The following is a 52,949-nucleotide window of genomic DNA, read 5'->3' as shown; positions in this document are numbered from 1 at the left end:
GAACAACGTGTGCAGATAGAAAAAACAATCGGCTGCAGTCGATTTATCTATAACTGTATGCTTGCAGATAAGATAGACATTATAAAAAAGAAAAGAAGATGTTAAGGAATACACCAGCCAGCTATAGGAAAGAATATCCCTGGCTGAAAGAGGTGGATGCTTCGAATCACATCATCATGGATTACTCAATTCATGATGCAATTGAGGCAGGTTTTAACCATGTGGTATTTATTATCCGTAAGGATATCGAGAAGGAATTCAAAGAGGTGATCGGTGATCGTATTACCGCCATTTGCTCTGCTCATGATGTAACTGTAGACTATGCCTTCCAGGATATCAACGATATTCCGGGCACTCTGCCGGAAGGACGTACAAAGCCGTGGGGAACCGGTCAGGCTGTGCTTGCAGCAAAGAAGGTTATCAATACGCCGTTTATTGTGATCAATGCAGATGATTACTATGGTAAGGAAGGCTTCAAGGCTGTCCATGAGTATCTGGTGAATGGTGGCAAGTCCTGCATGGCAGGTTTTGTACTGAAGAACACTCTGTCCGATAATGGTGGTGTGACCCGCGGTATCTGCAAGATGGATGAGGAGAATAACCTGACAGAGGTTGTGGAGACCAGGAATATTGTAAAAACTGAACATGGCGCAGAAACGGACGGTGTGGATGTGAATGTCGATTCTCTGGTTTCTATGAATATGTGGGGATTGACTCCGGAATTCCTGGATGTGCTGGAAGAAGGTTTCAACGAATTCTTTGAGAAAGAGGTACCGGAAAATCCTTTGAAAGCGGAATATCTGATCCCGATTTTCATCGGTGAGTTACTTAATAAAGGAAAGATGTCTGTGAAAGTTCTGAAGACCAATGACACCTGGTATGGTATGACCTACCATGAGGATGTTGAAGCAGTAAGGGACAGTTTTAAGAAGATGCTGGAGAATGGCGTGTACAAGGCTGATTTGTTCTCAGACTTATAATATATGGAACAAGAGCTATTCAACCCGCAATCTTCTTCTGTGAGTTCTTCCAGAATTATTTACACTCCGTCAACTTTTGCCCGGACATCGTTGCTTCATCTGCAGGAGGTTGGTTCGCTGAAAGCTCTTCGTTCGCATACTTCCAGAAGAGAGAATCTGGTTTCGTTTTTATGTTTTGTTGTGCTGAGTGGAAGTGGGGAACTGAAGTATGAGGGAAAAACGTATCAGCTGACAGCTGGTGACGGTGTGTTTATTGACTGTCGTAAGGAATATAGCCACAGTACGGGATATAATTGTGCAGAGGATGATGATTACAAAGAGAATCTCTGGGCTCTTCAGTGGTGCCATTTTTATGCTCCGTGTCTGCCTGCCGTGTATGAGAAATACAGGGCGAGGGGTGGCAGACCGGTGTTTCATCCGGATGATATAAGATTGTTTACAGATCTTTTGTCGGAACTTTATGATCTGTCAGCTTCTTCTGACTATATACGTGATATGCGTATTAATGAGAAGCTGTCAGTTTTACTTACGTTGCTTATGGAACAGTCCTGGCATCCGGAGAGTATGACGGTGAACAGGAAACGGGTAGAATTGCTGGAGGTAAAAAGTTATCTGGATGAGCATTATATGGAAAAAATTGTGCTGGATGATTTGTCGGAGCGTTTTTTTATCAACAAGTTTTATATGACCAGGATTTTTAAGGAAACTTATGGTGTAACGATCAATAATTATCTGATTTCAAAGAGAATTACCAGATCCAAGCAGTTGCTTCGTTTTACAGATATGACGGTTGATGAGATTGGAAATGCTGTGGGGATGGGAGATGCAAATTATTTGAGTCGGATGTTCCGGAAGGTGGAGGGCAGCAGCCCCCGGGAATACCGGAAGAAGTGGCGGATGTAATTTGGGTTCCCTGAAGTTTACGTAACCGTTCACAGGTAATATTCCGCGAGGTGTTTTGCATGAATATGGTGTTGATTGTCAAGTAAAATTGACCCACCTGAAATCCGAAATTACCTGATTTCAAGTGGGTCGAGTCGTTTAATTTCTTCTTACTCCCAGTATCTTGCAATAAGCTGCTGTACTTCATCATCGGATAAGTGATATTCCGTAATCAGCTGATGGATAAGGTTATCCCTGGGGATGTTGTTTTTGTGTGAGAAGTGTATCAGTGTGCGAATGCTGGCTTCACGTTCCAGAGCAGCACCTTGAACAATGCCCTGTTGCATGCCTTTTTCAATGCCTTGCTGCATGCCCTGTTGCATGCCTTTTTCAATACCTTGCTGAATACCCTTTTGAATGCTTTCTTCAACCAATCGATCGGTAGCCAGTTCCAGAACCTGTCCGCCCATAATGTCACCTAATCCTTTCCTCGCCGGCAGATTGTCGGCGAATATGTAGTCAATGATCTTGTTGCTTAGTTCAATAATTGTCAGGTAGAGATTTTCTTTTTTTCATTATACAGTTTCTCTGTGAGATATTGCTTGATGGACTGATATTCATCCATAAGCTGTCGGAAATCGTCAGAGTCCTGCACAATACAGTCCGAACTGTTCTTGTTTCTATATCTAATGATATAAAATGGAAGGAGAAAAATCAAGTCTTTCCGGAAGATTTTTTTCAGGGAATAGTCTGGGAGGTAAACGGGTTTGGGATGATAGAGAATGCTGCAGTTGTTTGTGAAATGAAGGTTTATCGAAGGGAGTACTGTCCTGGAAGTGCTGGACAGATAAAGAACGAAAGACTGGGGAAGAGAAATGTGAAATTCTCCATTTATGCAAGAGATATATTCCAGCCCGATAGCGGTGTCGTATTCAAGCATTCGGATATGCATGGTAGGATCACCGGTACTCTGGCATTCTGCATGGTAATGTATGTGTGCGATGCCGAAGTGTGAATCTGTGATTTTTTTCTGATGGTGATCGTAGAGTTCGTTTTGATAGCGTGTGATGGAGATGTCCGGGGGATATGAGGTGTCAAATACCTCATTGACCAGAGGGATGATGAGCTCGGGGATTTTTGTAAGCATGGTACGGAAGACATCGTCAAAGATCGTATTGTTAGAATTTGTCAAAAAGATGGTCCTTTCTATGGTCAAAGTATGGTTCTCTTTTGTGGTATAAAAGGGGAAATGACAGAGACTATAAGATGTCGTGAGAAATGATTTTGGAAGTGCTGATAATTACAGGGTAACATATTGAGTGCATGATTCCAAGGAAAAGCGTTCGTCAAATAAGTCTGTATTATGACAGAATATATAAGAAAAGTTGTAACTATTCAAAAGGTAGTATCCCGCGAGGCGTTTTGGCATGTTTTTTGCCAAAATACCGAGACAAGTTGAGTTTATAAGCAGTATATGTGAATGCGACAGAACATTATGCTCCCTGTGGATATAAATTAAAGAAGAAGTGGTATATTACAACTGATGACCTATTATTTGCTTTACAGAAACATTCAAAGTGACTATTCACGGGTAACATTCAACAAGATATAACAAGGATTCTCCCACCTCTATAGGTGGTGAGACGAATTGCAAACAAGAAAATGAACGGCAGTGGCGGGCGGAGAGAACTCGGTATCCCCCACTGACATGAGGCAAATCACAGTCAGCATGTTGCTGACATGTCAGACTCTGTGAAATTACCGACTGTGAGTTGAAACAAGACTAAGACCAGGGGAGAGGTTCATTATGCTGGAAACTCAGTATGAACAGGAAAGAGTAATAGCAGAGCTGCATCAGGGGATTGCACAGCAGTCGGATAATCTTGAGGAATTATTGTGGGATTGTTTTGTGGCATATCAGGATTGCGTTTTTTATACTTCTTCTGGTCTTCCTTTTTCTTATACGGTCAAAAAGAAAAAGAATGGTGACTACAGTGGTGAGCTTCTGGTATCTCGTAAGGAAAGTAGTAAAACGTTGACAAAAAGTTCTATATTTCTGGCATTTCATAAAGTGCTCGGGGCGATAAAAATGAAGGATGGGAGAGAGCTGAGATTTCCGGAATATAAGGGACCGAAGGCGATCGGGCAGATTTTTGGAATATCTTATATATATAGTATTTTCTGGAAGTTTGGCCTGATCAGGGTTCCTGAGAGAATTGAGGAAAAGCTGAACAATGTCTGATTAAGGGCAGTAATTGACGTGCAACTGTTCACAGGTAACATTGATTGAGAGGGAAAACAGGTTTGGTGTTTTTTTCTCTTGACAATTGTTTTTTTTGGATATATACTTTGATAATCAAAATATTCTAAACTCAAAACAAAACAGGAATATGAGGAAACAGTTATTATGAATAAAGAACAGACCATAACCGGTATTATCCGGGGAACGGGAGCCTGTGTTCCGAAGAGGGTTCTGGATAATAATGAAATTGCCGGTTTCGTAGATACCAGTGATGAATGGATCCGGGAACGGACAGGTGTGAAGCGGCGGCGTATCGTAGAAAGTGAAACGACAGTTTCCATGGCGAGTGAGGCCGGTCGTCAGGCGCTTGAGGAGGCAGGAGTCTTACCGGAAGAGGTGGAGATGATCCTGGTGGCAACCGGTTCGGCTGACCGGGTTTTTCCATGTACAGCCTGTCAGGTACAGGAGGCGCTTGGTGCAGTCGGGGCAGTTGGATTTGATCTCAACGCAGCATGCAGTGGATTTCTTTTTGCTTATAATACAGCCCAGGCTTATATCTCAGCCGGAATATATCGGACGATCCTGGTTATAGGCAGTGAGAGTCTTTCCCGGCTGGTGGACTGGACGGACCGTGGAACCTGCATTCTGTTTGGAGATGGGGCCGGAGCGGTTCTTCTCAGGGCAGAGCAGGGAAGAAATTATCGGCCGGCAGCACATTCGGACGGCAAAGGTGGCCCGGCACTTACCGGACCGGGAGCTGTTACCAGAATCCGCAGTATTGACGGAGACAGCAGCGAGACAAAAACAGAATATATTACCATGAATGGCAAGGATGTTTTTCAGTTTGCAGTCCGCAAGGTTCCGCAGGTGATACAGGAGGTTCTTGATGAAAATGAACTTTCCGCAGAGGATATAGACTGGTTTGTTCTTCATCAGGCGAATGCGAGAATTGTGGATTCGGTTGCAAGGCGGCTTCATCTTGATATCGAGAAGTTTCCGATGAATCTTCAGGAATATGGAAACACATCTTCCGCCAGTATTCCGATTCTTTTGAATGAGCTGAACCGTAAGGGGGTTCTCAGAGAAGGACAGAAGCTGGTTCTGGCGGGATTCGGAGCAGGGCTTTCCTGGGGAGCCAGTATCCTGGAATGGAAGTCTGGTAGCAAAACAAAATAATACAGTAAAAAAGGAACAGACTTTGACAAAAGAAGCCTGGAACTTAAACTATAAATTTAAATAATAAAGAGAACAGGAGAAAACAAAAATGTTAGAAAAAATCATTGAACTTACAGCAGACACTTTAGGAGCAAACGCAGCAGAGATCACAGCAGAGACTTCTTTTATGGATGATCTTCATGCAGATTCTCTGGATCTTTTTGAACTGGCAATGGCACTTGAGGAAGAATTTTCTGTAGAGATCCCGAGTGAAGATCTTACACAGATCACAACCGTAGGAGATGCAATGAACTACCTGACAGAGCATCAGGCATGATCATAAACCTATGACGATCGAGAGGATGTAATTTTATGAAAACAGAGATCACAGAATTATTAGGAATTGAGTATCCGGTGATCCAGGGCGGTATGGCATGGGTTGCTGAATGTCATCTGGCAGCAGCTGTATCCAATGCAGGAGGTCTTGGTCTGATCGCAGCAGGCGGAGCGCCGGCAGAGTGGGTGAGAGAGCAGATCCGGGAGACAAAGAAGCTGACGGATAAACCATTTGGCGTCAACATTATGCTGATGAATCCGGAGTCAGAGAAGGTTGCAAAGGTGATCGTGGAAGAGGGCGTCAAAGTTGTGACCACAGGAGCCGGAAGCCCGGAGAAATATATGGCTGACTGGAAAGCAGCCGGAGTTAAGGTTATTCCTGTTGTTGCGTCTGTGGCACTTGCGAAGCGTATGGAACGCTGCGGTGCAGATGCAGTGGTTGCAGAGGGAACAGAGGCAGGCGGACATATTGGAGAGCTTACCACAATGGTTCTGGTTCCGCAGGTAGTTGATGCAGTGAACATCCCGGTGATCGCAGCCGGTGGTATTGCGGACGGCAGAGGAATGGCAGCAGCGTTTATGCTTGGCGCAAAGGGTATTCAGATGGGAACTGTTTTTGCGGCATCCAAAGAATCTGTGATCCATGAGAATTATAAAAACAGTATTTTTAAGGCAAAAGACATCGACAGCCGTGTGACAGGAAGAAGCACCGGTCATCCGATCCGTGTTCTTCGCAATGATATGGCGCGTAAATATCTGGAACTGGAAAAAGAAGGGGCACCATTTGAGGAACTGGAAAAAATGACTCTGGGAAGTCTCAGAAGAGCAGTGCAGGAAGGTGACGTAAAGAGCGGAAGTCTGATGGCCGGACAGATCGCGGGCATGATCAAAGAGGAACGTTCCTGTGAGGACATTATTAAATCTGTTGTCTGTGGGGCATCCAGACTGATGAACGGGGTAAGTGCAGATGAGTAAGATTGCTTTTATTTATCCCGGACAGGGTGCACAGGCAGTTGGAATGGGACAGGATTTTTATGAAAACAGTCCATTGTCCAAAGTTGTATTTGACCAGGCGTCAGAGGCTGTCAGCCTTGATCTTAAGAAACTCTGTTTTGAGGAAAACGATCTTCTGAATAAGACAGAATATACACAGGTGGCGATGGTAACAGCCTGTATTGCCATGACAAGAGCTGTGGAAGCTATGGGACTCCATGCAGATATGACGGCAGGTCTGAGTCTTGGTGAGTACTGTGCGATCGCGGCAGCAGGCGGTATGTGCGACATGGATGCAGTCCGTACGGTACGTTCCAGAGGAATTTTTATGGAACATGCAGCACCGGAAGGAACGGGTGCAATGTCTGCGGTGCTGGGACTTGATGCGTCAGTGATCGAAGAGGTCTTAGACGGCAGAGAGGGAGTTTCCATTGCCAACTATAACTGTCCGGGTCAGATCGTGATCACGGGACAGGCAGAAGCAGTGGCAAAGGCAGGAGAGGCTCTGAAAGAAGCCGGTGCGAGAAGGGTGCTTCCGCTTAAGGTAAGCGGACCATTTCATTCACCGATGATGAGACCGGCGGGGGAAGAACTGGCGAAGGTTTTTGCAGGAGTCAGCATGAATCCGCTGAAACTGCCATATGTGGCGAACATCAATGCAGAGGTTATTACCGACTGCAGTAAAATAGAAGAACTTCTTGTTGCTCAGGTCAGTGGATCTGTCCGCTGGCAGCAGAGCGTGGAGACCATGATCCGTGAAGGTGTGGATACCTTTATAGAAATCGGACCTGGCAAAACGCTGACAGGATTTCTTCGAAAAATAGATAAAAATGTCAAATCTTATCATATCGGAAGCTGGAAAGAGGCTGTTCAGGTATGTGAGGAACTGAAATAAAAAAGATTGGATGGGAAATCGTAACTGTTCACAGTGACGAGAAATCATCTGGTCGCAGCAGATGCCGAGAGGAGAGAAATAAGTGGCAGAGCAGAATAAGAAGAAAGTGGCTGTTGTGACAGGTGCTTCCAGAGGAATCGGAAGAGCCATTGCCCTGGAACTTGCTTTTAGAGGCGCAGCAGTTGTGATTAATTATAATGGTTCTGAGGAACGGGCAAAAGAAGTACAGAAAGAGATTGAGCAAAAAGGCGGCGAGGCAATGATCATGCAGTGGAATGTTGCGGATTACAAAGCCTGTGAAAGCGCGGTTAAAGACATCGTAAAAACTTATGGAAGTATTGATATTCTGGTGAATAATGCCGGAATTACAAAGGATGGGCTTCTGATGGGAATGTCAGAGGAAGATTTTGACAAAGTGATCGATGTCAATCTCAAGGGAAGCTTCAATATGATGCGTTTTGTTTCCAGACAGATGCTCCGCCAGCGAAGTGGTCACATTATCAGCATGGCATCTGTGGTAGGAATTGCCGGAAACGCAGGACAGGCAAATTATGCAGCGTCCAAAGCCGGGATCATAGGAATGACAAAGAGTGCAGCGAGAGAGCTGGCATCCCGTGGAATTACGGTCAATGCAGTTGCACCGGGATTTATTGAGACAGAGATGACAGCAGTGTTATCCGAGGAAGTAAAAAAAGCATCTGCCGCACAGATCCCGCTGGGACATTTCGGCAAACCGGAGGATATTGCAAAAACAGTAGCTTTTCTGGCATCTGATGATGCTGCATACATTACCGGACAGGTGATTCAGGTTGACGGAGGAATGGTCATATGAGTAAAAGAAGAGTAGTTGTCACCGGACTTGGGGCAGTTACCCCTATTGGAAATACTGTAGAGGATTTCTGGGCTGGAATCCGTGAAGGCAAGGTTGGCATCGGACCGATCACAAAGTTTGATACTACAGATTATAAAGTAAAGATCGCGGCAGAAGTAAAGGATTTTAATGCGAAGGACCGTATGGATCCGAGAGCTGCAAGACGTATGGATTCGTTCTGTCAGTATGCGGTAGCGGCAGCAAAAGAAGCTTTTGAGGACGCGAGGCTTGATATGGAAAAAGAGGATTCTTTCCGCGTGGGTGTTATTGTAGGATCCGGCATCGGAAGCCTTCCGCAGGTAGAGAGCAATTATGAAAAAATCCTCACAAAAGGACCAGGTAAGGTAAACCCGCTGATGGTGCCTCTGATGATCTCCAATATGGCCGCCGGAAATATTTCTATTCAGCTTGGACTGCGCGGCAAATGTACGGATGTTGTGACTGCCTGTGCATCCGGAACGCACAGCATTGGTGATGCATTCCGTGCAATTCAGTATGGTGATGCAGAGGTGATGCTGGCAGGAGGAACCGAGAGCTGTATCTGTCCGACAGGAGTGGCTGGTTTTACAGCACTTACAGCACTGACCAAAACAGAAGATGCTTCCAGGGCATCCATTCCTTTTGACAAAGACAGAAGTGGCTTCGTGCTTGGTGAGGGTGCCGGAATCGTAGTTCTCGAGGAACTGGAGCATGCAAAGGCGAGAGGAGCAAGAATCTATACGGAACTGGTTGGCTATGGTGCAACAGCCGATGCATTCCATATCACTTCTCCTGCAGAGGATGGAGCTGGTGCGGCCAGAGCGATGGAACTTGCAATGGAAGAAGCGGGTGTTCAGCCGTCAGAGGTGGAATACATCAATGCACATGGAACAAGTACGCATCACAATGATCTGTTTGAGACAAGAGCGATCCATAAGGCTTTTGGAGATGCAGCAAAGGATCTTGTCGTAAACTCAACCAAATCCATGATCGGCCATCTTCTTGGTGCAGCCGGCGGCGTGGAATTTGTTACCTGTGTAAAATCTCTGGAAGAGGGATTTATCCATCAGACAGTCGGAACAACGCAGGCAGATGAAGAGTGTGATCTGAATTATGCGATCGGAGCTCCGGTAGAAAAAGAGATTCACTATGCAATGAGTAATTCTCTTGGATTTGGCGGACATAACGCAACACTTCTTGTAAAGAAATATGAGGGTTGATAATTATGGAATTTGAAAATCTTCTTACATTGATAAAAACAGTGTCAGATTCTGAACTGACGGATTTTGATTATGAAGAAAATGGCACTCGAATCCGACTGAAAAAGAAAAAAGAGACAGTAGTGGTTGCGGGAGCTTCTGCTGATGTTCCGATCGCACCCCTTGCAGCAGCACAGGCTGCGATCCAGAACAGCGAAACTGTGGCTGATGCAGACAGAGAACCGGAGGGGATGATCGTAAAATCTCCTCTTGTCGGAACTTTTTATGCAGCACCTGCCGAGGATGCCGCTCCGTTTGTTTCGGTCGGCGACCTGGTAAAGAAAGGTCAGACACTTGCCATTGTGGAAGCAATGAAGCTGATGAACGAGATTGAAAGTGACTTTGATGGTAAGGTTGCAGAAGTTTATGTAGAAAACGGACAGGCTGTAGAGTACGGACAGCCATTGTTCCGGATTGTATAAATGGGAGTATATGCCATGAACAGATTAGGTGTAAAAGAAATTGAGCAGATTCTTCCTCACAGACATCCGTTTCTTCTTGTGGATTATATTGAGGATTACGAGCCGGGGAAATTTGCGGTTGGATATAAATGCGTAACTTTCCGTGAGGATTTTTTTAAGGGACATTTCCCGCAGGAGCCGGTGATGCCGGGTGTCCTGATGGTGGAAGCACTTGCACAGACAGGTGCAGTGGCAATCTTAAGCCTGGAGGAGAACAAAGGCAAGATTGCATATTTTGGAGGAATCAAAAACTGCAGATTCCGTGGAAAGGTTGTTCCGGGAGATAAGCTTCGTCTGGAGACAACGATCATCAAATGTAAAGGACCTGTAGGGGTTGGTCATGCAGTTGCAAGTGTTGATGGTAAAGTTGTGGTTGATGCAGAACTGACTTTTATGATTGGATAGGTGAAACACTATGATAAAAAAAGTGCTGATTGCGAACAGAGGGGAGATTGCGGTGCGGATCATCCGTGCATGCAGAGAAATGGGAATAGAGACAGTGGCTGTTTATTCGGAGGCAGACAAAGATGCACTTCATACACAGCTTGCGGATGAGGCAGTCTGTATTGGACCGGCACCGTCATCCCAGAGCTATCTCAGCATGGAAAATATCATCAGTGCGACAATTGTTACAGGAGCCGATGCAATTCATCCGGGATTTGGTTTTCTTTCGGAGAACAGTCGTTTTGCCGAGCTTTGTGAACAGTGTAATATTACTTTTATCGGACCACCGTCCAGCGTAATTGCAAGTCTTGGAAATAAGCAGGCAGCCAAAAATACGATGGCAAATGCCGGTGTCCCGATCATTCCTGGTGGAAAAAATCCGATCTATACAGTAGAAGAAGGAATGAAGGAAGCGGAAACGATCGGTTATCCGGTCATTATCAAAGCGGCTCTTGGCGGTGGCGGCAAAGGAATGCGTGTTGCAGATACGCCGGAGGATTTTGAAGAAAGCTTCCGTACTGCACAGAAGGAAACGCAGATGGCGTTTGGAGATTCTACAATGTATGTGGAACATTTTGTGCGTCATCCGAGACATATTGAGTTTCAGATCATGGCGGACAAATTTGGAAATGTCATTCATCTCGGCGAGCGTGACTGCTCTATCCAGCGAAATCATCAGAAGATGATCGAGGAATCTCCATGTGAGGTAATCTCGGATGAACTTCGTACAAAGATGGGCGAGGCTGCTGTAAAAGCAGCGAAGGCTGCCAGATACGAAAATGCGGGAACGATAGAGTTTCTTCTTGATAAAGACGGCAGATTTTATTTCATGGAAATGAACACCAGAATCCAGGTAGAGCATCCGGTCACAGAGTGGGTGACAGGTGTGGATCTTGTCAAGGAGCAGATCCGTATTGCATCAGGGCTTCCGCTTTCCTGCCGTCAGGAGGATATTCATCTGACAGGTCATGCGATTGAGTGCAGGATCAATGCAGAAAACCCATCCAGGGGCTTCCGTCCGTCACCGGGAACGATCACAGATATGTATTTTCCGGGTGGTAAGGGAATTCGTATTGATTCCGCGGTGTACAGTGGATATACGATTCCACCATATTATGATTCCATGATCGCAAAAGTGATTGTGTGGGCAAAGAATCGTACGGAAGCTATCCGAAAGATGCAGAGCGCACTTGGAGAGGTGATCATTGAGGGCATCGACACGAATGTGGATTATCAGTATGAGATTCTGGATCACCCGGATTTTCAGTCTGGCAATACAGATGTAGAGTTCATCGAAAGAATGGAAGCAGACAAGTAAAGTTTTGGTATTAACAGGAGTTAGTGATCATGAAGTTGGATAACATGTTCAAAAAGACAAGGATTATTTCCAGAATACAGAGCCATAATGCGGCCCGTGCCCCCAGACCGGAGGTACCGGAAGGGCTTCTGCGTAAATGCAACAAATGTGGAGCAGCTATTATCACAGAGGATGTAAAAAAAGGATACTATATCTGTCCGAAGTGCGGAGGATATTTCCGTGTGCATGCATACCGCAGAATCCAGATGGTAATTGATGAGGGAACGTTTGAAGAGTGGGATCACGATCTGGTCGGTGGAAATCCTGTTGATTACAAAGGTTATCCGGAAAAGGTGCAGGCACTTCAGGAGAAAACCGGACTCAGAGAAGCTGTAGTTACAGGAAAAGGCAAGATAGGCGGCAGAGATACCGTGATCGCGGTCTGCGACGGAAGATTTCTGATGGCGAGTATGGGCTGGGCTGTCGGTGAAAAGATTACCAGAGCGGTGGAGCGTGCTACTGAGGAAAAACTCCCGGTTATTATCTTTGCCTGTTCGGGAGGTGCCAGAATGCAGGAGGGAATCACATCTCTGATGCAGATGGCAAAGACTTCTGCGGCACTGGAGCGTCACAGTAAAGCCGGACTTCTGTATGTATCTGTCCTGACAGAACCGACGACCGGTGGTGTGACGGCAAGCTTTGCAATGCTGGGAGATATTATCCTGGCAGAACCGGGAGCGTTGATTGGTTTTGCCGGACCTCGTGTGATCGAGCAGACGATCCGTCAGAAGCTTCCGAAGGGATTTCAGAGAGCGGAGTTTCTTGTGGAGCATGGTTTTGTAGATGATATTGTAAGACGTGAGAATCTGAAGGAGACGCTTGGAAAGATTCTGGAGCTTCATGCAAATGCAGCTGCCGAGGGTCAGGCCGAGAAGACAGATGGAAGTGATAAGGGAGATACAGGATCACCTGTTGGCATCAATCCTTATCTCACTGCCTGGGATCGTGTCCAGATTTCACGTAAGGTGGACCGTCCATCCGGCAGTGATTATATAGAAGCACTTTTTACAGATTTTATCGAATTCCATGGAGACCGCAACTACGGTGATGACAAGGCCATTGTTGGTGGAATCGCAAAATTCCACGGCAGACCTGTCACTGTGATCGTGCAGGAAAAAGGAACTAACACAAAAGAAAATATCGCGCATAATTTCGGTATGCCGATGCCGGAGGGCTATCGTAAGGCACTTCGTCTGATGAAGCAGGCGGAGAAGTTCCATCGACCGGTTCTTTGTTTTGTTGATACTCCGGGAGCATTCTGCGGTATCGAGGCAGAGGAACGGGGACAGGGTGAGGCGATCGCCCGTAATCTCTGGGAGCTTGCAGGTCTTAAGACGCCGGTGCTGTCTGTTGTGACAGGGGAAGGCGGAAGTGGCGGTGCGCTTGCACTTGCAGCAGGTGACCAGGTATGGATGCTGGAAAATTCTGTGTATTCGATTCTTTCGCCGGAAGGTTTTGCAAGTATTCTCTGGAAGGACAGTGCAAGGGCGAAGGAGGCTGCAGGGGTTATGCAGCTGACGGCCGCGGATCTCTATGAGAAGGGCATCATTGAGCAGGTGATCCCGGAACCGGAAAATCTGACTTCTGAAAGCCTGTGGCAGGTGACAGAAAGACTGAATGACAGGATCGGAGAGTTTCTGCAGAAGTACACTGCTTTATCTGAGGAGGAACTCCTGGAGCGCAGGTATGCACGTTTCCGTAAGTTCTGATTTTTGATTTTTTAAGTGTTTTAATGTATACGACAGAGTAAGCCCCATATCCAGAATAAGAAATACCGCTGCGCATGCATCTCATAACGCAGTACTCGCGAGTATTTCACTCTGGATATGGGGTTTACTCTGTCTGTGCATCGTGAAACATAAGAGGCTAATTTACGCTCTCTTTTGACCCACTATCATTTCCAAAAGCAGCTGTCAAGGCATCACTTCGTTGATGGCATTGCCCCGTATGTCTCGGAATTTTGCCATATTCATGGCAAAACACCTCGCGGGATATTACCTGTGAACAGTTACTGGACAGCCACTTTAGTTACTCCTTCCCTCGGTGCATTTGGGGTCGGTTTACAGGCAGAAGGATTCCCGTGTAAGGACAGGAATACTCGCGAGGCCTGCGTAGCGCGATGCAGGCTAATTTCCGCCATCAAGCCCTCTGTCTGAGCGCCAGCGAGTCAGGGCGACTGGCGGATAACAGACGCATGCATCAAGCAGCAGACGCAGCGGTATTCTACGTCCCTACACGGGAAGTCCTCTGCCGTAATCCATCCCCACAACCCACTTCATTTCTTTTCCCCACATTCTCGATTTTGTCTATGTTAAAGCGTTTCTTATAGTACTATAATACATAGTAAAAATAAGAAACGGAGGAGACACGAATGAAAGAAGTAAAATCACCCAAAAAGCCATTGCTTTACTATTATGGGATCGTACTTCTGATATTGGTCATCTTTAACGTAGTCATCACACCGATGTTCGCAAAAAGCATGGTCAGAGAAGTAGACTATGGAACCTTTATGACTAAGATCGAACAGAAAAAAATCGAAGACGTTCAGATTGAGGACAATCAGATCCTTTTTACAGACAAAGATGATTCAGACACCATTTATAAAACAGGCGTGATGGAAGATCCTACACTGACAGAACGCCTTTACAAAGCAGGAGCAAAATTCTCCAAAGAAATCGATCAACAGCTGTCACCGATAGCCAGCTTCCTGCTGACAGGAATTCTGCCCCTGGTGATCTTTATCGCACTCGGCCAGTATCTGAGCAGAAAACTGATGAACCAGATGGGCGGCAAAAACTCCATGGCCTTCGGTATGGGAAAGAGCAACGCTAAAGTTTACGTACCATCAACAGAGGGCATTCGCTTCAGTGATGTTGCCGGTGAAGAAGAAGCAAAAGAAAACCTCCAGGAAATCGTAGATTATCTCCATAACCCGGAAAAATACACCAGAGTCGGTGCTTCCATGCCAAAAGGAGTTTTGCTTGTAGGCCCTCCAGGTACCGGAAAAACCATGCTGGCAAAAGCAGTAGCCGGAGAGTCCAATGTTCCATTTTTCTCCATGTCAGGCTCCGAATTCGTGGAAATGTTTGTCGGTATGGGCGCATCCAAAGTCCGCGATCTTTTTAAACAGGCAAAAGAAAAAGCACCATGCATCGTATTTATTGATGAGATCGATGCCATCGGTAAGAAACGAGACGGACAGATGGCAGGCGGCAATGATGAACGAGAACAGACACTGAACCAGCTTCTTACAGAGATGGATGGCTTTGAGGGAAACAATGGAGTGATCATTCTGGCGGCAACCAACCGCCCGGAATCCCTTGATCCCGCCCTGACCCGTCCGGGACGTTTTGACCGAAGAGTCCCAGTCGAACTTCCGGATCTCGAAGGCCGTGAGGCAATTCTCAAGGTACATGCAAAGAAAGTCCAGCTCTCAGATGATGTTGATTTTCACACGATTGCAAGAATGGCTTCCGGAGCTTCCGGAGCAGAGCTTGCCAACATCGTAAATGAGGCAGCACTGCGTGCAGTCAGAGACAATCGTGAAGTTGTAACAGAAGCAGATCTGGAAGAAAGCATAGAAGTCGTTATCGCAGGATATCAGAAGAAAAATGCAGTACTTTCCGATCAGGAAAAGAAAGTCGTAGCTTATCATGAGATTGGTCATGCACTTGTGGCGGCCATGCAGACACATTCCGCACCAGTGCAGAAGATCACGATCATTCCGAGAACCTCCGGAGCACTTGGTTATACCATGCAAGTAGAACAGGGAGATAAATATCTTCTGACCAAAAAAGAACTGGAAAACAAGATCGCAACCTTTACCGGCGGACGTGCCGCAGAAGAAGTTGTTTTTGGAGAAGTGACAACCGGCGCTTCCAATGATATTGAACAGGCGACCAAGATTGCACGTTCTATGATCACCCGATATGGTATGAGCGACGATTTTGATATGGTAGCCATGGAAACCGTGACGAACCAGTACCTTGGAGGCGATGCATCTCTGGCCTGCTCCGCAGATACACAGAATGAAATTGACCGTCAGGTAGTTGAACTGGTCAAGAGAGAACACGAGAAAGCAAAGAAAATCCTTATGGATAATCGCCAGAAACTTGATGAACTGTCAAATTATCTCTATGAAAAAGAGACAATCACAGGAGATGAGTTTATGGCAATCCTCAAAGGAAACGAAGAGAAGATTGAAGCAAAGGAGGATGAGCACTATGAGAAGACAGTCTGATATCGGATGGACAGAACTGATCATAGGAATCATTCTGATTATCTTTGGACTTTTTATTGTGAGACAGCCCGTAGGAATCATTACCTGGATCGTAATCGTATGTGGAGTTCTTGCGATACTCACAGGAATTGCAGATATTATTCTGTATGTCAGAATGGAACGCTTTACCGGATTCGGTCCCATCCTTTCTCTGATAACAGGAATTTTGAGTGTGATGGCAGGTTTTATGCTGATCGTTCATCCAGGTGCAGGAACCTGGGCGATCGCAATGATTCTTCCAATCTGGATTATTGCACACTGTGTCTCCAGACTTTCCCATCTTCAGTATATGAGAATGCATTTTGGAACAACCTACTATTATATTTCGATGATTTTGAATATTCTCGGATTGATCGTAGGATTCCTGCTGGTATTCCGGCCAATGATCACGATTTTTTCCATGGGAGTACTTGTGGGTGCCTATCTGATCCTTGAAGGAATCGAGTGCATTGTGGCAGCAGTGAATGGAAATCAGTACTACAGATAAAAGGTAACAGCAACACAGAATCTTCACAGCTTCTTTAAAGTAGAATTAAAGTTCCACCTTTATAGTATGTATATCGAAACGAAAACAAAGTATTTCAAAAGATATATGGTTACTAAGAAAGGTGGAATTTTTTTATGAAGAAAAAATATGTGGCAGTAATGTCAGGTCTGGTTTTGAGTATGTCAACTGCAAGTGTCTATGCAGCAGGAAGCTCAGCGGAGATAGCAGCAGAATCAACGAAGGACAGTTCATCGGACGATTCGGATAGCAAAGCTTTAGATGATAAGGCAGGAACCCAGGGAGAAAAGCCGGACGGTGAGCCACCGGAAAAACCGGATGGAGACAACAGTGAACCACCGTTAGGAGAAAAGCCGGATGGCGAACCACCGCAGGGTGACGGACAGGGTGGCCCGGGAGGTACACCTGGCGGACAGTCACAGGGAGTAGAAAGCTATGACGCTGCAAACGACTATACAGAGGACACAACAGTAGATGGAGAGACATTGAGTTCTACGGGAACTGACGAGAATGTGGCACATATCTCAGAGGGAGCAAAGGTTTCTATAAAGAATTCAACGATCACAAGAGAATCCTCGGACAGTCAGGGTGGTGATAACTCCAGCTTCTACGGAGTTGGAGCAGCAGTCCTTACAACAGACGGCGAAGCATATGTAAGCAATTCCACGATTGATACGGATTCGAAGGGAGCAGCAGGATTATTTGCCTACGGTGATGGAATCGTTTATACGGCAAATGATACGATCACAACGAAACAGGATACGTCAGGAGGTATTCATGCAGCAGGCGGCGGTAAGCTCTATGCCTGGGACATGACAGTGGAAACGAATGGAGAATCCTCAGCGGCGATCCGAAGTGACCGTGGAGGCGGAACCATGGTAGTGGATGGAGGAACTTATACATCCAATGGAGTTGGTTCCCCGGCAATTTACAGTACAGCAGATATTTCCGTAAATAATGCAGCTCTTACCGCGAATGGATCTGAAGCAATCTGCATTGAAGGTCTGAATTCGATTCATCTGTTTGATTCAGACCTGACCGGAAATATGAGTGACAGCGAGCAGAACGACTGTACCTGGAATGTGATTCTTTATCAGAGCATGTCAGGAGACTCCGAGGTTGGCAACAGCACCTTTGAAATGAACGGCGGTTCCCTGACAGCAGGAAATGGTGGAATGTTTTATACAACCAATACAGAGTCAACGATCACTCTCTCTGATGTGGACATCACCTATGCCGATGACAGCGAGTTTTTCCTGAAATGTACAGGAAACAGCAACCAGAGAGGATGGGGAGAAAGCGGAGCCAACGGTGCAGAGTGTCTGTTTACAGCCGAGAATCAGGAAATGCAGGGAGATGTAGTCTGGGACAGCATCAGTCAGCTTGATTTTTATATGACAGACGGAAGTACACTTACCGGAGCAGTGACAGATGATGAGAGCAATGCGGGTGAAGGAGGAGATGGATACTGCAATCTCTACATTGGTGAAGGATGTACCTGGACCGTGACAGGTGACAGTACGCTGACCAGTCTTTCCAGCAACGGAACAATCACAGATGAAGATGGAAATGCGGTTACGGTAAAAGGAACCGATGGAACGGTTTACGTAGAAGGCGAAAGCAGTTATACTGTAACTGTAGCTTCGTATTCCGATACAGCGGATCTTTCCGGTGCTTCTTCCACAACGCAGTGGTCTGACTATGAAACAGAGAAGCCGGAAGCACTTGCATAGGGAATATTATAAAGGTAGGTATATTTTGGGACAGCGAGAATGTCTGTTTCGGAATGAAATGACGGATTATAAATAGTGACAATAAAGGAGGAGCGTATGAGACTTTTACTTGCAGAAGATGAGAGAGACCTTTCTGATGCACTGGTGGCAATCCTGAAGCACAACAACTATTCTGTAGATGCGGTTTATAATGGAGAGGATGCATTGAATTATCTGGAAGCTGATAATTACGATGGTGCGATCCTGGATATCATGATGCCGAAGATGGACGGCATTACGGTATTAAAAAATATTCGTGCACAGGGTAATGACATACCGGTACTGATTCTTACCGCGAAATCCGAGGTGGATGACCGTGTTCTCGGGCTGGACAGTGGTGCAGATGATTATCTCAGTAAGCCCTTTGCGGCGAAAGAACTTCTTGCAAGAATACGCTCCGTGACAAGAAGACGAACGGAAGCTGTCAGCTCCACGCTGAAGGTAGGAAATCTTTCACTGGACTGTACTACCTTTGAATTAAAATCTCCAACCGATGTATGCAGACTGCCAAACAAGGAGTTTCAGGTGATGGAACTTCTGGCAGCAAATCCAAGCCAGGTGATCTCGACAGACCGTTTCATGGAAAAAATCTGGGGATATGACAGTGACGCAGATGTTGGCGTGGTATGGGTTTATATTTCCTATCTCAGAAAAAGACTGGCGGCTGTCGGAGCAAATGTGAAGATTAAAGCGGCGCGAGGTCAGGGATATTATCTGGAGATACAGTCATGATACGGGATTTAAGAAAAAAATTTATTCTGGTGGCAATGCTGTCAACGATGCTGGTACTTGCTGCGATCATGGGAGTCGTCAATATCAGCAATTACAGGGAGATGCTGAAATGTGCAGATGAGATGACAGAACTTCTTGCACAGAATGATGGGAAATTTCCGGAAGGACCGCTCCCGGTAGAGGCAGATAAAAAAGTGAATACCCTTTCAGGGGATGAAGAATCTACAGACACTCCGCCTGAGAAACCGCAGGGAGATAAAAACAACAAGAGTCGTTTTTCGGCAGAGACTCCATTTGAAACCCGATATTTCATGGTGACTGTGAATGAAAATGGAGAGATAACAGACTATGATCTGGATCGGATCGCGGCTGTAGATGAGGAAACAGCAGAAACATATACGCAGAATATTCAGACCAGTAACAAAACAACCGGATTTCAGGGGATTTACCGTTACAGAGTAATACAGACTGAAGAAGGACAGAAATATGTCTTTCTGGACTGCCGCCGGGAGATCTCGAATTTCAGAGCAGTACTTGTGACGACGATCGCGGTATCCGTTCTTGGTCTTGCGGCCGTTTTTGTACTTGTAGTGATTTTTTCCAGAATGGTATTTCGACCGGTGGAAGAAAGTATCCGGAAACAGAAACAATTTATCACAGATGCCAGCCATGAACTCAAAACGCCGCTTACCATCATTGATGCGAACACAGAAGTCCTGGAGATGGAGAGCGGGGAATCACAGTGGACCAGGAGTACCCGAAAACAGATACAGAGACTCTCCGGTCTGGTGCAGCAGCTTGTAACCCTGAGCCGGCTGGACGAAGAAAAAGGGATAGAAGAAAAAAGTGAATTCTGTATCTCAGACGCAGTGTCAGACTGTGTACAGCCATACGAAGTACTGGCACAGACCCGTGAAAAAAATCTGACATCCTATATAGAGGAAAATCTTTCCTATATCGGAGACGAGCGTTCTATTCGCCAGATGGTGGGAATCCTGATGGATAATGCGATAAAATATTCTTCCGAAAATGGAAATATCACATTAAAGTTTAAGAAGAATGGCAAGAAGATTTTGCTGGAAGTATATAATGATGCGGAAAACCTGCCCACAGGAAAACTCGATGTTCTGTTTGAGAGATTTTACAGACTGGACAGTTCCAGAAATTCTGCCACAGGAGGATCCGGTATCGGACTGTCAGTGGCAAAAGCAATCGTGCAGGCACATAAGGGTAAGATCACAGCAGAGAATAAAAATGGAAAAGGTCTGAAGATCACGGTCATATTATAAAAGAATACAGGGTGAAATAAAACCCCGATGAGTGGATGTCCTGAACTGTCAGGAAAATCATTCATCGGGGTTGCTTTATGTATTTATCTATTCATCATGAAGACTTGTTGAAATCAGAGAACGTCATCTCTGCGGATATATCCAGGGTGTCCCTCCTCAGCAATAATCTCATTGCCGTGAATAACCTTGGCCCATTTATCCATAACCTGATTCTCGAGATGTGCATTCTCGCCGACAACAGTATGAGCAAGTACAACACTGTTCTTAACCACGGCACCTGGTTTGATCTGGCAGCCACGTCCGATAACAGAATTCTCTACAGTTCCCTCGATCAGACATCCGTTGGAGATAACAGAATTCTTAACATCTGCTCCCTCAAGGTACTGAGTCGGGCAGGAGTCGTTCGTTCTGGTATAGATCGGCCATTCCGGATTGAACAAGGCATCTGCTGTCTTGAAGTCAATCAGAGAGATGTTTGCGTTGTAGTAGCTGTTGAAATCTGTGATAGAAGCAAAGTAACCTCTGTGGGCAACACCACGGATATCAAGCTCTCCGGCACAGGTGTTTACAATCTGGGCAAGAGTGTACATGGAAGAAATCTTTTTGGCTTTCTTGATCAGCTCAATAAGAAGCTCTTTCTTCATAATGTAAGTGTCCATGAAGATATTACGTTTCTGAGCACTTCCGCGGTTCTTCTCGATGGACTCGACGCCTTTCTGTTTGTTCAGGTTCAGAACATCACAGTTAATGAACGCTTCTCTTGCATTATCAACGGAATGATACAGAAGAGTAATATCTGCTTCAGAATCGATATGTGCCTGCAGAAGTTCACTGTAATTCTGTGCATATACCATATAGGAAGGTGCAATGATAACATATGGCTCATGCATACGCTCTATGAATTCAAGATTTTCTGCAAAAGCAGCGATATCTGTATTATATACATCATTCTCAGAACTGTTCTGGGCAAACATGAGCTGAAGTTTGCCGCGCTTGGAGTTGATGTTGTAATGGCGTCCGGTTCCCAGATGCTCTGCCAGTGAACGCGGTTTGTTTCTTACATATACCTGAATGCGGTCAATACCGCTGTTGCTCATATTTGAAATAGGAAAGTCAATGACACGATATCTTCCAAGGAAGGAGAAAGCACCGATCGGACGATACTGCTGCATTCCTTCTATCTTAATATGGGTTCCGGAAGATGTAACAATTCCAAATGCTCTTGCCATGTTATTCTACCCCCTTTACACGTTTGGACACAAGCTCGATGTTTTCGCTGTTAGCACTACCGACAACAGCACCCTGTCCGATTTTGACATTGTCAGCAACAAGTGCACGCTGTACAACGGCACCGGCCGCTACCTCTACGCCTGGCATGAGCACACTGTCAATAACCTTTGCACCTTCGCCAACGGTACATCCGGTAAACAGTACGGAATGACTTACTTCGCCTTCTACAACACAGCCCTGTGTGATGAATGCTTTGTTGATCTTGGCATTTGGTCCAATGTACTGAGGAAGAGCCGGAGTGTCCTCTGTGTAAATCTTCCATGTCGGATCGTTCAGGTTCAGTTCGTTTCTGGAATCGATAAGATCCATGTTTGCTTCCCAGAGGGAGTCGATGGTTCCTACGTCTTTCCAGTAGCCTTTGAATTTGTATGCAGCGAGTGTTTTGTTATCGTCAAGGAGACATGGAATGATATCCTTACCGAAGTCATGATGGGAATCCGGATTCTTCATATCAGCAAGGAGGATCTTGCGGAGAAGCTTCCAATTAAAGATATAAATACCCATAGATGCGAGATTGCTCTTTGGATGTTCTGGTTTCTCTTCAAATTCAACGATGCGGCCGTTGCCATCTGTGTTCATGATACCGAAACGGCTTGCTTCCTTCATCGGAACTTCGATGACTGCGATCGTTGCATCGGCATTCATTTCTTTATGGTAATCCAGCATCTTATCATAATTCATTTTGTAGATATGGTCACCGGAGAGAACTAAGAGATATTCCGGTGAATATTTATCGATAAAATCGATATTCTGAGAAATTGCGTCAGCAGTACCTCTGTATACATCCAGATCGGCGTCGGCCTTTTCACGAGGCGGGAGAACAAAAACGCCACTCTCTCTTGCATCAAGCCCCCAACGACCGCCTGCTGCTACATAACTGTTCAGAAGGACAGATTCATACTGGGTAAGAACACCCACGATGTCGACACCGCTGTTAGCGCAGTTGCTTAACGGGAAATCAACGATGCGGTATTTACCGCCATATGAAACTGCCGGTTTGGCAACTTTGTTGGTAAGTTCATGGAGACGACTGCCACGGCCGCCAGCCAGGATCATCGCTAACATGTTGTTTTGTTTCATAGTGAACCCTCACTTTCCTTTAATAATCCTTGTATAACCTACATTATACAATTTTTACAAAAATATTTCTACAATTTTGAGCAAAAAAGTGTGAATTTATTGAAGAAAAATTTTATGAATTGTAAAGAGTGCATTAAAAAAAAGAAAAAAATATAATAAATAGGTGTAAAATCAACAAAAAATCGAAAAAATGTACTAAAATTCTACAAAATAAGAAAAGTTTTTGTTCAGATTCACAACAAAATCTGCCGGGACAGATGGAGCAATGCAAAGATCGTGCAATGACTGGACGGAAAAGAAGATATACGTTATAATAGCAACGTCAGGAAAAAGAAATAATAAATATCATAATTAATGGTAGAATAAGAGGTATTCTGGTGAAAAGACGAGAAGATTTTAAACGCTTTGTTGTTTTCTGTCTGGCAAGCCTTGTGGTAATTGCCCAGACAGCTGTTTTTGCGTATATCTGGTACGATTTTTACAGAGGCCTGATCTTTGAGCCTTTCTGGAGGAAGGGTAACTGGGTGCTGATCGCAATCTATGCACTGATCAATGTCCTGTTTTCCAGATTGTATGGAGGACTGAAGGTTGGTTATCTGAAGAGGATCGATGTATTTTATTCGATGACGATCGCAACGATCTGTACGAATATTTTTACGTATTTCCAGATTACATTGATCAACCGCTGGTTCTTGGATCCGCGGCCGATGGTTGAGATGACACTGGTACAGTTTGTGATCATTCTGATCTGGATCTGGGGATCCAGATATATTTACTCCAGACTTTATCAGGCACGTAAGCTTCTGGTAATTTACGGAGACAGAGATCCGGGCGATCTGATACAAAAGATGAACTCCCGTAAAGACAAATATGAGATCAGCGGTAAAGTCCATATTGATATGGGCGAGAAGGAGATTTACCGTCTGATGAAGGAGTATGACGGAGTTATTATCTGGGATCTTCCTTCTCAGATCCGTAACCGTTATCTGAAGCATTGTTTTGCACATTCTATTCGCTGTTATCTGAGTCCAAAGATCTCGGATGTGATCCTGATGGGAAGTGAGCGTATCCATCTGTTTGATACACCACTTCTGGTTGCAAAGAATATGGGGCTTTCTATAGAACAGAGAGCGGCCAAGAGAATTCTGGATATTGTGGTATCTGCATTGGGAATCATTGTTTCATCTCCGATCATGCTGATTGCGGCATTGTGCGTCAAGCTGTACGATGGCGGTCCTGTATTCTATTTTCAGGAGAGACTTACACTTGGCGGCAGACCATTCAAAATCTGTAAATTCCGCAGTATGTGTGTGGATTCGGAGAAAAACGGAGCACGCCTTGCATCAAAACATGATTCCAGAATCACTCCTGTCGGAAAGGTGCTGAGAAATCTTCATCTGGATGAGCTTCCGCAATTGTTTAATGTGTTTATGGGAGATATGTCGCTGGTAGGTCCGAGGCCGGAACGTCAGACGATCATGCGTGAGTATCGGAAAGAGATACCGGAGTTTTATTACAGACTGAAGGTGAAAGCCGGACTTACCGGTTATGCTCAGGTTTATGGCAAATACAATACGACACCATACGATAAACTGAAGCTGGACCTTTTCTATATAGAAAACTATTCGTTTTTCCTCGATCTGAAGCTTCTTTTGATGACAGTAAAGATCTTTTTCCAGAAGGAAGTTTCTGAGGGAGTGGATGATGATCAGATAAATGCTCTGAAGGATTCGGTGGAAGAAATTACCAGGGAGGATATCCGTCATGATGGAACAGAAAACAGAGAACCAAAATGATCTCAGAAAGCTCCAGCTTGTGGAACTGGATATTCTGAAGGAGTTTCTGAGAATATGTGAGAAATATCATCTTCGTTACTATGCGCTGGGAGGTACACTTCTGGGTGCAGTAAGACATGAGGGATTTATTCCGTGGGATGATGATATTGATGTAGGAATGCCGAGACCGGACTTCAGACGATTTGAAAAGATTGTCGAGAAGGAACTTCCGGAATATCTTCATTACTGCAGTTTCAAGAAAACAAAGGGCTATAATCATTATGTGCCAAGGATCACAGACAGCCGTGTCAAGGTGATTGATGAATCTGCTGCTGTTGATGCGGAGAAGGAAGCATGGATCGACATCTTTCCGCTGGATGGAATGCCAGGAAACAAATATATCCGCAAGATCCACTGTTTTGGCCTTCTGATCGCGAGAGCAAGAGTGAATTACTCGCTGTTTTCAACAAATGTTGATCTTAAGCGCAAAAGACCGCTGCATGAGCAGCTGTTAATTTCTGCGGGCAAGGTGCTTCCGGTCGAAAAGATCTTCCGTACGGACAGAGAACTGAAGCGCCTCGACCGGATGATGCAGAAATATTCCTATGACAGTTCTCCATACCTGGTAAACTTTATGGGAATCCATAAGCTCAAAGAAATGTTTCACAGGAAGCATTACGGCAGAGGAGCCGATTATCCTTTTGAAGATATTTCACTGAGAGGACCGAAGGATTATGATTTTGTTCTCCGACAGATGTATGGAGAATACTGGAATCCTCCGTCTGTACAGGAGATGAACCATCACAATACCAGAATTAAGGAGTGATAGTATGGGAACAGATGCAGAGAAGACCTATTCTGTTCTGATGGCAGTTTACGGAAAAGAAAAACCGGAGTTTTTTCGTCAGAGTATTGAGAGTATGCTTGCACAGACACTGCCTTTTTCGGATTTTGTTCTTGTCTGTGATGGAGCACTGACACATGAATTAAATGAAGTGATCAGCTGGGCACAGGAAGAAATGGACGAGAAACTTCAGATCATTCGCCTGAAAGAAAATAAGGGACTTGGAAAGGCCCTGCGTACAGGTGTTCCAAGGTGCCGCTGTTCCGTGATCGCAAGAATGGACAGTGATGACATCAGCAGACCAGATCGCTGTGAGAGACAGTTCCGTATCATAGAGAGAGACGGATATGATCTGGTGAGTGGTACTTTGCAGGAATTTGTCAGAGAACCGGGAGATATGGACAGGTTGAGAGTGCTTCCGCGTACTTCTGAAGAAATCCTGCAGTATGCGAAGAAGAGAAACCCTTTCAATCATCCATGTGTGATGTTCCGTAAGGAATCGGTTCTTCGCGTCGGAAGTTATCAGGATTTTCCCGGATTTGAGGATTATTATCTCTGGATACGTATGCTGCGCAAGGGCTGTAAGGGGTATAATGTGCAGGAGGTAATTCTTGATATGCGGACTGGCAATGGCATGTATGACCGCAGAGGAGGACGCGATTATCTGTACTGGGTACTGCGTTTTCAGAGATATCTCTACTGTAAGAATTTCATTACAAAGAAGGAATACATCCAAAATTGTCTGGTCCGTACAACTGTTGGTGCGATTCCGGGTGGAGCCAGAGAGAAGTTTTATCATGTATTTCTCAGAAATGGAAAATAGCAGTAAATATAAAAACTGTGCTGATCAGATGATCAGCACAGTTTTTTAGTTGTTTTCCATGAAGTCTACATATTCTGCAAGAACCGGTTTAGGATCTCCGATCCGTTTGATCTGTCCGTCGTGCATCCACATAACTGTGTCACACAGCTCCTGAAGCGTATCAATGCTGTGGGATACGATGACAACTGTACGATCTTTGTTGGAAATAAGACTCTTCATTTTGTTGTAACTTTTTTTCTTGAATTTCTGGTCTCCGACACTCAATACCTCATCGATAAGCATAATGTCGGTTTCCAGGATAGCAGTAATGGAGAATGCCAGTTTGGAATACATACCACTGGAGTATGTCCTTACAGGCATATCGATAAACTCACCGAGTTCGGCAAATTCAACGATTTCTTCTTCTTTGGCACGAACTTCTTCCTCGGAGAAACCGAGAAGCATACCAGAGAGGACGATGTTTTCTCTTCCGGTCATTTCACGCTGGAAACCAACACCGATGGACAGAAGGGAAATGGAATGTCCCTTCAGATCAATTGTTCCGCTGTCCGGGGAAAAGATTCCGGCCAGGGCATTCAGAGTGGTGGATTTACCACTTCCGTTCTTGCCGATGATTCCGAGGATCTCGCCTTCACGTACATAGAAGGAGATTCCCTTTACAGCTACAAAACGGTCAGCCTTCTGGCGACGGAAGTGCAGCAGGTTTTTCTTGATAGAAGTCTTCTTGAGATTCTGATAACTGATCACCAGATCTGTGACTTCAATAGCATGTTTCTCTTCCATATTATATCACCTTTACATAACTGTTTTCATTTTTGTAGATCTTGCGTACACCTAAGATACTGATAATGAGACCGATCACAAACCAGAGAAGCAGAAGCTTTCTGTGTGGCGTCCGGCCGTAGATCAGACAGTCACGGGAAGCAGTCAGCAAGAATGCGATAGGATTTCCCCTTCCGACATAGCTGTTATACGGGGCAGGAAGTCTGTCCATAATATTCCAGAATACACCGGTAAGATAAAACAGAAAACGCAGTGCAATGTTCAGTACATTGGAAAGGTCTTCTACAAATACTCCGTAGTGAAGGAGAAAACAGGAAAATCCAAACACCAGGACGATCAAAGTCATCAGGATCGGAATGAAATACAGAACATTCCAGGTTACCGGAACTCTCCATACGATCATCATGGCAACAATGATAAGAAGGGAAATACACATCTTAAAACCGTTGACGCCCATCTTGACGAAGAGAAGGATGAATTTAGGTATATATACTTTGGATACGATCGGTTTATTGGCCTTAATTACTTTGACACTCTGGAGAAGACTCTTATTAAAGAAATCCCACAAAGTGATACCGATAAAGACGAAAATTGCAAAGTACTGTTCCTTGGACTTGAACACATATCCGAACATGAATACATAGATCAGCATAAAGCAAAGAGGATCCAGTATCCACCAGAGCCAGTTCAGATAGGAATTGGCTATTTCGGATTTTAACTGAGCATTGGAAGAATAGATAGCATATTTCCAATACTTCTTCAAGTCATCCTTGAATCGATTAAACATAAAATCCGCTCCTATATTAATATAAAAATTATAGACCCCCAGAAAACTGAGGGCATTCGACTTTTTTATCATACACTACGAAAAGAACATTGACAAGAGTAAACTTGTTTTATAAGAAATACTTCTATAAAAATGAATGCAAAACTCTTGACTTCTATATGTAATGTGTGCTAAACTAGACGGGCGACATGGAAGTTAGGTCTTTTTTTTATGCAAAAAATAAAAAGAAGACTCACGCAAATGAAAACACTGGAGGTGGAAGTTGTGCGCGTTAAGATTACATTGGCATGTACGGAGTGCAAGCAGCGTAACTACAATATGACCAAGGAGAAAAAGAATCATCCTGAGCGTCTTGAAACAAAGAAATATTGTAAGTTCTGCCGTACCCATACTCTGCACAAGGAAACAAAGTAATCACAAAGTATTGTGAGTTTTGTGAGGTTAGACTATGCAAGAGAAAGAAAAATCTGCTGGCACTGGTCAGAAGAAAAAATGGTTTCAGGGACTTCAATCGGAATTCAAAAAGATTGTCTGGGTGGACAGACCTACACTGGTTAAACAGACCATTGCGGTTGTTGCCATTACAGTAGTTCTTGCTGTGATTATCAGTATTATGGATTCTGCCATTCTGGAAGGTGTAAATCTTTTAATGAAATAAGGATAACGGTGATTGTATGTCAGAAGCAAAATGGTATGTTGTTCATACTTATTCAGGGTATGAAAACAAGGTAAAAGCCAACATTGAAAAAACAATCGAAAACAGACACCTGGAAGACCAGATTCTGGAAGTTCGTGTTCCTCTGCAGGATGTAGTGGAAATGCGAAATGGTGCTGCAAAGCAGGTCCAGAAAAAAATGTTTCCGGGCTATGTGCTTCTCAACATGGTCATGAATGATGATACCTGGTATGTTGTTCGTAACACCAGAGGTGTTACAGGTTTCGTAGGACCGGGATCCAAACCGGTTCCGCTTACAGAAGAAGAAATGCTTCCGTTAGGAATCAAGAACGAAGACATTCAGGTAGATTTTGCAGAGGGTGACATGGTTGTCGTAACAGGCGGAGCCTGGAAGGACACCACAGGCGTTATTTCTGCGCTCAGCACTCAGAAGCAGACGGTTACTATCAATGTTGAATTGTTTGGCCGCGAAACGCCGGTAGAAATAAGTTTCGCAGATATTAAGAAAGCGTAAACACATTCAAGTGGGAGGGAACAACCCCCGCCAATACCACATAGGAGGTGCCGAAAAATGGCAAAAAAAGTAACAGGCTATATTAAATTACAGATTCCTGCTGGTAAAGCAACTCCAGCACCACCGGTTGGTCCTGCTCTTGGACAGCACGGTGTAAACATTGTACAGTTCACAAAAGAGTTTAATGCAAGAACAGCAGATCAGGGAGATCTTATCATCCCGGTTGTTATCACTGTTTATGCAGACAGAAGTTTCAGCTTCATAACCAAAACTCCGCCGGCAGCAGTTCTTCTTAAGAAAGCAGCTAACATCAAATCCGGTTCCGGCGTACCGAACAAAACAAAAGTTGCAAAAGTAACAAAAGCTCAGGTTCAGGAAATCGCTGAACTGAAAATGAAAGATCTGAATGCAGCATCCCTTGAAGCAGCTATGAGCATGATCGCTGGTACTGCTAGAAGCATGGGAATCGAAGTCGTAGACTGAGAAATTACAAATTGAAGTGAGTGGGAGGGAAATTCCCGCAATTACCACAGGAGGTTATAGAAATGAAACGAGGAAAGAAATACGTGGAAGCTGCTAAAGCAGTAGACCGCGCAACATTATATGATACCGCTGAAGCTATCAGCCTTGTAAAAAAATCAGCAGTTGCTAAATTTGATGAAACTATCGAAGCTCATATCCGTACAGGCTGCGATGGACGTCATGCAGACCAGCAGATTCGTGGTGCAGTAGTTCTGCCACACGGAACTGGTAAAAAGGTTCGCGTTCTTGTATTTGCTAAAGATGCAAAAGCAGAAGAAGCAAAAGCAGCTGGAGCAGATTACGTAGGCGCTGATGATCTCATTCCGAGAATTCAGAATGAAGGATGGCTTGATTTCGACGTTGTTGTTGCTACACCAGACATGATGGGTGTTGTAGGACGTCTTGGTCGTGTACTTGGACCAAAAGGTCTTATGCCGAACCCGAAAGCTGGAACAGTAACTATGGACGTTACAAAAGCAATCAATGATATTAAAGCAGGTAAGATTGAATATCGTCTTGACAAAACCAATATCATCCATGTTCCGATCGGTAAAGCTTCCTTTACTGAGGAACAGTTAAGCGACAACTTCCAGACGCTCATGGAGGCTATTGTAAAGGCTAGACCAAGCACACTTAAAGGACAGTACTTAAGAAGCGTTGTTCTGACCCCAACTATGGGACCTGGTGTAAAGGTTAACCCGGTAAAATTTGCCTAAATATATGAAAGAAGGACATCCCGTGCATGAGCACAGGGGTGTCTTTTTTCAGTTTATAACATATTTTCAAAAATAAAATCATTGCTGTCCGTTTCAGCTATGCCTGAGGCTGCCAAAAATCTTAATATATAATTAAATGTATTTTACGGTATTCTGTGATATTATGATAGAATGTAACTATTCAGAAGGTAGTATCCCGCGAGGCGTTTTGGCATGTTTTTTGCCAAAATCCCGAGACATACAAGGCAAAATGCCATCACCGAAGGTGATTTGGAATGCATTTTGACTCGTAACTGTGAGGGTACTGAACAGTTATGATAGAATGATATCTAGGTGATCTGGAATGCATGTTTACTTGTAACAGTGAGGATGCGGAACAGTTACGATATAGTTTGGAAATGAGGGAATAGTTTTGGCTGGAAAAAAGAAAAAGAATTCCTGGAGAAACAGGATTATCTGTCTGGTGGCAGAGATACTTGCTGTGATTGCTCTGCTTCTGGTGCTTTCGCAGAACTTTGGTTTTGGATATCAGATCACAGTCTGGGTGAATCAGCTTATAAAGCCGGCAGTTAAGGAACTGGATATTACCGGAATTAACAGCTCCTATGCGGTTCTTATGCAGGCCGGGAGCGGCAGGGTTGTCGGAGATATAAATGGAGAAACACCGATGTATCCGGCTTCTATGACAAAGATTATGACAACGATTGTAGCAATCGAGAATCTCAGTGACCTGAACCAGGAGATTACTGTAACAAATGATATGATAGCAAATCTTTATGCACAGGATGCCACACAGGCTGGATTTCAGCCAGGTGAAACAGTGCAGGCGATCGATCTTCTCTATGGTGTGATGCTGCCATCAGGAGCAGACTGCTGTATTGCACTGGCAGATACAATTGCGGGATCTGAAGAGGGATTTGTGGAGCTGATGAACCAGAAGGCAGAGAAACTGGGGCTTGAAAATACACATTTCTGTAATACAACAGGTCTTCATGCAGATGATCATTACAGTACGGCAAAAGACATCGCAGAGCTTCTGCGCTATGCACTTAAGAACAGTACTTTCCGTGAGATCATCGAAAGTCCGTATCATTCTACACCTGGAACGAATGTACATCCGGATGGGATTACCTTTTACAGTACAATGTTCAAGAATCTGTCAGATACAACTGTGATCGATGGCAAGATCATGGGTGGCAAGACCGGATTTACCAGTGAGGCCGGCTGCTGTCTGGCAAGCTTTGCTGAGATCGATGATATAGAATATATCCTGGTGACAGCAGGTGCGTATCAGGCGGGAACGCCGCATATAGATGATGCAGTAAAACTATACAATCGCCTTGGAGAGGCTTCCTCGGTATTGTATGGAAGATAAACAAATTAAGGGAGGACATGGACACCATGAAAAAAATGAAAAAGATCCTGATACTGTTTCTCTGTGCGATGCTTGTAACCGCACCGGTATTTACAGAAACAGCATCCGCAGCAGCAAAAACAGCTTCATCAGAGGCGAAGAAGACTTCGTCAGTAGCAAAAAAGAAAAAGACACAGATCAAAGGCTGGTACAGATGTTCAAATGGCAAAAAAAGATATTTTAAAGATGGAAAGTATCTCACAGGCTGCCATAAGCTTGGAAAATATGTCTATCTGTTTGATCGCTATGGTGTCAAACAGCAGAAAAACACAACTTACAAAGGCGTTCGGTACTTTATAGATGACCGTGAACACGTAACAGGCTGGAGAAAGGGTTCCACTTTCTATTATAATAACGGGAAACGTATGTCAAAGAATAAAGCCTTAGATTGCAGAGCGTATCAGAATGCAAGAGATGTAATAAACAGAGTCACCAATAAGAGAATGTCCAAAAGCCAGAAACTGGAGGCCTGTTTCCGCTGGGTTATGAGTAAGTACTATTTTACCTGGAGACGGTTTGATCAGGGAGGATCCATGTGGTATGCCGTGCAGGCAAATGATCACTTTGAGCGTGGCTGTGGTGACTGTATTGCGGATGCTTCTGCATTTGCATATCTTGCAAAAGCACTTGGATATAAAAACGTCTATATCTGTGCAGATGGATCGAGAAGAGACGATAATTCTCACGCATGGACAGAAATTAACGGACGAGTATATGATCCGCTTTTTGCAGAAGCCAAAAGCTACAGCAGAAACTATGGTGTCAGATATGGAGTGTATACTTTGTCTCCGGTCACAAGAAAAAAACTTGCCTGAACAATAAATATATAAAGAAGCAAGTCTGTTAAAGATTGAGAAGGTCAGGAAATAGAATTGCAAGAGGATAAGATTAAAGTGAGAAAATTAAAGAAATTGTTGATAGCAGTTATGTGCATGCTTCTGGCAGTTTTACCTGCAATGACGGTAACGGTAAGTGCTGGCAGCACAACGGGAAAGTCATCAAAAGGATGGGTTATCACATCTGATGGTCAGAGGAAATACCGGAAAAATAGTAAAGCTGTAAAGGACTGCCGTTACAGGGCACCGAATAGTAAGAAACTCAGTTCGGGTCAAAGGAGTGACCTTAGAGCGTATCAGAGAGCACGTCGGATTGTAAACGGAATCACAAATTCGCATATGAGTAAGTCTGAAAAACTGAAAGTCTGTTATAAGTGGCTCATTCGATCAAATGGATATGGCGGCTGGCGCAGGCTCAGTGATGGAGGAAATTACTGGTATGCGATAAATGCGAATGATCTTTTTGACCACAGACGAGGTGATTGTATTTCCTATGCGTGTGCAATGGCATATATGGCAAAAGTGATAGGATACAATAATGTCAATGTGTGTTCAAGAGACACAAGGGCAAGAAACCATCACACATGGACAGAAATCAACGGACGTGTCTATGATTCCTACTTTGGAAAGAGAAGAGGAATAAAAAAATATTACGGAATATCATATAAAAAATATGATTATAAAGTGGTTTTTCGTAAAAGAATCCCATGAGAAGAATAAAAAGATAAGGGAGCGGATAAATCCGCTCCCTTTGTAATCCCCGAAGATATATTCTTATTCTCCGAAGTATCTCTTAAGCAGACCAGCGAATGCTTTGCCGTGTCTTGCTTCATCTCTTGCCATTTCATGTACAGTGTCATGGATAGCGTCAAGGTCAGCTGCTTTGGCACGTTTAGCCAGGTCAAATTTACCAGCAGTAGCACCGTTCTCAGCTTCTACACGCATTTCAAGGTTTTTCTTTGTGCTGTCAGTAACAACTTCGCCAAGAAGTTCAGCGAATTTTGCAGCATGCTCAGCTTCTTCATAAGCTGCTTTCTCCCAGTAGAGACCGATCTCCGGATATCCTTCTCTGTGAGCAACTCTGGCCATAGCAAGATACATACCTACCTCAGAGCATTCACCCTGGAAGTTAGCTCTCAGATCTTCAAGAATGTCTTCGCTGACACCTTTAGCAACACCAACAACGTGCTCAGCAGCCCATGTCATCTCAGCGTCCTGTTTGATAAATTTGGAAGCAGGAGCCTTGCAAACCGGACATACCTCCGGAGCTTCATCACCTTCATGAACATATCCACATACACTACATACCCATTTTGCCATAATCGTATTCTCCTTTATCATTTACTCGATGGTAACTGTTATCTGAGAACAGTTACGTTTATTTTTCAGATTGTTTCAGGCAGTCCTCGCAGAGACCGAAGAAACGAACATTGCAGCCGGTAATCCTGCCGGCGAAGTTCCTGCCTGCGTGATGGATCACATCATCAAATCCATCAGTTTCCAGATCCTGTACACAGCCACATTCCGTACACATAAAGTGGCTGTGCGGTTCGGTATTTCCATCAAAGTGATCAGCACCGCCGAAATTCGACAATTTCCTGATCTCGCCGATATCAGATAACAGGGAAAGATTGCGGTAAACAGTTCCCAGACTGATATTGGGATAAATAATCTTCATATTGTCATAGACAACATCTGCTGTCGGGTGATCCCTGCGGGTCATGAGAAACTCTTTGATAGATTCTCTCTGACGGCTATATTTTAATCCAGCCATTGGAAACTCCTTTCTTTGATAGTATAGACAGTATTCCGTAATCTTTACCTGCCAATAAATTCATATATTAACCGAAATATCTCTTAAGCAGACCAGCGAATGCTTTGCCGTGTCTTGCCTCGTCTCTTGCCATCTCATGTACAGTATCATGGATAGCGTCAAGGTTAGCTGCTTTGGCACGTTTAGCCAGGTCAAATTTACCGGCAGTAGCACCGTTCTCAGCTTCTACACGCATCTCGAGGTTTTTCTTTGTGCTGTCAGTAACAACTTCACCGAGAAGTTCGGCGAAGTTTGCAGCATGCTCAGCTTCTTCGTAAGCTGCTTTCTCCCAGTAGAGACCGATCTCCGGATATCCTTCTCTGTGAGCAACTCTTGCCATAGCAAGATACATACCTACCTCAGAGCATTCGCCCTGGAAGTTAGCTCTCAGATCTTCAAGAATGTCTTCGCTGACACCCTTGGCAACACCAACAACGTGCTCAGCAGCCCATGTCATCTCAGCGTCCTGTTTAATAAATTTGGAAGCAGGAGCCTTGCAAACCGGACAGACCTCCGGAGCTTCATCACCTTCATGAACATATCCACATACACTACATACCCATTTTGCCATAGTCTTAATCTCCTTTTCTCACTTAGATTGATTTTTATTTAATAATAGTAATTGTTATTAGTTTCTTGCTGTGACTATAATGTACCATAATGATATAGAAATGTCAATAGGGAATTTTGCTTTTTTCAGACAATAGCAAAAAAACACTGTTTCTGTTACAATAAGGAAATGAGACAGCGAAAAAATGATTTTGGCAAAGAACATGCCAAAACACCTCGCGGGATACTATCTTCTGAGTAATTAAGAAAATCTTAATATTTTACCCCATGGATATTAATTCTTGGCAGATATAGTAAATGCAAGGTTACGGCAGATGGTTTACCGTGGCCAAAGTGAGCAGTAAACAAAAATACAGGAGGCAGGGGAAATGGCAGAGATACTGGTATGTGATGACGATAAGGATATTGTGGAGGCGATAGAAATCTATCTGGCACAGGAAGGGCATCACATTCTCAAAGCATACGACGGTGAGCAGGCGATCCGGGTTCTGCAGAATAATCCGGTGGATCTTCTGATCATCGATGTGATGATGCCGAAGCTGGACGGAATCCGGGCAACATTGAAGATTCGTGAAAAAAACGCTCTTCCTATTATAATTTTATCAGCGAAATCCGAAGATACAGATAAGATCCTCGGATTAAATGTCGGGGCAGATGATTATGTGACGAAACCTTTTAACCCACTGGAGCTGATGGCAAGGGTCAAATCACAGCTTCGAAGATACACACAGCTTGGTGCGGTGGCAGAAAAAAGAGAAAATATTTATCAGACCGGCGGGCTCATGATTGATGATGACCGCAAAGAAGTCAGTGTGGATGGAGATGTGGTTAAACTCACACCAATCGAATACAGGATTCTTCTTTTTCTGGTCAGAAATCAGGGCAGAGTTTTTTCTATCAATCAGATTTACGAAAGTATCTGGGAAGAGGAAGCAATCGCGGCGGATAATACCGTAGCGGTCCATATCCGCCACATCAGAGAAAAAATTGAGATCAATCCGAAGGAACCACGTTATCTTAAGGTTGTGTGGGGACTTGGGTATAAAGTGGAAAAGATTTAAAATTTCACAGAAACCTGTGGAAAACATGGAAAGGAAATGGGGTAAAATGAAGAAAAAATGGTACAAAAAAAGCGGAATAAAAGCATTTTTTATCTGTCTGACAATAGTGTTTCTGGTGACAGCCTGCGTCAGTGCAGGAGCATCTGTATATGTCATGAGCAAGGGAGTTCAGCCATTGGACAGCAGAAAATATGTGGATTCGGAGAGTTTTACAGACAGTGTTTACAGTATGTCACATACAATTCTGGAATCACTGAAAGAGCGGGAAATTCTCGATGAAAGCAGCGAGGATGACCTGATCGATCTGGCGGAGCTGAAAGAAGGAAAAACGCTCACTCACAAAAATACCTCCGGTCTTGCATATAAGGCAGAGGATCTACTTAGCTGGTCTCAGGGTGCCTGGGATCAAAGCACAAATCTTCTGGTATGCAGAAAACCAGATGGAAGCAACTATTATATGTATTACAGTGATTTCGCGGATAAGATCATTACCGGAGAACTGAAGCTGGTGTTTGGCAGTGATGCTGAAATGAACCAGGAATACACAAAAGATGTACTTTCTATGCTTTCAGGGGAAGAATATTCGTATTATGATAGTTCTTATAGTGATACAGGAATCCGAAGAGATTCAGTAGAATATGTTGCAGATGCAGATGGAAATATCGCATATACAAATGTCTGGAATTATGAATCCAGAGAATATAATGACGCTGCACTGGTAGAAAAATACAAACCGGATGGAGCGGACAGCATTCTTGATATTGTGAATGACAGCACTAAATGGAAGGGTGATATCAGTACAGCATATCAGTATTTATATGCGGCTCTTGTGAAATATAACAATGCAGCAGATGCAGAGAAGAGTCTGGAAACATATGCACAGGGCAAAACAAATCTCAGTTATCTGTTTGTAGATAAAAAGTCTGGTAAAGTATACAGCAATATAAAATCAGTTACTGCTGACAACTATGAAAAGATCCTTGATAAAAAAATGAGAAATTCACTTGATCCGTATATGATCATATATCCAGAGGAACAGGACTGTGAGACGGGATTTACAGGTATTACTGACCAGGCAGTGAACTACTGGCAGACCATGATCGCAAATGTCGGACTGGCAGATTCGGATTATGTCTATGCTGTTTCTGTAGATGAGGATTTTTCTGTATTAGATCGCATAGCACAGGAAAAAATATACTACGACAAATTTGCACCGCTGCTTATTCCGATGATTGTTATTGCGGCAGTGGCTCTTGTTCTGGTGCTGGCAGGTCTGGTGATTCTGACGCTTGCAGCAGGTCGAAACAATGAAGATCAGGAAGTACATCTGAATTTCTTTGACAGATGGTATACAGAAATTGCTGCATTTCTGGTATTTGGAATCTGGATCTATGGAGTTGCAATCATGATGCAGGTGATGGGTTCAGGCGATATGCGCATGGCAGGCTATCTGGTCGGAATAGGAATCCTGGGAATCTGGAGCGGTGCGTGGTTCCTTACGGGATGGCTTAGCTTGGTACGCCGTATCAAGGCAGGATCAATCTGGCGTGACAGCGTACTCAGATATATCTTACTTTTTATCAGAAAGATTTTTTCAAAATTTGCAGATATGATTGTTTTTCTGAGTAATAATACGGTCAGCAGAATAAAGACGATCGTGGCATTTGGCATATTTGTATTTTTACTGTTTATGTCTACCGGACTTTTTGTTGGTGCAGATATTCCGTTTTTCCTTCTGATATTTGTGGTGACCTGCTGGGTGGTTCTTTATTATCTGCTTAAGAAAGCATGGGGAAGAGAACAGATTCAGGATGGCCTGAAAAAAATTACCGACGGAGATCTTCAGTATAAGATTCCAACAGAAAAGCTTTCCGGCGAGCAGAAGATGATGGCAGATTATATCAATCATATCGGGGAGGGTCTGGATGCTGCAGTAGAGAACAGCCTCAAAAACGAGCGTATGAAGACAGAACTGATCACAAATGTCTCCCACGATATCAAAACCCCGCTGACTTCGATCATAAATTACATCGATCTTCTCAAACGGGAAAACCCTGAGGATCCTAAGATCAGAGGATATCTGGATGTTTTGGAGAATAAAGCACAGCGTCTTAAAGTACTGACAGAAGACGTCGTAGAAGCTTCCAAGGCAAGTACAGGAAATATCTCTCTGGAAATGACAGAACTCAATTTTGTCGAACTTGTAAACCAGGTGATCGGAGAATTTGAAGAAAAATTTGAAGAAAGAAACCTGAAGATGGTGATCCATTTCGATGAAGAAGAAGTAATCATCTGTGCAGACGGACGCAGACTCTGGAGAGTCCTCGAAAATGTTTTCGGAAACGTATCAAAATACGCAATGGAAAATACAAGAGTTTACGTTGATGTCAAAGTTGAACGACCAAACGTGCAGCTTTCCCTCAAAAACATCTCTGCACAGCCACTGAACATCTCCGCAGACGAGCTCACAGAAAGATTCATCCGTGGCGATGTCTCCCGAAATACCGAGGGCAGCGGTCTGGGGCTGTCGATCGCCAAAGATCTCGTTCAGCTGCAGGGAGGAGAATTTAAGCTGTATCTTGACGGAGATCTGTTCAAAGTAACCATAGAATTTGAGGTGAAATAGGAAATAAAATAACGTGAATTAAATGTATAGTAAAATGTAGATACGATATGAATTCACATGTCTGTGATATATGAAATACCCTTCCAGACAGGCTTCGTCGTTCGGAAGTTCTAGAGATATTCCTGACTGTTAAAGACGCTCATAAAAATCGTTAACTCGTTTCACTCGAACAAAACGATTTTTATAAGCAACACAGCCAGATCATATCTAAGAACTTCCAGAACTCCTGCAGAAAGTCTGAAAGGGCGGCGCAGCCGCCGGTATGCGGCCACGGCCCGTCAGGGCCCGGGCCGCACCATCACCCTAATGATTTAAAATGGGTAGAGTGAAAAGTCCTGTATATGGATAACAGACAGTGAGTGTATCGATATAACAACTCTCTGCAGGATTTGTGCAAGTTCTTAATGGTTTGGAACTGCGTTATAAATAAAAATTGTGTTGTCTGAGCGTCAGCGAGTTCACAATTTTTATTTATGCTTCTAGCAGTGACAAAGCATTTTAGGACTTACCAAATCCGAAGCCCTGTTGCCTGGGGCATATATTCATCCAGCTGCGATGATATATACGATGGTTTTATTTTTCTATTGTTTTCTCATTTACAAACATCCACAAATATGCTACTATTTTGAAAGGAGCGAAATTATAGTTTTCGCAGAATATAAGCAAACTCAACGAACAAGAGAGTACATTTGCTGACCACATTACAGAGAATTCCCCGAAGGAAATCTTAGATTTCCGTGGCTGAGAGGGAAGTGCAGGTGCAGATGGAAGATGGCTTGGGAGAGGTGCAGTCGAGATGAGTATTGATGCCGGTCAAACTATACGGCATACTGGAATGGAGATTTCAGTTACTGTTCAGACTGCAACAGGACCGCCTGTTACAGCGGAAGGGTATCAGGACAGCGACAGATCATCACAGAAATGATTGGAATGTCAGACTGGAATCGCACCCGATGAGGTTTCTGACCGCGAGGCAGGAACGAACAGAAGTGGTAACACGGGCAGGACTCGTCTTCTCTATGAGAAGGGGTCTTTTTTTATACCCAAGGACTGCGGGAGCAGCGTGCTGCACAGCAATCCGTTGAGTATTATTAAATTTCAGATTCAGGAGGAGATAAAATGGACAAGCAGAAGTATTATATTACAACCGCGATCGCTTACACATCCGGTAAACCACATATCGGAAACACTTACGAAGTCGTGCTGGCAGATGCAATCGCACGCTATAAAAGACAGGAAGGCTACGATGTATTTTTCCAGACAGGAACTGACGAGCATGGCCAGAAGATCGAACTTAAAGCAGAAGAAGCAGGAATTACACCGAAGGAATTCGTAGATAATGTATCCGGCGAGATCAAGAAAATCTGGGATCTGATGAATACATCCTATGATAAATTCATCCGTACTACAGATGCTGACCACGAAAAACAGGTTCAGAAAATATTCAAGAAAATGTACGCAAAAGGAGACATCTACAAGGGACATTATGAAGGAATGTACTGTACACCTTGTGAATCCTTCTTCACAGAATCACAGCTTGTAGACGGCAAATGTCCGGACTGCGGACGCCCATGCGTTCCTGCAAAAGAAGAAGCATACTTCTTCAAAATGAGCAAATATGCAGACCGTCTGATCGAGCATATCAAAACACATCCGGATTTCATTCAGCCGGAATCTCGTAAGAACGAAATGATGAACAACTTCCTTCTCCCGGGACTTCAGGATCTCTGCGTATCCAGAACCTCCTTCAAATGGGGAATTCCGGTAGATTTCGATCCGAAACACGTTGTTTATGTATGGCTGGATGCCCTGACAAACTATATCACAGGAATCGGTTATGACTGTGAGGGTGAAAGCTCTGAACAGTTCAACAAACTGTGGCCGGCAGACCTTCACCTGATCGGTAAAGACATCATCCGTTTCCATACTATTTACTGGCCAATCTTCCTGATGTCACTGGATCTGCCGCTTCCGAAACAGGTATTCGGACATCCGTGGCTGCTTCAGGGTGATGGCAAGATGAGTAAATCCAAAGGAAATGTTCTCTATGCAGATGAACTCGTAGATTTCTTCGGTGTAGATGCTGTCCGTTACTTCGTACTTCACGAAATGCCGTTCGAAAACGATGGTGTTATCACATGGGAACTGATGGTAGAAAGACTGAACTCCGAGCTTGCAAATACACTTGGAAACCTTGTAAACCGTACAATTTCCATGTCAAATAAATATTTCGGCGGACTTGTAGAGAATAAAGGTGTTGTTGAGCCGGTTGACGATGACCTCAAATCCTTTGTACTGGCCGTTCCGGGCAAAGTTGCAGAGAAGATGAGCAAACTGCGTGTTGCAGATGCAATGACAGAAGTATTTACCCTGTTCAAGCGTCTGAATAAATATATTGATGAGACAATGCCATGGGCACTTGCAAAAGACGAGGCAAAGAAAGATCGTCTGGCAACAGTTCTCTACAACCTGGTTGAGGGAATCGCGATGGGAGCAACTCTTCTGGAATCCTTCATGCCGGAGACAACAGAACGTATTCTTGCACAGTTAAATGCAGAAAAACGTACTCTGGAAGACCTTAAGACATTTGGACTGTATCCGTCAGGAAACAAGGTCACAGAGAAACCGGAGATTCTTTTTGCACGTCTTGATCTCAAGGAAGTACTTGCCAAAGTAGAAGAACTTCATCCGAAAAAAGAAGAGCCTGCAGAGGAAGTAAAAGAAGAAAACGTGATCGATATTGAAGCAAAATCAGAGATCACCTTTGACGATTTTGAGAAACTTCAGTTCCAGGTTGGTGAGATCATTGCCTGTGAAGAAGTTAAGAAATCCCGTAAACTTCTCTGCTCTCAGGTTAAGATTGGAAGCCAGGTGCGTCAGATTGTATCCGGAATCAAAGCTCATTACAGTGCGGAAGAAATGGTAGGAAAGAAGGTTATGGTTGTTACCAACCTCAAACCTGCCAAACTTGCAGGAATCCTCAGTGAAGGAATGATTCTCTGTGCGGAAGATGCAGATGGAAACCTGTCCCTTATGGTACCGGAAAAAGAAATGCCGGCAGGAGCAGAAATCTGCTGATCTGGCTGACTAAAATTGTGAAACAGATTATTCGGTTATAAATAAGACTGAGAACTCCAGGAATCATGATACGATTTCCTGGAGTTTTTTGACAGAAAAAGCCGGCTTTCTTGACGGAACTTCGGGGGATTTGTATACTATAGTTATAGCTTAAACAGAATTCTGTAAATCAATGACAGAAAGGGCAGCAAAAAATATGGAAAAGGGTTTTACACATTTTGACCAGAATGGAAATGCAGTCATGGTCGATGTTTCCGGGAAACAGGTCACATACAGGACAGCTCTGGCAACAGGGTATATTTCGGTAGGACCGGAGATCATGGAAGCAGTAACGGCAGGAAATGTAAAGAAGGGCGATGTTCTCGGAGTAGCAAGAGTAGCGGGAATCATGGGAGTCAAAAAAACTTCCGAGCTGATTCCGATGTGCCATCCGCTTCCGATACAGAAATGTTCTGTTGATTATGAACTGGATCAGGAAAAAAATCAGATCCATGTCTTCTGTACGGTAAAAACAGAGGGAAAAACAGGTGTGGAAATGGAGGCCCTCACAGGGGTTCAGGTAACTCTTCTGACAATCTATGATATGTGCAAGGCAATTGATAAACATATGGTTATGTCAGAGGTTCATCTGGTCGAAAAAACAGGAGGAAAAAGCGGAGATTTCCGTTTTGAGAACAGATAGAAAGGAAGGAAGAAATGAAACGAGTAGCGATCATCACATCCAGTGATACAGGATACCGCGGCGAGAGAGAAGACTTAAGCGGACCTGTGATTAAGGAAATCGTAGAACGTGAGGGATATGAAGTGGTATCTATGGATATCCTTCCGGATGATCAGGTAATGCTTGCAGGCAAAATGCAGGAAATCGCAGATAAAGAGTTTGCAGAGCTGATCCTGACAACAGGAGGAACAGGTTTCTCAGAAAGAGATGTCACTCCGGAGGCGACAGAAGAAGTAATCGAGCGCAGAGTTCCGGGAATTCCGGAGGCAATGCGGGCATACAGCATGACGATCACAAAAAGAGCCATGCTCAGCCGTGCGACGGCAGGTATTCGAGGAAAGACACTGATCATCAATCTTCCGGGAAGTCCGAAGGCAGTCAGAGAAAGCCTGGACTATATCATCGATGCTCTGGGACATGGGATTGAGATCCTGACAGGGGAAGCAGGAAACTGTGCACGGAAATAAGAGGAAAATACCGGGGTAATTGGTATTTTGGTCAGATTACGATGAACAGCAATATACAAAACAGGAGGTTTTTACAATGGGGAAAGTAATTGCAGTATGTATCAGCAAAGAAAAAGGAACACAGAAATATCGTATACCGGAAGGAGAGTTCATAGAAGAATGGGGACTCAGAGATGATGCACATGCAGGAAAATGGCATCGTCAGGTCAGCCTGTTATCTTATGATAAGATCCAGGAGTTTCGTGCAAGAGGTGCGGAAGTTGAGGATGGAGCCTTTGGGGAAAATCTGGTAGTGGAAGGTTTTGATTTTGCAAACCTTCCGGTAGGAACCAGATTCCGCTGCAACGATGTGGTTCTTGAGATGACGCAGATCGGAAAGAAATGCCACCAGGGCTGTGCAATCTTCCAGAAGATGGGTGACTGCATCATGCCGAGAGAGGGCGTTTTTACGAGGGTACTCCATGGAGGAATCATCCATGAAGGTGACGAGTTGATAATCGAGGAGTAGTGAATGGAAACGCATATGATTTTTGAAACACATGCTCATTATGATGATGAAGCGTTTGAGGCAGATCGGAAGGAAATTCTGAACTCCATGCAGGAATATGGGATTGGCAGGATTGTTAATGCCTGTGCTTCAATAGAAAGTCTGAAGAACACAGAGCTTCTTATGGAGAAATATCCGTTTGTTTACGGAGCATTTGGAATTCATCCGGATGATGCAGACAAGATGACACAGGAGACTCTCGATGAGATCCGAAAGCTTTGTCAGCTTCCGAAGGCAGTGGCTGTCGGAGAGATTGGGCTTGATTATTACTGGCACAAGGAAGAAGCAGAGCATGAGCTTCAGAAGAAAATGTTTCGTGCGCAGATGGAGATTGCAAGGGAAGAAAAAATGCCGTTTATGATCCACAGCAGGGAGGCCGCAAAGGACACTCTGGACATTGTGAAAGATTATGTGCGAGGCGGAATGTATGGTGGGATCATCCATTGTTTTTCCTATGCAAAGGAAATGGCACGGGAGTATCTGGATATGGGACTTTATCTGGGAATTGGCGGTGTGATCACATTCAAGAATGCGAAGAAGCTGAAGGAAGTTGTGGACTATGCTCCGCTCAGTCAGATCGTTCTGGAGACAGACAGTCCGTACTTAAGTCCGGAGCCGAATCGAGGGAAACGAAATGACTCACGAAATCTGATATTTGTGGCACGGGAGATTGCACAGATCAAGGGAATAACAGAAGAAGAGGTTATTGCCGTAACAGAAGAGAATGCAGAGAAGTTGCTGCTGAGATAAAAATACCCCGGAAAATGACAAATCTGTTTGCTGGTCAGACAGTGTCGTTTTTCGGGGTATTATATTTGGGATGAATCATCTTATGGATGATCAATAATCCTCATCATAGGAGTCATCATAGGAGTCGTCATATGAATCGTCATAGGAGTCATCATAAGAGTCGTCGTATGAATCGTCATAGGAAGAATCATCATAAGAAGAATCATCATAGGATCCATCATCGGAACTGTCAGAAGAATCGTCCGAGCTGTCGCTGCCGGAGGAATTTCCCTGTCCCGCAAGATAGTCTTCTGCGCTGACAGACCAGGTATCCTCTACGACATTTCCATTAGAATCGATCATATTGAGTTCGTAGTCAAAGGATACATCAAGGAGATCTGTTCTGGTAGATGGTTCAACATTCATGGACATAATCTCTTTGAACTTGGCCTGAAGGTTTGCAAGGGTAAATTCATCGCCGATGATTTCTTTGACGCCGTGCTGGGAGGCAAGCTCCTCAGTGTAATCTTCAAGCATATATGGGTTAAAGACGCCCTCATCTTTGTTGTAGTGCATGACCATTGGCTTGACGGTCGGATCAAGGATGTCGATGGTGGTCACACCGTTTTTGACAGATTTCTGAATGGTGAAGCTTGCCATTCCCTCCAGAAGTCCGGTAAGAGTCTGCTGGGTGGAAACAAAGTTTCCAAGGGAATAGAAGATCAGCATATTATGTCCCTGGTCATCAGACATACGACCATATGGCTGGAGAATGTGCGGATGACCGCCGATCACAACATCAACGCCCTGCTGCATGAGGAAAGTCGCCCATTCTTTCTCATATTCGGTAGGCATAGCTTCTTCTTCCTTACCCCAGTGTGCAACAAAGATCAGCACATCACTGCTGGCCTTGGCTTTCTGGATCATGCTGGAAACTTTGGCCTTATCAAAGAGATCGATCATATATTCCTTGCCTTCACCGGCACCACCGTTGTTGGTTCCGTATGTATAATCCAGGAAGGAAATCTTGATTCCGTTTACTTCAAGTGTTTTGACGTTATTGGCATCTTCCTCTGTAGGATGAATGCCGAGAACCGGAATGTCCGGATAGTTAGTACTCCAGAAGTTAAAGGTTTCTTCCATGAAATCAGAGCCGTAATCATCGATGTGGTTGGTTGCGGATTCAATGACATCGAAGCCTGCTTTGATCAGAGCATCTCCGACTTCGGTAGGTGTGGCGAAAGACGGATAGGAGCTGACAGCATCGTGTTCTGTGGTAAAGACAGTTTCCTGATCTACCATTGCGACATCCGCTGCCTGGATCTCATCCGTGACCTTTTCGTAGATCTTGTCGTAGTTCCAGGTTCCGGAATCATTCTCGCCGGACTCGATGAGGCTTCCATGATAGAGATTATCACCGACAGCGATAACGCTTGCTGTGGAAATCTCTGGTTTTTCAGCCGCCTTTTTGGCAGCCGCCTTCTTTTCTTCGGCGGCTTTCTGTGCTTCTATTTTGGGTTTCTCGATTAAGTTGTAATCAAGCTGCCGGAATGCAATGACAAGCAGTACCAGCAGGATAATGGAACAGGTAAGACCAATACGGGAATTCATCTGTTCTCTTAGATTTAATGGTATATTCTTATTTTTTTTCATAACTGGATTCCTTTCATTTTTTCATTATAGCAAATAAAAACCAGTAAAAAAAGAGATTGTTAAAAAAATTACTTTGTGTTTCAAAATGCTTTACGTTATAATAAAAAACAAAGAGGGAGAGGAGAAGGCTGATGAACTCATACGAAACTGTAAATGATGTTCTGGTAAAACTGTTTAATGAGATTATGGATGTGGAAGAACGTGCACTGATCACATCAGAATACAAAGATATTTCCGTGAATGATATGCATGTCATAGAGGCGATCGGAATTCGGGAACCCAAGAATATGTCCACGGTGGCACGTGCAGTTTCTGTGACAGTGGGAACTCTGACGATCGCGATTAACCATCTGGTCAAGAAAGGGTATGTAGAACGTAGCCGAAGTGAAGAGGATCGAAGGGTCGTGCTGGTATCTCTTTCTGAGAAGGGTGAAAAGGCATATTTTCATCACAGAATGTTCCATGAGAAGATGGTCATGGAGATTCTGGACGGTATGGATGAGAAAGAAACAGAAGTGCTTACAGGGGCGCTGACAAAGCTTCAGAAATTTTTCCGCACTTACGGAAATGAAAAATAAAACGAGAGCAGACATATCAGACAGAGGATATGCCTGCTCTTTTGTCATTCTATTGCATATATTTTTCCAGAACTGGAAACTGCACCGGGCCGATTGTCAGAACCTTGCGGTGAAATTCCCGGACATCGAAGGAGCTGCCGGATTTTTCCTGCTGTTTCTTTTTCAGATCAAGGAAGTTCAGATAACCGAGATAATATTTAAGATAGTTACAGGGAGTTTCAACAATATACTGATAGATCTCACTGGCGATCTTTGTATCCCGGATTCCGAAGACCTGCAGAAATCGTAAAGCAGCGGTCTGATTCCAACCCTGATAATGAATGCCCGTATCAAGCAGAGAATAGATACAGAGATTGATACAGCGGTTTTTCCACATCAGGGCGGTGAGGTCGGAAGCCGCTTTGTCTGTGAGAAGAGAAGCAGCATACTGATATCCGTAGGATTCGACATAAGTTGCCCAGCCTTCGACATAGCCGCCGGAAGTGATCAGGTAGCGGATATCAGCAGGCTGTGTCCTTCCGAAAAAAACAGTCTGATACAGGTGCCCCGGAAATCCTTCGTGAGAAAGAGTTGTAAAAAGCTCCAGGTTGGAGTGGCTGTTGGCACGGTTGATATAAATTACATTGGGACTGCCTGTATCAAGCGGTGGGGTAAGATAAAATGCCGGACTCAGGAAATCTTCCATGGATTTGTGGACATAGCGGACTTCATAATCAGTGGTACTAAGCAGTGGAAAATCCTTCTGCATAGCTCGCCCCAGATACTGAAGGGCAGATTTTGGCTTAAAATCATTGAACTCAACACCCTTTGTCAGTTTTGGGAGAAGTGAAGGCTGTTCCTTCAGCATCTTCTGAACGGTGTCCATATCCTCGGAAAGCTGAGCGGCAAGACGCTGCTGGATTTTTTCCACAGAAAGATAACATCCGGTCTGAGACTGCAGAAGATAGCGGTAATATTCAGTTCCTCCTTCAAAATGCTTTAGCCCGCGGCTTGTGCTGCCACTGTTTTTGAGTTCGCTTAATCCGGTCATCAGCTCCTGATAAGCGGGGATGACACCGGTGAGCAGGATTTTTTTGTGACAGTTGATTAGTTTTGTCTGTTCCTTTTTGGAAAACCTGCCATAGGATGTAAGTTTCCGGGAAAAAACATCCAGCATGTAATTGTTCTCGGGATCTTTGATGAAGGCACTGCACTGCTCCAGAATACGGTTGAGAGTTGTATCACTCATAAAATATCCTGCTTCGGATTTTTGGCGTTCATAGGCGAGGAGACTCTGAAAATATGGTTTTATGGAGGTCAGAAGATTCAGGTAATCCGCAATATCCTGATCTTCATAAAAAGCATATTCTGCCAGAAGGACAGGCAGCTGTGCCTGGATGCCAAGACTGGGGCTTAAGGGTTCGTCCAGAAGAGGATAATCTCTGGATGAGAGCTGTGTCTGATAATAAAGGAGCAGCATATCCCGGGTGATCTGATTTTCGCGATTCAGTCGGGAGGCGGAAAAGCCTTTCAGCTTCTGAAGATATTGTTCATATTTCTGATATGTACGGTCCATGTCGGCAGAAATTGTTCCGAGAGCGGGAGAAGGGCGGGAAATTTGTTTCTTTTCAGGATAGGCAAGAGAGTAATGGAGGGTCAGCATACTTCCGGAAACCTCTTCCTGAAAGATGTTATCGGTCAGGGATCTGAATGCATTGTCATCAGAGATTACATGACCGGAGATCCAGCCCATAAAAAGTCCGAAGAGCAGGACAAAACTCAGAAAAAGTGCAATCATGAGCGGAGAACGGGGTCTGCGAAGAGAAAATTTCATAGAGGCCTCTCAAAAGAAAGGTTTTTACTATCTTATTGGAAAACGCAGGATTGTATGCTAAACTGAGTGGCAGGAGTTAAGAAAGAGAGGTCGATTTGATGGAAGAAATATATGATCTTGTAATTTTGGGTGCAGGTCCGGCAGGGATCTGTGCAGCAATCTATGCGACAAGAGGTAAACTGAATACTCTGTGGCTTGAGAAAAAATTCGTACAGGGCGGACAGATCGTAGATACTTATGAGGTGGACAACTATCCGGGACTTCCGGGAATCACAGGGCTGGACCTTGGAGAGGCTATGGTAAAGCATGCAGAAAAACTCGGAATCAGTCCGAAAAGGGAGCCTGTTCTCTCTATAGAAGATGAGGGTGAGATCAAGGTGATCCGCACAAAGAAAAATCATTACAGAACGAAGAGTGTGATCCTTGCCTGTGGTGCGGTGCATCGTCAGCTTGGGATTCCGGGAGAGGAAGAGCTGAGCGGAATGGGTGTGTCCTACTGTGCAACCTGTGATGGAGCTTTTTTCCAGGGAGGAACGGTCGCAGTTGTCGGCGGCGGAAATGTGGCTGTCGAGGATGCGATTCTTCTTTCCAGAACCTGCAGAAAAGTGTATCTTGTTCACAGAAGAGGAGAACTTCGGGCGGATAAGGTGCTTCAGGACCGGCTGTTCAGATGCCCTAACGTGGAAATGGTCTGGGACAATGTGCCGGTTTCTATCGAAGGAACGGAAAAGGTAGAAAGCTTAAAAGTCCGCAATGTCAGAACCGATGAAGAAAAAACGATCGCCGTTGACGGAGTTTTTATTGCAGTTGGCATTCTCCCGAATACAGAGAAATTTAAAAATCTGGTGGCTCTGGACGAGGGAGGATATATCATTGCAGGAGAAGACTGTGTAACAAGTACACCGGGCATTTTTGCAGCAGGAGATATCAGGACCAAACAGCTTCGTCAGGTTGTAACAGCGGTTGCTGACGGTGCAAATGCGGTGATATCGGCAGAAAAATATTGTGATGTTTGAACAGACTTCTGTTTTTGAGGCGGCTCAGATGTTTCCCGCGTGGAAGGAATTCTTCCGGCGCCTGAAAGCGCTCATGCGATCCGGGCAGCTCTGGATGAAGCAATGAAATGTAAAGAGACTGGAGAAGAAAAGACTATTGTGTTTGGACTTACCGGAACAGGATATTTTGATATGTTTGCTTATGGAAGATATAATGATGGAGAAATGAGTGATTATATTCCCACAGATGCAGAACTCCAGGCTGGATTTGATGGAATTCCAAAAATTTAAATCGTAAGATTGCTTCTGTGGGAGTCCCGCAGTAAGTAAAATAAAAACCCGTACCCGGCAGCCGTGACAACATGGCAGCCGGGTATGAGTTTAATTTCTGATTATTTTTTTGCAGAAGCGTTGGGAATATGGCATAAAGATCTGTGCGACAGGACCTACGATAAAGGCACAGATAATAGTTCCCAGTCCAAAGGTTCCTCCAAGCAGAAAACCTGCGATCACAAAGAAGCAGTCTGTCAGGATGCGCACGATACCGAAAGGTTTGTGACTTTTGTCGCTGATGACAATGGCAACCAGATCATTGGGACCTGTTCCCGCTTCCGATTTGATCACTATGGTCATGCCAAGAGCAAGGATGATACATCCTGCTACAAGGACGATGATGCGCACTGCTATGGGCAGAGAACTGTTGATACAGTCTCCAAGCAGGACGGTAAAAAGATCAATAATAGGTCCGCCAAGAAACATACAGATGATCGTTCCAATTCGTATGTAGCTTCGGTCAATGAAAAGCAGCACCATAATGATCAGAAAACAGATCATCATGTGAGTTCGTCCGTGGGTCCAGTTAAGAGCTGCCGGCCATGGGACACTGCGGAAGATTCCCTGCACAAGGACATTAAAGGGGTCAGTTCCCAGATTTGCCTGAATAAAAAAAGTTACACCCAGGTGAGCAACAGACAGACCGAAAACCAATAAGATAATTTGGTTGATTTTTTGTTTTGGCGTCATAATGTGTAGTTCCTTTTTCTTTATCTTATCAATATTTTATCATATCGGACAAGCTTATAAAAGCAGAATATCAGGAAGGTAAGTTTTACAAAATATGAATTTGCAGGTATAAAATAAAAATAAATAAAAAAGAAAAAAAGGAAATTATTCCAATAAGAGACATGATTTTGACAGTTTCTGCAAAATGGATAAGTTAAAGGCGTATAATGAAAGAAAAATATTATGTCAGGAGGAAGAGAAAATGAACTACAAGAAATTGACAGCAGTATTTATGGCATTGGGAATAGCAGCAACGTGTTTTTCCGGATGCGGACTGACAGAGGGGAATGGAGGAACATCTGCTTCGGAACCGACCAAGGCGGCGGCCACAGCAGCACCGAAGGATACAGCTACGCCAACTCCAAAAGCCACAGCAGCACCAAAACCTACGAAAGCAGCTGCGCAGACAGGCTCAGGGTCTCAGTCCGGCAATACAGGAAACACATCTTCAGAAGCGGAAAAAGAAATTACATATATAAACGGAGTTTTAACAGATTCCGATGAGGACAGTGTAACAATCGAGTATGGATCTGACGGGGATTTTAATCAGACAACTTTTGATATCAGTAATGCGGATATTCAGATAGGCGAAAACAAGAAACAGGGGGGACCTTTAGCGGCAAATCTGAATCTTAAAATTGGATATTATGTGGAGAATGGAGATTACATTGCTGTTTCTGTATATGGAGACGGAAGTGAAAGTATGACCCCAAGCTGGGTTTATAATTATGAAATGAAGTCCGTCAGCGGAAATGTAAGATATAACGATGACTCTACCATGACAATAGAGACAGGCTCTGATGGAGATTTCTATGAAATGACTTTTGACATCAGCAGTGCAGAGCTGGATATTCAGGTAGATGAAGTGATCGGAGTCAGTGGTCTTAGAACAAGCCTTAATGTAGATGTAAATTATTATGTGAAAGATGGAGTGAACATTGCTACTTATGTATACAGCGATGGGACAGAATATTTTTCACCCAGTCAGCTGTATAATATGGAACAGAGAAATACCCAGGCAGAAGAGGATACGCAGGAGTATGAAGAATCCGGGGATGCAGATTATATAGACGAGGAAGAGGAAACTTCTGAGGATTATTAACAGGGAGGGCAGAATCAAAGGAAAATCATCATTTACAACAGGGGAAAGAGAAAAATGAGATACAAAAGAATGACAGCAGGATTCATAATGCTTGGGATATTGCTGGCAGGTCTTCCGGGATGTGGACAGTCCCCGAATAATAAAGAGACCTCCTCTTCTGAGAGCAGTGCTGCCGACGAACCAGAATCGGAAATCATATATATAAACGGAGTCCTTACAGAATCTGATGAGGACAGCGTAATGATGGAATATGGTTCGGAAGGCAATTTTACACAGACTACCTTTGATATCAGCAATGCCGATATTCAGATAGGAGAAAGCCGGAAACAAGGCGGACCACTGGCAGCGAATCTGAAACTGGAAATTGGATATTATGTGAAAGACGGAAAGTACATTGCTGTTTCTGTATACGGAGATGGAAGCGAAAGTATGACGCCCAGCTGGATTTATAATCATGAACAGCAGACTATGAAGGGAAAAACAGAGGAATAAAACAGATATTAAAAAGGAGCTGCTGCATATGCAGCGACTCCTTTTGAGAAACAGAAAATCAGACACCTGCAAGTCTGGCAAAAGTGTCACGGCCTGCAATTCCGTCAGCAGATAACCCCTGAGAAGTCTGGAATTTAATAACTCCCTGTTTTGTAGAAGGTCCAAAAGAACTGTCAATTCCACTGTTCAGTGTTATATTATGTGCGTAAAGGCCAATTTGTAATACACCCACATAGAGATTATTAGCTCCTTCAGAAAGTACATGGGCGGCGCAGGCATTAGATGTGGAGAGCGTTTCAAGTTTTGTGTAAACAGAAAAAACTGATATAAGATATGTCATTAGTTATCGAGGACAGAACCTGTTTTTCAGGGTTCTGTCCTTGTTTGTATTATAATACAGTTTTAGGGCATGTCAAGCAGGACTGGCTGTGCCAGCCCTGCCTAGCATGCATTCTGCTTATAACCTTTCCAATCTTTCTTCGAAGAAAATTTCCAGCTGAGAATGGATCTGTCCCCAATCCTGACGGTGTCCCGTCCATTTCTTGGTGATATCTATCATGGCCAGATACAGCATTTTCAAGAGACTGTCATCAGATGGAAATACCGTCTTGGATTTGGTGACTTTCCGGAGCTGGCGGTTAAATCCTTCAATCGTATTCGTGGTATAGATCAGACGTCTGACAGCTTCCGGATACTTAAAATATGTTGAAAGATTTGCCCAGTTATCTTTCCATGACTTTGCAATCTTAGGGTATTTCCCACTCCATTTTTCGTCAAAGCTGTCCAGTTCTGCCAATGCAACTTCTTCTGTAGGAGCTGCATATACACGCTTCAGATCTGCCATAAGTGGTTTGATCTCTTTGTAAGAAACAAATTTCGTGGTATTCCTGATCTGATGGATTATGCACTGCTGGATCTCGGTCTGGGGAAATACTGCTTCAATTGCCTGTGGAAAACCGGTCAGTCCATCCACACACGCAATCAATATATCTTCTACACCCCGGTTTTTCAGGCCATTCAGGATGGAGAGCCAGAACTTGGCACTTTCATTTTGACCAACATACATTCCGAGGACATCCTTACGTCCTTCCATATCAATCCCAATCGCAATGTAAACAGCACGTTTTACAATCCGCCCCTCATTACGGGCA

General features: G+C 44.2%; 55 protein-coding genes and 1 pseudogene. 43 read left to right on the top strand and 13 right to left on the bottom strand.

Annotated features, from left to right (window positions below; translation table 11 throughout):
• The first annotated feature begins 9 nt into the window (after positions 1-9).
• Genes GT674_RS18255 through GT674_RS10925 form a run of 3 tightly spaced genes read left to right on the top strand, consistent with a single transcriptional unit; the run spans position 10 to position 1,883 of the window.
• Positions 10-105 (top strand): helix-turn-helix domain-containing protein, encoded by a 96-nt coding sequence (locus GT674_RS18255; protein ID WP_302024883.1) that lies wholly within the window; start codon positions 10-12, stop codon positions 103-105.
• Positions 99-980 (top strand): sugar phosphate nucleotidyltransferase, encoded by an 882-nt coding sequence (locus tag GT674_RS10930; RefSeq protein ID WP_192926017.1) that lies wholly within the window; start codon positions 99-101, stop codon positions 978-980. The genes GT674_RS18255 and GT674_RS10930 overlap by 7 nt, the downstream gene beginning before the upstream one ends.
• Before the next feature lie 39 nt (positions 981-1,019).
• The gene (locus tag GT674_RS10925) at positions 1,020-1,883 is read left to right on the top strand and encodes an AraC family transcriptional regulator (RefSeq protein WP_302024882.1); all 864 of its coding nucleotides are present in this window, start codon (positions 1,020-1,022) and stop codon (positions 1,881-1,883) included.
• A gap of 149 nt (positions 1,884-2,032) precedes the next feature.
• Here GT674_RS10925 and GT674_RS10920 read toward each other — a convergent pair whose 3' ends face one another.
• Positions 2,033-2,332 (bottom strand): hypothetical protein, encoded by a 300-nt coding sequence (locus tag GT674_RS10920; protein ID WP_161285720.1) that lies wholly within the window; start codon positions 2,330-2,332, stop codon positions 2,033-2,035.
• A 302-nt stretch (positions 2,333-2,634) separates the two neighbouring features.
• Here GT674_RS10920 and GT674_RS10915 point away from each other — a divergent pair, with 302 nt between their 5' ends.
• The 17 genes from GT674_RS10915 (at position 2,635) to GT674_RS10835 (ending at position 20,431) form a co-directional block, all read left to right on the top strand.
• Positions 2,635-2,877 carry a hypothetical protein gene (locus GT674_RS10915; protein WP_161285719.1) on the top strand — a complete coding sequence of 81 codons (243 nt, stop codon included), beginning with the start codon at positions 2,635-2,637 and terminating at the stop codon, positions 2,875-2,877.
• 792 nt (positions 2,878-3,669) lie between these two features.
• Positions 3,670-4,104, top strand: a complete 435-nt coding sequence (locus GT674_RS10910) for a hypothetical protein (protein WP_161285718.1) — start codon at positions 3,670-3,672, stop codon at positions 4,102-4,104.
• Between the two features lie 165 nt (positions 4,105-4,269).
• The gene (locus GT674_RS10905; RefSeq protein WP_192926016.1) at positions 4,270-5,280 is read left to right on the top strand and encodes a beta-ketoacyl-ACP synthase III; all 1,011 of its coding nucleotides are present in this window, start codon (positions 4,270-4,272) and stop codon (positions 5,278-5,280) included.
• Positions 5,281-5,368: 88 nt separating this feature from the next.
• Entirely contained in the window at positions 5,369-5,596 is a 228-nt protein-coding gene (gene acpP, locus GT674_RS10900) for an acyl carrier protein (protein WP_161285717.1), read from the top strand.
• A gap of 35 nt (positions 5,597-5,631) precedes the next feature.
• Positions 5,632-6,570 (top strand): enoyl-[acyl-carrier-protein] reductase FabK, encoded by a 939-nt coding sequence (fabK, locus tag GT674_RS10895; protein WP_161285716.1) that lies wholly within the window; start codon positions 5,632-5,634, stop codon positions 6,568-6,570.
• Positions 6,563-7,483 carry an ACP S-malonyltransferase gene (gene fabD / locus GT674_RS10890; RefSeq protein WP_161285715.1) on the top strand — a complete coding sequence of 307 codons (921 nt, stop codon included), beginning with the start codon at positions 6,563-6,565 and terminating at the stop codon, positions 7,481-7,483. The genes fabK and fabD overlap by 8 nt, the downstream gene beginning before the upstream one ends.
• An 82-nt stretch (positions 7,484-7,565) precedes the next feature.
• On the top strand, positions 7,566-8,315 hold the full coding sequence (fabG, locus tag GT674_RS10885; RefSeq protein WP_161285714.1) for a 3-oxoacyl-[acyl-carrier-protein] reductase: 750 nt from the start codon (positions 7,566-7,568) through the stop codon (positions 8,313-8,315).
• Positions 8,312-9,553 carry a beta-ketoacyl-ACP synthase II gene (gene fabF / locus GT674_RS10880; RefSeq protein WP_161285713.1) on the top strand — a complete coding sequence of 414 codons (1,242 nt, stop codon included), beginning with the start codon at positions 8,312-8,314 and terminating at the stop codon, positions 9,551-9,553. The genes fabG and fabF overlap by 4 nt, the downstream gene beginning before the upstream one ends.
• Positions 9,554-9,558: 5 nt before the next feature.
• Positions 9,559-10,014, top strand: coding sequence for an acetyl-CoA carboxylase biotin carboxyl carrier protein (accB, locus tag GT674_RS10875; protein ID WP_161285712.1), 456 nt, complete (start codon positions 9,559-9,561; stop codon positions 10,012-10,014).
• A gap of 15 nt (positions 10,015-10,029) precedes the next feature.
• Positions 10,030-10,458, top strand: coding sequence for a 3-hydroxyacyl-ACP dehydratase FabZ (fabZ, locus tag GT674_RS10870; protein ID WP_161285711.1), 429 nt, complete (start codon positions 10,030-10,032; stop codon positions 10,456-10,458).
• Between the two features lie 10 nt (positions 10,459-10,468).
• Positions 10,469-11,815 carry an acetyl-CoA carboxylase biotin carboxylase subunit gene (locus GT674_RS10865; protein ID WP_161285710.1) on the top strand — a complete coding sequence of 449 codons (1,347 nt, stop codon included), beginning with the start codon at positions 10,469-10,471 and terminating at the stop codon, positions 11,813-11,815.
• Between the two features lie 29 nt (positions 11,816-11,844).
• Positions 11,845-13,563 carry an acetyl-CoA carboxylase carboxyltransferase subunit alpha gene (locus GT674_RS10860; RefSeq protein WP_161285709.1) on the top strand — a complete coding sequence of 573 codons (1,719 nt, stop codon included), beginning with the start codon at positions 11,845-11,847 and terminating at the stop codon, positions 13,561-13,563.
• A 662-nt stretch (positions 13,564-14,225) separates the two neighbouring features.
• On the top strand, positions 14,226-16,094 hold the full coding sequence (gene ftsH, locus GT674_RS10855) for an ATP-dependent zinc metalloprotease FtsH (RefSeq protein ID WP_161285708.1): 1,869 nt from the start codon (positions 14,226-14,228) through the stop codon (positions 16,092-16,094).
• The gene (locus GT674_RS10850) at positions 16,078-16,620 is read left to right on the top strand and encodes an HdeD family acid-resistance protein (protein WP_161285707.1); all 543 of its coding nucleotides are present in this window, start codon (positions 16,078-16,080) and stop codon (positions 16,618-16,620) included. The genes ftsH and GT674_RS10850 overlap by 17 nt, the downstream gene beginning before the upstream one ends.
• A 134-nt stretch (positions 16,621-16,754) precedes the next feature.
• A complete protein-coding gene (locus GT674_RS10845; protein ID WP_161285706.1) occupies positions 16,755-18,371 on the top strand; it encodes a hypothetical protein in 1,617 nt (538 codons plus the stop codon).
• A 96-nt stretch (positions 18,372-18,467) separates the two neighbouring features.
• Complete coding sequence (locus GT674_RS10840; RefSeq protein WP_161285705.1) at positions 18,468-19,142, top strand: response regulator transcription factor; 675 nt, start codon at positions 18,468-18,470, stop codon at positions 19,140-19,142.
• Positions 19,139-20,431, top strand: coding sequence for a sensor histidine kinase (locus GT674_RS10835; protein ID WP_161285704.1), 1,293 nt, complete (start codon positions 19,139-19,141; stop codon positions 20,429-20,431). The genes GT674_RS10840 and GT674_RS10835 overlap by 4 nt, the downstream gene beginning before the upstream one ends.
• A gap of 113 nt (positions 20,432-20,544) precedes the next feature.
• On the opposite strand, the gene glgD is transcribed toward GT674_RS10835, so the two are convergent.
• Together glgD and GT674_RS10825 are read right to left on the bottom strand one after the other, a co-directional pair.
• Complete coding sequence (gene glgD / locus GT674_RS10830; protein ID WP_161285703.1) at positions 20,545-21,660, bottom strand: glucose-1-phosphate adenylyltransferase subunit GlgD; 1,116 nt, start codon at positions 21,658-21,660, stop codon at positions 20,545-20,547.
• A 1-nt stretch (position 21,661) separates the two neighbouring features.
• Positions 21,662-22,801 carry a glucose-1-phosphate adenylyltransferase gene (locus tag GT674_RS10825; RefSeq protein ID WP_161285702.1) on the bottom strand — a complete coding sequence of 380 codons (1,140 nt, stop codon included), beginning with the start codon at positions 22,799-22,801 and terminating at the stop codon, positions 21,662-21,664.
• Between the two features lie 377 nt (positions 22,802-23,178).
• Here GT674_RS10825 and GT674_RS10820 point away from each other — a divergent pair, with 377 nt between their 5' ends.
• From GT674_RS10820 to GT674_RS10810, 3 genes are read left to right on the top strand one after another with little or no spacing between them, the layout of a single operon-like run.
• Positions 23,179-24,597: a sugar transferase gene (locus tag GT674_RS10820; RefSeq protein WP_161285701.1), complete on the top strand. Its 1,419-nt coding sequence runs from the start codon at positions 23,179-23,181 to the stop codon at positions 24,595-24,597.
• Positions 24,566-25,402: a LicD family protein gene (locus tag GT674_RS10815; RefSeq protein WP_161285700.1), complete on the top strand. Its 837-nt coding sequence runs from the start codon at positions 24,566-24,568 to the stop codon at positions 25,400-25,402. Before GT674_RS10820 ends, GT674_RS10815 begins: the two co-directional genes overlap by 32 nt.
• A gap of 4 nt (positions 25,403-25,406) precedes the next feature.
• Entirely contained in the window at positions 25,407-26,243 is an 837-nt protein-coding gene (locus tag GT674_RS10810) for a glycosyltransferase (protein WP_161285699.1), read from the top strand.
• 45 nt (positions 26,244-26,288) lie between these two features.
• Here the strand turns inward: GT674_RS10810 and GT674_RS10805 are convergent, their stop codons facing one another.
• Together GT674_RS10805 and GT674_RS10800 are read right to left on the bottom strand one after the other, a co-directional pair.
• A complete protein-coding gene (locus GT674_RS10805) occupies positions 26,289-27,026 on the bottom strand; it encodes an ABC transporter ATP-binding protein (protein WP_161285698.1) in 738 nt (245 codons plus the stop codon).
• Position 27,027: 1 nt separating this feature from the next.
• Complete coding sequence (locus tag GT674_RS10800) at positions 27,028-27,813, bottom strand: ABC transporter permease (protein ID WP_161285697.1); 786 nt, start codon at positions 27,811-27,813, stop codon at positions 27,028-27,030.
• A 264-nt stretch (positions 27,814-28,077) separates the two neighbouring features.
• Here GT674_RS10800 and rpmG point away from each other — a divergent pair, with 264 nt between their 5' ends.
• The 8 genes from rpmG to GT674_RS17650 all read left to right on the top strand — a co-directional run bounded on the left by rpmG (position 28,078) and on the right by GT674_RS17650 (position 33,202).
• Positions 28,078-28,227 (top strand): 50S ribosomal protein L33, encoded by a 150-nt coding sequence (gene rpmG, locus GT674_RS10795; RefSeq protein WP_044925727.1) that lies wholly within the window; start codon positions 28,078-28,080, stop codon positions 28,225-28,227.
• Positions 28,228-28,261: 34 nt separating this feature from the next.
• Entirely contained in the window at positions 28,262-28,471 is a 210-nt protein-coding gene (secE, locus tag GT674_RS10790; RefSeq protein WP_022215466.1) for a preprotein translocase subunit SecE, read from the top strand.
• Positions 28,472-28,487: 16 nt separating this feature from the next.
• Entirely contained in the window at positions 28,488-29,003 is a 516-nt protein-coding gene (gene nusG / locus GT674_RS10785) for a transcription termination/antitermination protein NusG (RefSeq protein WP_161285696.1), read from the top strand.
• Positions 29,004-29,060: 57 nt separating this feature from the next.
• Positions 29,061-29,486 (top strand): 50S ribosomal protein L11, encoded by a 426-nt coding sequence (gene rplK / locus GT674_RS10780; RefSeq protein ID WP_015540664.1) that lies wholly within the window; start codon positions 29,061-29,063, stop codon positions 29,484-29,486.
• 62 nt (positions 29,487-29,548) lie between these two features.
• Positions 29,549-30,241, top strand: a complete 693-nt coding sequence (gene rplA / locus GT674_RS10775) for a 50S ribosomal protein L1 (RefSeq protein ID WP_161285695.1) — start codon at positions 29,549-29,551, stop codon at positions 30,239-30,241.
• A 412-nt stretch (positions 30,242-30,653) separates the two neighbouring features.
• The gene (locus tag GT674_RS10770) at positions 30,654-31,616 is read left to right on the top strand and encodes a D-alanyl-D-alanine carboxypeptidase family protein (protein ID WP_243149102.1); all 963 of its coding nucleotides are present in this window, start codon (positions 30,654-30,656) and stop codon (positions 31,614-31,616) included.
• Positions 31,617-31,642: 26 nt separating this feature from the next.
• Positions 31,643-32,470 (top strand): transglutaminase-like domain-containing protein, encoded by an 828-nt coding sequence (locus GT674_RS10765; RefSeq protein ID WP_161285694.1) that lies wholly within the window; start codon positions 31,643-31,645, stop codon positions 32,468-32,470.
• 78 nt (positions 32,471-32,548) lie between these two features.
• A complete protein-coding gene (locus GT674_RS17650) occupies positions 32,549-33,202 on the top strand; it encodes a transglutaminase domain-containing protein (RefSeq protein WP_161285693.1) in 654 nt (217 codons plus the stop codon).
• A 63-nt stretch (positions 33,203-33,265) separates the two neighbouring features.
• On the opposite strand, the gene GT674_RS10755 is transcribed toward GT674_RS17650, so the two are convergent.
• The 3 genes from GT674_RS10755 to GT674_RS10745 all read right to left on the bottom strand — a co-directional run bounded on the left by GT674_RS10755 (position 33,266) and on the right by GT674_RS10745 (position 34,875).
• Entirely contained in the window at positions 33,266-33,811 is a 546-nt protein-coding gene (locus GT674_RS10755) for an NADH peroxidase (RefSeq protein ID WP_161285692.1), read from the bottom strand.
• 58 nt (positions 33,812-33,869) lie between these two features.
• Positions 33,870-34,265, bottom strand: a complete 396-nt coding sequence (locus GT674_RS10750; RefSeq protein WP_161285691.1) for a Fur family transcriptional regulator — start codon at positions 34,263-34,265, stop codon at positions 33,870-33,872.
• Positions 34,266-34,332: 67 nt separating this feature from the next.
• Positions 34,333-34,875: an NADH peroxidase gene (locus tag GT674_RS10745; RefSeq protein WP_161285690.1), complete on the bottom strand. Its 543-nt coding sequence runs from the start codon at positions 34,873-34,875 to the stop codon at positions 34,333-34,335.
• A gap of 367 nt (positions 34,876-35,242) precedes the next feature.
• Here GT674_RS10745 and GT674_RS10740 point away from each other — a divergent pair, with 367 nt between their 5' ends.
• The 7 genes from GT674_RS10740 (at position 35,243) to GT674_RS10710 (ending at position 44,124) form a co-directional block, all read left to right on the top strand.
• A complete protein-coding gene (locus GT674_RS10740; RefSeq protein WP_161285689.1) occupies positions 35,243-35,935 on the top strand; it encodes a response regulator transcription factor in 693 nt (230 codons plus the stop codon).
• Between the two features lie 46 nt (positions 35,936-35,981).
• On the top strand, positions 35,982-38,561 hold the full coding sequence (locus GT674_RS10735; RefSeq protein WP_161285688.1) for a sensor histidine kinase: 2,580 nt from the start codon (positions 35,982-35,984) through the stop codon (positions 38,559-38,561).
• Between the two features lie 1,119 nt (positions 38,562-39,680).
• Positions 39,681-41,639 (top strand): methionine--tRNA ligase, encoded by a 1,959-nt coding sequence (gene metG, locus GT674_RS10730; RefSeq protein ID WP_161285687.1) that lies wholly within the window; start codon positions 39,681-39,683, stop codon positions 41,637-41,639.
• A gap of 196 nt (positions 41,640-41,835) precedes the next feature.
• Positions 41,836-42,321, top strand: coding sequence for a cyclic pyranopterin monophosphate synthase MoaC (gene moaC / locus GT674_RS10725; RefSeq protein ID WP_161285686.1), 486 nt, complete (start codon positions 41,836-41,838; stop codon positions 42,319-42,321).
• A 14-nt stretch (positions 42,322-42,335) separates the two neighbouring features.
• Positions 42,336-42,827 (top strand): MogA/MoaB family molybdenum cofactor biosynthesis protein, encoded by a 492-nt coding sequence (locus tag GT674_RS10720; RefSeq protein ID WP_161285685.1) that lies wholly within the window; start codon positions 42,336-42,338, stop codon positions 42,825-42,827.
• A 76-nt stretch (positions 42,828-42,903) separates the two neighbouring features.
• A complete protein-coding gene (locus GT674_RS10715) occupies positions 42,904-43,335 on the top strand; it encodes an MOSC domain-containing protein (RefSeq protein ID WP_161285684.1) in 432 nt (143 codons plus the stop codon).
• A 15-nt stretch (positions 43,336-43,350) separates the two neighbouring features.
• The gene (locus GT674_RS10710; protein WP_192926018.1) at positions 43,351-44,124 is read left to right on the top strand and encodes a TatD family hydrolase; all 774 of its coding nucleotides are present in this window, start codon (positions 43,351-43,353) and stop codon (positions 44,122-44,124) included.
• 90 nt (positions 44,125-44,214) lie between these two features.
• On the opposite strand, the gene GT674_RS10705 is transcribed toward GT674_RS10710, so the two are convergent.
• Positions 44,215-45,756, bottom strand: a complete 1,542-nt coding sequence (locus tag GT674_RS10705; RefSeq protein ID WP_161285682.1) for a CapA family protein — start codon at positions 45,754-45,756, stop codon at positions 44,215-44,217.
• A 131-nt stretch (positions 45,757-45,887) separates the two neighbouring features.
• Here GT674_RS10705 and GT674_RS10700 point away from each other — a divergent pair, with 131 nt between their 5' ends.
• Entirely contained in the window at positions 45,888-46,334 is a 447-nt protein-coding gene (locus GT674_RS10700; protein WP_161285681.1) for a MarR family winged helix-turn-helix transcriptional regulator, read from the top strand.
• Positions 46,335-46,383: 49 nt separating this feature from the next.
• Here the strand turns inward: GT674_RS10700 and GT674_RS10695 are convergent, their stop codons facing one another.
• Positions 46,384-48,147, bottom strand: a complete 1,764-nt coding sequence (locus tag GT674_RS10695; protein WP_243149101.1) for a DUF885 domain-containing protein — start codon at positions 48,145-48,147, stop codon at positions 46,384-46,386.
• Positions 48,148-48,245: 98 nt separating this feature from the next.
• Here GT674_RS10695 and trxB point away from each other — a divergent pair, with 98 nt between their 5' ends.
• On the top strand, positions 48,246-49,163 hold the full coding sequence (gene trxB / locus GT674_RS10690; protein ID WP_161285680.1) for a thioredoxin-disulfide reductase: 918 nt from the start codon (positions 48,246-48,248) through the stop codon (positions 49,161-49,163).
• A pseudogene (locus GT674_RS10685) lies at positions 49,162-49,433 on the top strand (TrpB-like pyridoxal phosphate-dependent enzyme); the annotation flags it as partial. The gene trxB and the pseudogene GT674_RS10685, both read left to right, overlap by 2 nt.
• 90 nt (positions 49,434-49,523) lie before the next feature.
• Here the strand turns inward: GT674_RS10685 and GT674_RS10680 are convergent.
• Positions 49,524-50,165 (bottom strand): YczE/YyaS/YitT family protein, encoded by a 642-nt coding sequence (locus tag GT674_RS10680; protein WP_161285679.1) that lies wholly within the window; start codon positions 50,163-50,165, stop codon positions 49,524-49,526.
• 241 nt (positions 50,166-50,406) lie between these two features.
• On the opposite strand from GT674_RS10680, the gene GT674_RS10675 reads away from it, so the two are divergent.
• Positions 50,407-51,306 (top strand): hypothetical protein, encoded by a 900-nt coding sequence (locus GT674_RS10675; RefSeq protein WP_161285678.1) that lies wholly within the window; start codon positions 50,407-50,409, stop codon positions 51,304-51,306.
• A 54-nt stretch (positions 51,307-51,360) separates the two neighbouring features.
• Positions 51,361-51,798, top strand: coding sequence for a hypothetical protein (locus GT674_RS10670; RefSeq protein ID WP_161285677.1), 438 nt, complete (start codon positions 51,361-51,363; stop codon positions 51,796-51,798).
• 58 nt (positions 51,799-51,856) lie between these two features.
• Here GT674_RS10670 and GT674_RS17790 read toward each other — a convergent pair whose 3' ends face one another.
• Together GT674_RS17790 and GT674_RS10660 are read right to left on the bottom strand one after the other, a co-directional pair.
• Positions 51,857-52,030 (bottom strand): peptidoglycan-binding domain-containing protein, encoded by a 174-nt coding sequence (locus GT674_RS17790; protein WP_161285676.1) that lies wholly within the window; start codon positions 52,028-52,030, stop codon positions 51,857-51,859.
• Between the two features lie 225 nt (positions 52,031-52,255).
• Positions 52,256-52,949, bottom strand: a 694-nt coding sequence (locus tag GT674_RS10660) for an IS256 family transposase (protein ID WP_161285675.1), incomplete at its 5' end; no start/stop codon positions are given.

The organism is Blautia sp. BIOML-A1 (assembly GCF_009883055.1).
Classification (GTDB): domain Bacteria; phylum Bacillota; class Clostridia; order Lachnospirales; family Lachnospiraceae; genus Blautia_A.
Note: the sequence above shows the minus strand (reverse complement) of the source record. Positions and strands in the feature narration are given on the sequence as shown.

What these genes read in the sequence shown, in the direction of transcription:
- GT674_RS10930 (WP_192926017.1), top strand. Translation starts at nt 99, where the DNA reads ATGTTAAGGAATACACCAGCCAGCTATAGGAAAGAATATCCCTGGCTG.
- GT674_RS10920 (WP_161285720.1), bottom strand. Translation starts at nt 2,332, where the DNA reads ATGGGCGGACAGGTTCTGGAACTGGCTACCGATCGATTGGTTGAAGAA.
- GT674_RS10915 (WP_161285719.1), top strand. Translation starts at nt 2,635, where the DNA reads ATGATAGAGAATGCTGCAGTTGTTTGTGAAATGAAGGTTTATCGAAGG.
- GT674_RS10910 (WP_161285718.1), top strand. Translation starts at nt 3,670, where the DNA reads ATGCTGGAAACTCAGTATGAACAGGAAAGAGTAATAGCAGAGCTGCAT.
- GT674_RS10905 (WP_192926016.1), top strand. Translation starts at nt 4,270, where the DNA reads ATGAATAAAGAACAGACCATAACCGGTATTATCCGGGGAACGGGAGCC.
- acpP (WP_161285717.1), top strand. Translation starts at nt 5,369, where the DNA reads ATGTTAGAAAAAATCATTGAACTTACAGCAGACACTTTAGGAGCAAAC.
- fabK (WP_161285716.1), top strand. Translation starts at nt 5,632, where the DNA reads ATGAAAACAGAGATCACAGAATTATTAGGAATTGAGTATCCGGTGATC.
- fabD (WP_161285715.1), top strand. Translation starts at nt 6,563, where the DNA reads ATGAGTAAGATTGCTTTTATTTATCCCGGACAGGGTGCACAGGCAGTT.
- fabF (WP_161285713.1), top strand. Translation starts at nt 8,312, where the DNA reads ATGAGTAAAAGAAGAGTAGTTGTCACCGGACTTGGGGCAGTTACCCCT.
- accB (WP_161285712.1), top strand. Translation starts at nt 9,559, where the DNA reads ATGGAATTTGAAAATCTTCTTACATTGATAAAAACAGTGTCAGATTCT.
- fabZ (WP_161285711.1), top strand. Translation starts at nt 10,030, where the DNA reads ATGAACAGATTAGGTGTAAAAGAAATTGAGCAGATTCTTCCTCACAGA.
- GT674_RS10865 (WP_161285710.1), top strand. Translation starts at nt 10,469, where the DNA reads ATGATAAAAAAAGTGCTGATTGCGAACAGAGGGGAGATTGCGGTGCGG.
- GT674_RS10860 (WP_161285709.1), top strand. Translation starts at nt 11,845, where the DNA reads ATGAAGTTGGATAACATGTTCAAAAAGACAAGGATTATTTCCAGAATA.
- ftsH (WP_161285708.1), top strand. Translation starts at nt 14,226, where the DNA reads ATGAAAGAAGTAAAATCACCCAAAAAGCCATTGCTTTACTATTATGGG.
- GT674_RS10850 (WP_161285707.1), top strand. Translation starts at nt 16,078, where the DNA reads ATGAGAAGACAGTCTGATATCGGATGGACAGAACTGATCATAGGAATC.
- GT674_RS10845 (WP_161285706.1), top strand. Translation starts at nt 16,755, where the DNA reads ATGAAGAAAAAATATGTGGCAGTAATGTCAGGTCTGGTTTTGAGTATG.
- GT674_RS10840 (WP_161285705.1), top strand. Translation starts at nt 18,468, where the DNA reads ATGAGACTTTTACTTGCAGAAGATGAGAGAGACCTTTCTGATGCACTG.
- GT674_RS10835 (WP_161285704.1), top strand. Translation starts at nt 19,139, where the DNA reads ATGATACGGGATTTAAGAAAAAAATTTATTCTGGTGGCAATGCTGTCA.
- glgD (WP_161285703.1), bottom strand. Translation starts at nt 21,660, where the DNA reads ATGGCAAGAGCATTTGGAATTGTTACATCTTCCGGAACCCATATTAAG.
- GT674_RS10825 (WP_161285702.1), bottom strand. Translation starts at nt 22,801, where the DNA reads ATGAAACAAAACAACATGTTAGCGATGATCCTGGCTGGCGGCCGTGGC.
- GT674_RS10815 (WP_161285700.1), top strand. Translation starts at nt 24,566, where the DNA reads ATGATGGAACAGAAAACAGAGAACCAAAATGATCTCAGAAAGCTCCAG.
- GT674_RS10810 (WP_161285699.1), top strand. Translation starts at nt 25,407, where the DNA reads ATGGGAACAGATGCAGAGAAGACCTATTCTGTTCTGATGGCAGTTTAC.
- GT674_RS10805 (WP_161285698.1), bottom strand. Translation starts at nt 27,026, where the DNA reads ATGGAAGAGAAACATGCTATTGAAGTCACAGATCTGGTGATCAGTTAT.
- GT674_RS10800 (WP_161285697.1), bottom strand. Translation starts at nt 27,813, where the DNA reads ATGTTTAATCGATTCAAGGATGACTTGAAGAAGTATTGGAAATATGCT.
- secE (WP_022215466.1), top strand. Translation starts at nt 28,262, where the DNA reads ATGCAAGAGAAAGAAAAATCTGCTGGCACTGGTCAGAAGAAAAAATGG.
- nusG (WP_161285696.1), top strand. Translation starts at nt 28,488, where the DNA reads ATGTCAGAAGCAAAATGGTATGTTGTTCATACTTATTCAGGGTATGAA.
- rplK (WP_015540664.1), top strand. Translation starts at nt 29,061, where the DNA reads ATGGCAAAAAAAGTAACAGGCTATATTAAATTACAGATTCCTGCTGGT.
- rplA (WP_161285695.1), top strand. Translation starts at nt 29,549, where the DNA reads ATGAAACGAGGAAAGAAATACGTGGAAGCTGCTAAAGCAGTAGACCGC.
- GT674_RS10765 (WP_161285694.1), top strand. Translation starts at nt 31,643, where the DNA reads ATGAAAAAAATGAAAAAGATCCTGATACTGTTTCTCTGTGCGATGCTT.
- GT674_RS10755 (WP_161285692.1), bottom strand. Translation starts at nt 33,811, where the DNA reads ATGGCAAAATGGGTATGTAGTGTATGTGGATATGTTCATGAAGGTGAT.
- GT674_RS10750 (WP_161285691.1), bottom strand. Translation starts at nt 34,265, where the DNA reads ATGGCTGGATTAAAATATAGCCGTCAGAGAGAATCTATCAAAGAGTTT.
- GT674_RS10745 (WP_161285690.1), bottom strand. Translation starts at nt 34,875, where the DNA reads ATGGCAAAATGGGTATGTAGTGTATGTGGATATGTTCATGAAGGTGAT.
- GT674_RS10740 (WP_161285689.1), top strand. Translation starts at nt 35,243, where the DNA reads ATGGCAGAGATACTGGTATGTGATGACGATAAGGATATTGTGGAGGCG.
- GT674_RS10735 (WP_161285688.1), top strand. Translation starts at nt 35,982, where the DNA reads ATGAAGAAAAAATGGTACAAAAAAAGCGGAATAAAAGCATTTTTTATC.
- metG (WP_161285687.1), top strand. Translation starts at nt 39,681, where the DNA reads ATGGACAAGCAGAAGTATTATATTACAACCGCGATCGCTTACACATCC.
- moaC (WP_161285686.1), top strand. Translation starts at nt 41,836, where the DNA reads ATGGAAAAGGGTTTTACACATTTTGACCAGAATGGAAATGCAGTCATG.
- GT674_RS10720 (WP_161285685.1), top strand. Translation starts at nt 42,336, where the DNA reads ATGAAACGAGTAGCGATCATCACATCCAGTGATACAGGATACCGCGGC.
- GT674_RS10715 (WP_161285684.1), top strand. Translation starts at nt 42,904, where the DNA reads ATGGGGAAAGTAATTGCAGTATGTATCAGCAAAGAAAAAGGAACACAG.
- GT674_RS10710 (WP_192926018.1), top strand. Translation starts at nt 43,351, where the DNA reads ATGATTTTTGAAACACATGCTCATTATGATGATGAAGCGTTTGAGGCA.
- GT674_RS10705 (WP_161285682.1), bottom strand. Translation starts at nt 45,756, where the DNA reads ATGAAAAAAAATAAGAATATACCATTAAATCTAAGAGAACAGATGAAT.
- GT674_RS10700 (WP_161285681.1), top strand. Translation starts at nt 45,888, where the DNA reads ATGAACTCATACGAAACTGTAAATGATGTTCTGGTAAAACTGTTTAAT.
- GT674_RS10695 (WP_243149101.1), bottom strand. Translation starts at nt 48,147, where the DNA reads ATGAAATTTTCTCTTCGCAGACCCCGTTCTCCGCTCATGATTGCACTT.
- trxB (WP_161285680.1), top strand. Translation starts at nt 48,246, where the DNA reads ATGGAAGAAATATATGATCTTGTAATTTTGGGTGCAGGTCCGGCAGGG.
- GT674_RS10680 (WP_161285679.1), bottom strand. Translation starts at nt 50,165, where the DNA reads ATGACGCCAAAACAAAAAATCAACCAAATTATCTTATTGGTTTTCGGT.
- GT674_RS10675 (WP_161285678.1), top strand. Translation starts at nt 50,407, where the DNA reads ATGAACTACAAGAAATTGACAGCAGTATTTATGGCATTGGGAATAGCA.
- GT674_RS10670 (WP_161285677.1), top strand. Translation starts at nt 51,361, where the DNA reads ATGAGATACAAAAGAATGACAGCAGGATTCATAATGCTTGGGATATTG.